General features: G+C 35.9%; 54 protein-coding genes, 1 tRNA gene and 1 pseudogene (2 of these 56 only partly in view). 26 read left to right on the top strand and 30 right to left on the bottom strand.

Annotation, left to right across the window (positions count from 1 at the left end):
- Nucleotides 1-1022 carry the 3' portion of an amidase gene (locus AB1K81_RS16355; RefSeq protein ID WP_412977748.1) on the top strand. The gene continues 415 nt to the left of window position 1, outside the view, so the window shows 1022 of its 1437 coding nt (coding positions 416-1437); the start codon falls outside the window, past its left edge; its stop codon occupies nucleotides 1020-1022.
- 305 nt (nucleotides 1023-1327) lie between these two features.
- On the opposite strand, the gene AB1K81_RS16350 is transcribed toward AB1K81_RS16355, so the two are convergent.
- The gene (locus tag AB1K81_RS16350; RefSeq protein WP_412977747.1) at nucleotides 1328-1840 is read right to left on the bottom strand and encodes a hypothetical protein; all 513 of its coding nucleotides are present in this window, start codon (nucleotides 1838-1840) and stop codon (nucleotides 1328-1330) included.
- Nucleotides 1841-2026: 186 nt separating this feature from the next.
- Here AB1K81_RS16350 and AB1K81_RS16345 point away from each other — a divergent pair, with 186 nt between their 5' ends.
- The gene (locus AB1K81_RS16345; protein ID WP_412977746.1) at nucleotides 2027-3817 is read left to right on the top strand and encodes a methyl-accepting chemotaxis protein; all 1791 of its coding nucleotides are present in this window, start codon (nucleotides 2027-2029) and stop codon (nucleotides 3815-3817) included.
- A gap of 43 nt (nucleotides 3818-3860) precedes the next feature.
- On the opposite strand, the gene AB1K81_RS16340 is transcribed toward AB1K81_RS16345, so the two are convergent.
- Together AB1K81_RS16340 and AB1K81_RS16335 are read right to left on the bottom strand one after the other, a co-directional pair.
- Nucleotides 3861-4433, bottom strand: a complete 573-nt coding sequence (locus tag AB1K81_RS16340) for a DNA-3-methyladenine glycosylase I (RefSeq protein WP_412977781.1) — start codon at nucleotides 4431-4433, stop codon at nucleotides 3861-3863.
- Nucleotides 4417-5268 carry a sulfurtransferase gene (locus tag AB1K81_RS16335; protein WP_412977745.1) on the bottom strand — a complete coding sequence of 284 codons (852 nt, stop codon included), beginning with the start codon at nucleotides 5266-5268 and terminating at the stop codon, nucleotides 4417-4419. Before AB1K81_RS16335 ends, AB1K81_RS16340 begins: the two co-directional genes overlap by 17 nt.
- A gap of 153 nt (nucleotides 5269-5421) precedes the next feature.
- Here AB1K81_RS16335 and pepT point away from each other — a divergent pair, with 153 nt between their 5' ends.
- Complete coding sequence (gene pepT, locus AB1K81_RS16330; RefSeq protein ID WP_412977744.1) at nucleotides 5422-6651, top strand: peptidase T; 1230 nt, start codon at nucleotides 5422-5424, stop codon at nucleotides 6649-6651.
- A 43-nt stretch (nucleotides 6652-6694) separates the two neighbouring features.
- Here pepT and AB1K81_RS16325 read toward each other — a convergent pair whose 3' ends face one another.
- Together AB1K81_RS16325 and AB1K81_RS16320 are read right to left on the bottom strand one after the other, a co-directional pair.
- Nucleotides 6695-7873 carry an MFS transporter gene (locus AB1K81_RS16325; protein WP_412977743.1) on the bottom strand — a complete coding sequence of 393 codons (1179 nt, stop codon included), beginning with the start codon at nucleotides 7871-7873 and terminating at the stop codon, nucleotides 6695-6697.
- Nucleotides 7874-7935: 62 nt separating this feature from the next.
- Nucleotides 7936-8952 carry a serine hydrolase domain-containing protein gene (locus AB1K81_RS16320; RefSeq protein WP_412977742.1) on the bottom strand — a complete coding sequence of 339 codons (1017 nt, stop codon included), beginning with the start codon at nucleotides 8950-8952 and terminating at the stop codon, nucleotides 7936-7938.
- Nucleotides 8953-9133: 181 nt separating this feature from the next.
- Here AB1K81_RS16320 and AB1K81_RS16315 point away from each other — a divergent pair, with 181 nt between their 5' ends.
- Nucleotides 9134-10177: a D-alanyl-D-alanine carboxypeptidase family protein gene (locus tag AB1K81_RS16315; protein ID WP_412977741.1), complete on the top strand. Its 1044-nt coding sequence runs from the start codon at nucleotides 9134-9136 to the stop codon at nucleotides 10175-10177.
- Between the two features lie 53 nt (nucleotides 10178-10230).
- On the opposite strand, the gene AB1K81_RS16310 is transcribed toward AB1K81_RS16315, so the two are convergent.
- The 3 genes from AB1K81_RS16310 to AB1K81_RS16300 all read right to left on the bottom strand — a co-directional run bounded on the left by AB1K81_RS16310 (nucleotide 10231) and on the right by AB1K81_RS16300 (nucleotide 11856).
- Nucleotides 10231-10767, bottom strand: coding sequence for a histidine phosphatase family protein (locus AB1K81_RS16310; RefSeq protein WP_412977740.1), 537 nt, complete (start codon nucleotides 10765-10767; stop codon nucleotides 10231-10233).
- Between the two features lie 12 nt (nucleotides 10768-10779).
- The gene (locus AB1K81_RS16305; protein ID WP_412977739.1) at nucleotides 10780-11244 is read right to left on the bottom strand and encodes an SRPBCC family protein; all 465 of its coding nucleotides are present in this window, start codon (nucleotides 11242-11244) and stop codon (nucleotides 10780-10782) included.
- Nucleotides 11245-11403: 159 nt separating this feature from the next.
- Nucleotides 11404-11856 carry a DUF2269 family protein gene (locus AB1K81_RS16300; RefSeq protein ID WP_412977738.1) on the bottom strand — a complete coding sequence of 151 codons (453 nt, stop codon included), beginning with the start codon at nucleotides 11854-11856 and terminating at the stop codon, nucleotides 11404-11406.
- A 187-nt stretch (nucleotides 11857-12043) separates the two neighbouring features.
- Here AB1K81_RS16300 and AB1K81_RS16295 point away from each other — a divergent pair, with 187 nt between their 5' ends.
- Nucleotides 12044-12607 carry a nitroreductase family protein gene (locus tag AB1K81_RS16295; RefSeq protein WP_412977737.1) on the top strand — a complete coding sequence of 188 codons (564 nt, stop codon included), beginning with the start codon at nucleotides 12044-12046 and terminating at the stop codon, nucleotides 12605-12607.
- 243 nt (nucleotides 12608-12850) lie between these two features.
- Here the strand turns inward: AB1K81_RS16295 and ddlA are convergent, their stop codons facing one another.
- A complete protein-coding gene (gene ddlA, locus AB1K81_RS16290) occupies nucleotides 12851-13951 on the bottom strand; it encodes a D-alanine--D-alanine ligase (RefSeq protein WP_412977736.1) in 1101 nt (366 codons plus the stop codon).
- Nucleotides 13952-14126: 175 nt separating this feature from the next.
- Here ddlA and AB1K81_RS16285 point away from each other — a divergent pair, with 175 nt between their 5' ends.
- On the top strand, nucleotides 14127-14684 hold the full coding sequence (locus AB1K81_RS16285) for a hypothetical protein (RefSeq protein WP_412977735.1): 558 nt from the start codon (nucleotides 14127-14129) through the stop codon (nucleotides 14682-14684).
- Here the strand turns inward: AB1K81_RS16285 and AB1K81_RS16280 are convergent.
- Nucleotides 14666-15748 carry a D-alanyl-D-alanine carboxypeptidase family protein gene (locus AB1K81_RS16280; RefSeq protein ID WP_412977734.1) on the bottom strand — a complete coding sequence of 361 codons (1083 nt, stop codon included), beginning with the start codon at nucleotides 15746-15748 and terminating at the stop codon, nucleotides 14666-14668. The genes AB1K81_RS16285 and AB1K81_RS16280 overlap by 19 nt on opposite strands.
- A 387-nt stretch (nucleotides 15749-16135) precedes the next feature.
- On the opposite strand from AB1K81_RS16280, the gene AB1K81_RS16275 reads away from it, so the two are divergent.
- Nucleotides 16136-16669: a CotY/CotZ family spore coat protein gene (locus AB1K81_RS16275; protein WP_412977733.1), complete on the top strand. Its 534-nt coding sequence runs from the start codon at nucleotides 16136-16138 to the stop codon at nucleotides 16667-16669.
- A gap of 44 nt (nucleotides 16670-16713) precedes the next feature.
- Here the strand turns inward: AB1K81_RS16275 and AB1K81_RS16270 are convergent, their stop codons facing one another.
- From AB1K81_RS16270 to AB1K81_RS16245, 6 genes are read right to left on the bottom strand one after another with little or no spacing between them, the layout of a single operon-like run.
- Complete coding sequence (locus AB1K81_RS16270; RefSeq protein WP_412977732.1) at nucleotides 16714-18045, bottom strand: ABC transporter permease; 1332 nt, start codon at nucleotides 18043-18045, stop codon at nucleotides 16714-16716.
- Nucleotides 18042-18734 carry an ABC transporter ATP-binding protein gene (locus AB1K81_RS16265; protein WP_412977731.1) on the bottom strand — a complete coding sequence of 231 codons (693 nt, stop codon included), beginning with the start codon at nucleotides 18732-18734 and terminating at the stop codon, nucleotides 18042-18044. Before AB1K81_RS16265 ends, AB1K81_RS16270 begins: the two co-directional genes overlap by 4 nt.
- A 17-nt stretch (nucleotides 18735-18751) precedes the next feature.
- Nucleotides 18752-20029 (bottom strand): hypothetical protein, encoded by a 1278-nt coding sequence (locus AB1K81_RS16260; RefSeq protein WP_412977730.1) that lies wholly within the window; start codon nucleotides 20027-20029, stop codon nucleotides 18752-18754.
- Nucleotides 20030-20033: 4 nt separating this feature from the next.
- On the bottom strand, nucleotides 20034-20864 hold the full coding sequence (locus AB1K81_RS16255; protein ID WP_412977729.1) for a hypothetical protein: 831 nt from the start codon (nucleotides 20862-20864) through the stop codon (nucleotides 20034-20036).
- Nucleotides 20861-21550, bottom strand: a complete 690-nt coding sequence (locus AB1K81_RS16250) for an ABC transporter ATP-binding protein (protein ID WP_412977728.1) — start codon at nucleotides 21548-21550, stop codon at nucleotides 20861-20863. Before AB1K81_RS16250 ends, AB1K81_RS16255 begins: the two co-directional genes overlap by 4 nt.
- On the bottom strand, nucleotides 21547-21936 hold the full coding sequence (locus AB1K81_RS16245) for a GntR family transcriptional regulator (protein ID WP_412977727.1): 390 nt from the start codon (nucleotides 21934-21936) through the stop codon (nucleotides 21547-21549). The genes AB1K81_RS16250 and AB1K81_RS16245 overlap by 4 nt, the downstream gene beginning before the upstream one ends.
- Nucleotides 21937-22247: 311 nt before the next feature.
- Here AB1K81_RS16245 and AB1K81_RS16240 point away from each other — a divergent pair, with 311 nt between their 5' ends.
- Genes AB1K81_RS16240 through mnmH form a run of 3 tightly spaced genes read left to right on the top strand, consistent with a single transcriptional unit; the run spans nucleotide 22248 to nucleotide 25159 of the window.
- Nucleotides 22248-23003, top strand: coding sequence for an exodeoxyribonuclease III (locus tag AB1K81_RS16240; RefSeq protein ID WP_412977726.1), 756 nt, complete (start codon nucleotides 22248-22250; stop codon nucleotides 23001-23003).
- A 32-nt stretch (nucleotides 23004-23035) separates the two neighbouring features.
- Nucleotides 23036-24079 (top strand): selenide, water dikinase SelD, encoded by a 1044-nt coding sequence (gene selD / locus AB1K81_RS16235; protein WP_412977725.1) that lies wholly within the window; start codon nucleotides 23036-23038, stop codon nucleotides 24077-24079.
- 21 nt (nucleotides 24080-24100) lie between these two features.
- Nucleotides 24101-25159: a tRNA 2-selenouridine(34) synthase MnmH gene (mnmH, locus tag AB1K81_RS16230; protein ID WP_412977724.1), complete on the top strand. Its 1059-nt coding sequence runs from the start codon at nucleotides 24101-24103 to the stop codon at nucleotides 25157-25159.
- Between the two features lie 28 nt (nucleotides 25160-25187).
- Here the strand turns inward: mnmH and AB1K81_RS16225 are convergent, their stop codons facing one another.
- On the bottom strand, nucleotides 25188-26135 hold the full coding sequence (locus AB1K81_RS16225; protein ID WP_412977723.1) for an MBL fold metallo-hydrolase: 948 nt from the start codon (nucleotides 26133-26135) through the stop codon (nucleotides 25188-25190).
- Between the two features lie 206 nt (nucleotides 26136-26341).
- Here AB1K81_RS16225 and AB1K81_RS16220 point away from each other — a divergent pair, with 206 nt between their 5' ends.
- The gene (locus AB1K81_RS16220) at nucleotides 26342-26956 is read left to right on the top strand and encodes a spore coat protein (protein ID WP_412977780.1); all 615 of its coding nucleotides are present in this window, start codon (nucleotides 26342-26344) and stop codon (nucleotides 26954-26956) included.
- Between the two features lie 111 nt (nucleotides 26957-27067).
- Nucleotides 27068-27865: a TIGR00266 family protein gene (locus AB1K81_RS16215; RefSeq protein WP_412977722.1), complete on the top strand. Its 798-nt coding sequence runs from the start codon at nucleotides 27068-27070 to the stop codon at nucleotides 27863-27865.
- A 48-nt stretch (nucleotides 27866-27913) separates the two neighbouring features.
- Here the strand turns inward: AB1K81_RS16215 and AB1K81_RS16210 are convergent, their stop codons facing one another.
- The gene (locus AB1K81_RS16210; RefSeq protein WP_412977721.1) at nucleotides 27914-28777 is read right to left on the bottom strand and encodes a YitT family protein; all 864 of its coding nucleotides are present in this window, start codon (nucleotides 28775-28777) and stop codon (nucleotides 27914-27916) included.
- Nucleotides 28778-29016: 239 nt separating this feature from the next.
- Here AB1K81_RS16210 and ltaS point away from each other — a divergent pair, with 239 nt between their 5' ends.
- A complete protein-coding gene (gene ltaS, locus AB1K81_RS16205; protein WP_412977720.1) occupies nucleotides 29017-31011 on the top strand; it encodes a lipoteichoic acid synthase in 1995 nt (664 codons plus the stop codon).
- 103 nt (nucleotides 31012-31114) lie between these two features.
- Complete coding sequence (locus AB1K81_RS16200) at nucleotides 31115-31288, top strand: YfhD family protein (protein ID WP_412977719.1); 174 nt, start codon at nucleotides 31115-31117, stop codon at nucleotides 31286-31288.
- Nucleotides 31289-31300: 12 nt separating this feature from the next.
- Here the strand turns inward: AB1K81_RS16200 and AB1K81_RS16195 are convergent, their stop codons facing one another.
- Entirely contained in the window at nucleotides 31301-31945 is a 645-nt protein-coding gene (locus AB1K81_RS16195) for a lysoplasmalogenase (protein ID WP_412977718.1), read from the bottom strand.
- Nucleotides 31946-32057: 112 nt separating this feature from the next.
- On the opposite strand from AB1K81_RS16195, the gene AB1K81_RS16190 reads away from it, so the two are divergent.
- From AB1K81_RS16190 to AB1K81_RS16175, 4 genes are all read left to right on the top strand, one after another.
- The gene (locus AB1K81_RS16190) at nucleotides 32058-32501 is read left to right on the top strand and encodes a YueI family protein (RefSeq protein ID WP_412977717.1); all 444 of its coding nucleotides are present in this window, start codon (nucleotides 32058-32060) and stop codon (nucleotides 32499-32501) included.
- A 54-nt stretch (nucleotides 32502-32555) separates the two neighbouring features.
- Nucleotides 32556-32801: a DNA alkylation repair protein gene (locus AB1K81_RS16185; protein ID WP_412977716.1), complete on the top strand. Its 246-nt coding sequence runs from the start codon at nucleotides 32556-32558 to the stop codon at nucleotides 32799-32801.
- A gap of 72 nt (nucleotides 32802-32873) precedes the next feature.
- On the top strand, nucleotides 32874-33398 hold the full coding sequence (locus AB1K81_RS16180; protein ID WP_412977715.1) for a type 1 glutamine amidotransferase domain-containing protein: 525 nt from the start codon (nucleotides 32874-32876) through the stop codon (nucleotides 33396-33398).
- Nucleotides 33399-33600: 202 nt separating this feature from the next.
- The gene (locus AB1K81_RS16175) at nucleotides 33601-35586 is read left to right on the top strand and encodes an acetoacetate--CoA ligase (RefSeq protein ID WP_412977714.1); all 1986 of its coding nucleotides are present in this window, start codon (nucleotides 33601-33603) and stop codon (nucleotides 35584-35586) included.
- Nucleotides 35587-35845: 259 nt separating this feature from the next.
- Here AB1K81_RS16175 and AB1K81_RS16170 read toward each other — a convergent pair whose 3' ends face one another.
- The 4 genes from AB1K81_RS16170 to AB1K81_RS16155 all read right to left on the bottom strand — a co-directional run bounded on the left by AB1K81_RS16170 (nucleotide 35846) and on the right by AB1K81_RS16155 (nucleotide 39247).
- Nucleotides 35846-36919 (bottom strand): DUF4097 family beta strand repeat-containing protein, encoded by a 1074-nt coding sequence (locus AB1K81_RS16170; RefSeq protein ID WP_412977713.1) that lies wholly within the window; start codon nucleotides 36917-36919, stop codon nucleotides 35846-35848.
- A 102-nt stretch (nucleotides 36920-37021) separates the two neighbouring features.
- Nucleotides 37022-37417, bottom strand: a complete 396-nt coding sequence (locus AB1K81_RS16165; RefSeq protein ID WP_412977712.1) for a thiol-disulfide oxidoreductase DCC family protein — start codon at nucleotides 37415-37417, stop codon at nucleotides 37022-37024.
- 61 nt (nucleotides 37418-37478) lie between these two features.
- Complete coding sequence (panF, locus tag AB1K81_RS16160; protein ID WP_412977711.1) at nucleotides 37479-38969, bottom strand: sodium/pantothenate symporter; 1491 nt, start codon at nucleotides 38967-38969, stop codon at nucleotides 37479-37481.
- Nucleotides 38969-39247, bottom strand: a complete 279-nt coding sequence (locus tag AB1K81_RS16155) for a YhdT family protein (RefSeq protein WP_412977710.1) — start codon at nucleotides 39245-39247, stop codon at nucleotides 38969-38971. Before AB1K81_RS16155 ends, panF begins: the two co-directional genes overlap by 1 nt.
- Nucleotides 39248-39444: 197 nt before the next feature.
- On the opposite strand from AB1K81_RS16155, the gene AB1K81_RS16150 reads away from it, so the two are divergent.
- Together AB1K81_RS16150 and AB1K81_RS16145 are read left to right on the top strand one after the other, a co-directional pair.
- Entirely contained in the window at nucleotides 39445-39987 is a 543-nt protein-coding gene (locus tag AB1K81_RS16150) for an RNA polymerase sigma factor (protein WP_412977709.1), read from the top strand.
- A complete protein-coding gene (locus tag AB1K81_RS16145) occupies nucleotides 39953-42019 on the top strand; it encodes an ankyrin repeat domain-containing protein (protein ID WP_412977708.1) in 2067 nt (688 codons plus the stop codon). Before AB1K81_RS16150 ends, AB1K81_RS16145 begins: the two co-directional genes overlap by 35 nt.
- Nucleotides 42020-42316: 297 nt before the next feature.
- Here the strand turns inward: AB1K81_RS16145 and AB1K81_RS16140 are convergent, their stop codons facing one another.
- Both AB1K81_RS16140 and nagZ read right to left on the bottom strand, forming a co-directional pair.
- Nucleotides 42317-46024, bottom strand: coding sequence for a 5'-nucleotidase C-terminal domain-containing protein (locus tag AB1K81_RS16140; protein ID WP_412977707.1), 3708 nt, complete (start codon nucleotides 46022-46024; stop codon nucleotides 42317-42319).
- Between the two features lie 271 nt (nucleotides 46025-46295).
- Complete coding sequence (nagZ, locus tag AB1K81_RS16135; protein WP_412977706.1) at nucleotides 46296-47981, bottom strand: beta-N-acetylhexosaminidase; 1686 nt, start codon at nucleotides 47979-47981, stop codon at nucleotides 46296-46298.
- Nucleotides 47982-48124: 143 nt separating this feature from the next.
- Between nagZ and AB1K81_RS16130 the strand changes: the two genes are divergently transcribed.
- A tRNA-Ala gene (locus AB1K81_RS16130) sits at nucleotides 48125-48197 on the top strand.
- Between the two features lie 1084 nt (nucleotides 48198-49281).
- Here AB1K81_RS16130 and AB1K81_RS16125 read toward each other — a convergent pair.
- Entirely contained in the window at nucleotides 49282-49473 is a 192-nt protein-coding gene (locus AB1K81_RS16125) for a Spo0E family sporulation regulatory protein-aspartic acid phosphatase (RefSeq protein ID WP_412977705.1), read from the bottom strand.
- A 343-nt stretch (nucleotides 49474-49816) separates the two neighbouring features.
- Complete coding sequence (locus AB1K81_RS16120) at nucleotides 49817-50629, bottom strand: LytTR family transcriptional regulator DNA-binding domain-containing protein (protein ID WP_412977704.1); 813 nt, start codon at nucleotides 50627-50629, stop codon at nucleotides 49817-49819.
- A gap of 997 nt (nucleotides 50630-51626) precedes the next feature.
- On the opposite strand from AB1K81_RS16120, the gene AB1K81_RS16115 reads away from it, so the two are divergent.
- The 5 genes and pseudogenes from AB1K81_RS16115 to AB1K81_RS16095 form a co-directional block, all read left to right on the top strand.
- Nucleotides 51627-52202: a CBO0543 family protein gene (locus AB1K81_RS16115; RefSeq protein ID WP_412977703.1), complete on the top strand. Its 576-nt coding sequence runs from the start codon at nucleotides 51627-51629 to the stop codon at nucleotides 52200-52202.
- A 27-nt stretch (nucleotides 52203-52229) separates the two neighbouring features.
- Nucleotides 52230-52913: a DUF421 domain-containing protein gene (locus AB1K81_RS16110; protein ID WP_412977702.1), complete on the top strand. Its 684-nt coding sequence runs from the start codon at nucleotides 52230-52232 to the stop codon at nucleotides 52911-52913.
- Nucleotides 52914-53644: 731 nt separating this feature from the next.
- Entirely contained in the window at nucleotides 53645-53890 is a 246-nt protein-coding gene (locus tag AB1K81_RS16105; protein ID WP_412977701.1) for a spore gernimation protein GerQ, read from the top strand.
- A 16-nt stretch (nucleotides 53891-53906) separates the two neighbouring features.
- Nucleotides 53907-54275, top strand: a complete 369-nt coding sequence (locus AB1K81_RS16100) for a spore coat protein (RefSeq protein ID WP_412977700.1) — start codon at nucleotides 53907-53909, stop codon at nucleotides 54273-54275.
- Nucleotides 54276-54293: 18 nt separating this feature from the next.
- A pseudogene (locus AB1K81_RS16095) lies at nucleotides 54294-55148 on the top strand (alcohol dehydrogenase catalytic domain-containing protein); the annotation flags it as partial.
- 153 nt (nucleotides 55149-55301) lie between these two features.
- Here the strand turns inward: AB1K81_RS16095 and AB1K81_RS16090 are convergent.
- The 3 genes in view from AB1K81_RS16090 to AB1K81_RS16080 are tightly spaced (at most 17 nt apart) and all read right to left on the bottom strand, a layout consistent with a single transcriptional unit that may run on beyond the window.
- On the bottom strand, nucleotides 55302-55850 hold the full coding sequence (locus AB1K81_RS16090; protein ID WP_412977699.1) for a hypothetical protein: 549 nt from the start codon (nucleotides 55848-55850) through the stop codon (nucleotides 55302-55304).
- 17 nt (nucleotides 55851-55867) lie between these two features.
- Nucleotides 55868-56980 carry a Ger(x)C family spore germination protein gene (locus AB1K81_RS16085; protein ID WP_412977698.1) on the bottom strand — a complete coding sequence of 371 codons (1113 nt, stop codon included), beginning with the start codon at nucleotides 56978-56980 and terminating at the stop codon, nucleotides 55868-55870.
- Nucleotides 56967-57671, bottom strand: partial view of a GerAB/ArcD/ProY family transporter gene (locus AB1K81_RS16080; protein ID WP_412977697.1) — the 3' portion only. It continues 399 nt past the right edge of the window; the window shows 705 of its 1104 coding nt (coding positions 400-1104); its start codon lies off the right edge, out of view; its stop codon occupies nucleotides 56967-56969. The genes AB1K81_RS16085 and AB1K81_RS16080 overlap by 14 nt, the downstream gene beginning before the upstream one ends.

The raw sequence follows: 57671 nt of genomic DNA, 5'->3' as shown, positions 1-57671 counted from the left end.
GGATGCCAAATGGTTACAGTTCAAGAGGTGGACAGGTATTAAATCCATATGGTCCAGGTAAATTCGATGTAGGTGGATCAAGTGCCGGTACTGGTGCTGCTATTGCTGCTAGCTTTGCTCCATTAGGTATTGGAACAGAAACGAGTGGTTCTATCTTAAGTCCAGCTAGTAGCAATTCTCTTGTAGGGATAAAACCGACCGTTGGCTTAATTAGTCGCACTGGAATTATCCCGATTTCTAGTTCACAAGATACAGCAGGTCCCATGACAAGAACGGTTTCAGATGCCGCTTTATTACTTGGAGCATTAACAGCGTTAGATAGTGAAGATCCTGCAACATCGACCAATCCCGATCGTATAACCGATTATCTAGAGTATTTAAATGAAGATGGATTAAAAGGTAAGCGCCTTGGTGTTTCGCGTAACTATCTAGAAGGGTTACCAGAGGAAGAACTACATATAGTAGAAAAGGCATTACAAGATTTAGAAAAGCTTGGGGCAACCATTGTAGACCAAGTAAACTTACCTACTAAATTCCCGAATATAACCGTTATGATCCACGAATTTAAAAACGGTCTAAACGCTTATTTAAAAAATGTAGACCAGCGTGTACCGGTTCATAATTTACTAGATGTTATTCAGTATAATCAACAGCATGCAGAAACCGCATTGAAATATGGTCAGAAAATACTGCTAGACTCCGAATCTAAAACTGGGAGATTAACAGAAACAGAGTATTTACAAGATAGATTAGAGGATATCAGACTTTCACAAGCTGAAGGAATTGATAAAGCGATGGAAGAGCATAACTTAGATGCACTATTGTTTAACAATAATTATGGTGCAGGTATCGCCGCGAAGGCAGGGTATCCGTCGATTACAGCTCCTTGTGGGTATACAAAAGAGGGAAAACCTGTAGGAATTACCTTTACTGGTCTCGCCTTTACCGAGGCAGAATTAATTGAATTAGCTTATGCATATGAACAAGCTACCAAACACCGAAAAGCACCTCAATTAAAATAGTTATGAAGGCAATCCATTATTGGGTTGCTTTTTTATTGGAGTGAAGGAGTTTGATCTAAGAGTTTGTTACCTTTTTCCGCTTTAATGAAAAAATTGGAGCAAAGAGACTTGATCTCTGTTACCTTTCCCCTTGCCTTGGCAACTTTTCTGTCTTAGAAGAGCCTTATCTGTTACCTGTTTTCTTATATTGAAGCAAATTACGGATTAGAAACACTCTTTCTGTTACCTTTTTCAACTCGAAATCAGCATTAATGGTTTAGAGGAACAAAAAAAATAAGACTTACTTTTACAAAGCAGCCTTCTATCTATTCATCGTTCCACTCGATTTCTCCGAATTCCTTCTCATGATTAATTTTCACTTCAAAATCATGCTTTTCATAGAAATGTTGTAATCTATCAACATGGTCGAAATCTCTTTTTACTAAATCACCAGTAATATACTGGACATTTTCTTCTTTAGCCATTTCTTTTAAATGCTCCATCAAAACCGAACCATACCCTTTATTTTCTTCACCTTTGATAGCTGCAATATGAATGGTACTATCATCTTTAAGTTCAGCTTGTAGTGCAGAATGCCAATTGCCACGATATGGACGTTTGCAGCTATGAAGCATTAGTTGCCATGTATCTTGTTCCCGATCAGCATAAACGACTACCCACTCGTCTTGTGGTGTTTGATCTATACTGATTACTTCCGATTTTTTGGCAATTTCTTTTATATTGTTTTGCATGCGAAATAATTGTATTTCAATATTATCTAGTTCTTCTTTTAGTTCTTCTTTATTTTTTTCTTCTTGTAAAAATGCTGATTTATTCATCTTGTCACCTCAATTCATTCATCAGTCTTAAACGAACACACAGTTTGCTATTTTACTAGAAAAGTATTATTTATTCAACACGGGAAAAAATTGTCGATTATTTTCAAATAATACTTTAGAATTAGATAATAAGACCGATAAAAAAAAGAAATACTTTCATATTCTACAAATGGGGGATACATATTTATGAAAAGTAAAAAGATTAAGTTACCTAAGATAAAAAGAGAGAAGAAACAACGAGAACCTAAAACGAAATTGAAAATGAAATCTAGCTCTCTTTTTAATTTGCAAAACATGAAAATCAGTAGTAAATATTTACTAGTATTTTTAGCTACGGTAGTTCTTTTCTTATTTTCAAGTACTTTAATTTTCATACAGCTCCAGAATAGTTCACAAGATGTAGAAACAATCGATCAGTATAGTTCTCGTGTAAATGATATGGCAGATTTAGCAGCGTTAATCCAGATTAAGGATGTTCAAATTGCGGATTACCTACTATCTGGTAAAGATCGCTTTGCTGATACATTTAAAGAATATGAAGTACAATTTGATGAATTAATTGCTAAAATTGAGCCATCACTAGTTACAGATGAGCAAAAAGATTTATTCCAACAGATTACAGAGAACGATAATAAAATCAATGAGATGTTCTATGGTGATATTTCTGATGCAGTTAACAATAATCAGGAGTATATGGCACAATCAATTAGAACTCGCTCTTCCTCACTACGTCAGGAGACAGTAGAACTTGTAGACCAATTAATGGCTACGGTAATTGCTGACCAACAAAAAGTAGTGACAAGTTCTAAATCAGGTATTCAAGCAGGAACAACTACATTAATCGTGTCAAATGCGGTTGCAATTTTTTTAGGGGTTGTCCTTTTATTACTAGTAAGTAAACGAATTGCATCGAATTTAGAAAAAGTTGTCGTATTAACAAAAGAGGTTGCTAACGGTAATATGTTAGCTAAATCAGTTGATTATAACGGTAAAGATGAAATTGGACAGCTTGCCAATGCTGTGAATCAAATGAAAGAAAATATTCAAGGTATACTATTTAAAGTTTCAGAAGCATCCAATACACTTTCTGCTAGAAGTGAAGAATTATCCCAATCAGCGGAAGAAGTGAAAGAAGGTAATGAGCAAATCGCTTCTACGATGGAAGAATTATCTACCGGTTCTGAAAACCAAGCTAATAGTGCATCAAACCTAGCTGAGCAAATGAACGATTTCGTACAAAAGGTACGGGTTTCTGAACAGAACGGAGAACAAATTGCAGGTACATCTCAAAGCGTTCTAGTATTAACAAATGAAGGTCAAGAATTAATGAAATCATCAGTCGTTCAAATGAAACAAATTGATGCTATTGTATCGGAGGCTGTTGAAAAGGTTAGAGGGCTTGATAAACAGTCAGCAGCAATTTCTAAATTAGTTTCTGTAATTAAAGATATCGCAGATCAAACTAACCTTCTTTCTCTTAACGCAGCGATTGAAGCTGCTAGAGCAGGAGAACACGGTAAAGGGTTTGCAGTAGTAGCAGAGGAAGTTCGTAAACTTTCTGAGCAAGTTGCTAGTTCCGTAGGGGAAATTACAACTATCGTTTCAAAAATTCAAAGCGAAACTGGACAAGTAGTAAACTCTCTAAATAGTGGTTATACAGAAGTTAAAGAAGGAACTGCACAAATCGAAGAAACTGGAAACAATTTTACATCTATCCATAATTCTGTAACGGAAATGGTAAACAAGATTACCGATATCTCTGCTAACCTACGAGAGATTGCTAATAACAGTAATGATATGAATAATTTAATTGAGGAAATCGCTGCAGTATCTGAGGAATCTGCAGCAGGTGTTGAACAAGCCGCAGCATCAGCACAACAAACTTCAAGCTCCATGGAAGAAGTTTCAAGCAGTGCGGAAGAATTAGAGAAAATTGCGGAACAACTAAATAATGAATTAAAAGTGTTTAAACTGTAAAATGTAAAAGCTACTTTCCAATATGTGAAAGTAGCTTTTCTTCTTATCCATGATAAAGGTAACAATCCACTGTATGATCATTCACCATCCCAGTTGCTTGCATGTACGCATAGCATATGGTCGGGCCGACAAATTTAAATCCTCTTCGTTTTAAATCTTTACTCATTGCTTGAGATTCCGTTGTTTCAGCAGGTACTTCGCTGATACTTTTCCAATGGTTGATAACCGGTTTTCCCCCAACAAAGCTCCAAATATAGTTAGCAAAACTTCCAAATTCCTTTTGCACTTCAAGGAAAGCTTGAGCATTAGAAACTACAGACCTTATCTTCCTTTCATTCCGAATTATACCTTCATTTTCCCGTAAGGACTGTATCTTTTCTTCGTCATAATTAACAATGACATTAGGATTAAATTGATCAAACGCCTCTCGGTAATTCTCACGTCTTCTTAAAATCGTAATCCAACTAAGACCTGCCTGGGCTCCTTCCAAAATGAGCATTTCAAATAACTTTTGGTCATTATATACCGGTCTTCCCCATTCATGATCATGGTAGTCGCGATATAATGTGTCATTTTCTGGAACCCAGGCACAACGTTGTTTATTCATCTGTCTCATCCTTTGTTTCAATTTCGTTCTCTTCATAAGAAATCCAATCACTAAAACTACCTGGGTAAAGCTTTACATTTCTAAACCCTACCATCTTCAATGCGATAATATTAGGAGTTGCAGATACACCAGAGCCACAAGAAACAATGATTTCTTTATCTTTATCCAGCCTCGAAAAGTGGTTTTCTAATGACGACTTATTTTTCCATTTCCCATTTCTGTCTAGCACATCCATCCAAACATAATTTTTCGCACCCGGGATATGCCCTGCCTTTTTATATAATGGTTCGTTTTTCCCTAAGTACCTTTCATAGCTTCTAGAATCAATAAGAGTCGCCTTTTTATTAATTATATTTTCCCGAACACGTTCAACATCTACTACTTCATCGGAGCGTACATTAGGGATAAACGTTTTCGATTTCTTAACCGGAACTTCTGAAGTAACAGGTTGTCCTGCTTGAACCCAAGCTTCAAATCCACCATCTAATACATAAACCTTTTCATGACCCAAATAATGGAGTAACCACCAAAACCTCGGTGCAAACATATCATTGCTTTTATCATAAGCGATAACGATTTGTTGATGATCAATTCCCGCATTCCCTATCTTTTCAGCTAGTTCAGAGACACTTGGTAGTGGATGATTCCCACCATGCTCACCAGGTTCACTAGATAAGTCATTTTCTAAATCAAAATATACCGCCCCTGGGATATGTGACTCCTCATAAGCCCTTCTCCCCGCTTCTGGGTCATTTAATTGAAATCTAGCATCGACCATCACTACTTGATCCGGATTCGTAGCTAATATATTTCTTAGCTCTTCTACACTTATTATATATGACATTCAAATCCTCCTATAAAAACTCAAGTACTTACTAATTCGCCAAATCATATTATTTTCCTTTTTAAATGCAATTTTTTTAATTTCTAATTATTTCGAGTTACGGTATAATTATTTCATATTCAAACTACTATTCACAAGAAGGAGCGTATAAGGATGAAGGAAGATATCATTAAACGATTTACTACATATGTAAAAGTAGACACACAATCTAATGAAGATAGTGAAACAACACCATCTACACCAGGTCAATTAGAGCTTGCAAACTTACTTGTTGATGAGCTAAAAGAGATTGGTATGGAGGAAGTAACCATCGATGCAAATGGTTATGTCTTTGCAACTCTTCCTTCTAATACGGACAAAGAAGTACCTACTATCGGATTCCTTGCCCATGTCGATACAGCAACGGATTTTACTGGAAAAAATGTTAACCCACAACTAATCGAAAACTTTGACGGAAATGATATAGTTTTAAACAAAGAATTAAATGTTGTATTATCTGGAAAAGAATTCCCTGAACTACCAAGTTATAAAGGACATACGTTGATTACAACGGATGGTACAACATTACTTGGAGCAGATAATAAAGCCGGTATCGCAGAAATTATGACTGCGATGGATTATTTAATTAAACATCCAGAAATTAAGCATGGGAAAATCCGTGTTGCTTTCACTCCAGATGAGGAAATTGGTCGTGGTCCACATAAATTTGATGTAGAATCATTTAATGCCGACTTCGCCTATACTGTTGACGGTGGTCCATTAGGTGAACTACAATATGAAAGCTTTAATGCTGCAGCAGCAAAAGTATCTTTTAAAGGAAACAGTGTACATCCTGGTACTGCGAAAAATAAAATGGTTAACGCTGGAAAAATGGCTGCTGAATTTGTTAGCAAGTTTCCTGAACAAGAATCACCTGAGCAAACGGAAGGATATGAAGGGTTCTATCATTTAATTTCCATTAATGGGGATGTAGAGAATACCCGAGTCTATTACATTATCCGTGATTTTGATCGTGAAAGCTTTGAAAGTAAAAAGGCTACTTTAACGAAGTTCGTTGAAGAAATGAAGGATAAATACGGTGAGGACAATGTTGTGCTTGAAATGAAAGATCAATATTACAACATGCGCGAAAAAATTGAACCGGTAATGGAAATTGTTGATATTGCGAAACAAGCAATGAAAAACCTGGACATTGAACCCGTTATCCAACCGGTACGCGGTGGAACTGATGGATCACAATTATCCTACATGGGCTTACCAACACCAAATATATTCACTGGTGGAGAGAACTTCCACGGGAAATTTGAGTATATATCTGTAGATAATATGGAGAAAGCTACGAATGTAATTGTGGAGATTTGTAGGTTGTTTGAAGCGAAATAATATTAAAAGCTGTCTAAAGAAATTCACTATTCTTTTAGACAGCTTATACTTTTATAAACATCGACAATATCCCACTTCCTACAAGCAATAATGATAATATAAAAAATGTAATAAAGTAACTACTAATTACACCTAACAGCTCAATTGCTACAATTGGTCCAAGCATTGCTCCGAAGAATAGAATAAATGCATAGAATGCATTTGCTAGTGCTCTCCTTTCCCCACCTAACTTGCCAATCAATACCATAATAGCAGGGAAAATAAGCGAAATCCCGAAGACATAGATAATGCTCATTGCAATAAGAAATACTATATTACTTCCAATCCCTAATAAAATTAATCCTAAAGCAGCAAATAATAACCCTACTCTAAGTGTAACTAAAACTCCAATTTTCCCAACAATCTTTCCCACAAACGGAGATATCAACATTCCGATAATTCCAATTGCCCGAACACCTAATATTTCTTTATCACTTAAGTTGAATGGCTCATTACTTAGGAAACTTCCTAACAACGTGTACATGCCCATAAAGGTTAATAATAGCGTTATGGTAATGATAAAAATTAATACAAAATTACGTTGTTTAAATATGAGCTTACTATGATAGAGATAAAACTTAATCCCTTCCTTATGCCCTAACCTCTCCGGAGTTGGCAGTACGAACAAGACCGCTAATAGTGTTATCAAATATAGCCCACCAAACACTAGAAAAACAACATGCCAGCTCCCCCATTGATAAAGGGCATCAGCAAGAACTTGCCCAAATATTCCGGATGTTACATACCCGAAACTGATAAACCCTATCGTCGTAACTATTTTTTTAGACGGGATAACGTCAAATGCATAAGCAAGCGCAGAAGGAGCAAAGGTAGATGCAACAAAACCTTGAATTCCTCTTAGTACAACAAGACTTCCAAGACTATTCGCCAAGGCAATCATTGGTGTAATTAAGCTTAACGAAATCATTCCAAATACGATGATTTGTTTCCGACCAATTCGGTCTGCTAGGGGGCCAAATAATAAAAACCCAACCGCATAAAAAAAAGAAAACGAGCTGCTCGTCCAAGCTGACATCGTTTTCGATACGTCAAACGTATTTTCAAAGACCGAAAAGAGAGGTGTTGTTACATAAGCACTGGAAACAACAATTAAAGCACACCAAAATAAAACAAAATTAACAACTCGCACTGACACTTGTTGAGTAACTGCCAACTCAGACATCCTCCCCACTCCCCCAAACTATCTTTTCTAAACTATGAGAGAATGAGGAGATGTGTGCTTGCCTAGGTTAATACTTCTTCTATAGCTAACAATATCGGATAAGCTCCAGTACTCTTATTCGAAATAACGACTACTTCTAACCCATTGGCATAAACAGCTGAATGATAGCTTACACCAGGGTCATAGCCCATTACATGGTGCTTTGTAATTTCACCATCCTGCTTATCAATCCAAATTCCGTATCCGTAGAACTCATCTTCATCACCTTCAGCCTGAATGGATAAAAGGTTTTCCGTTGTACGCTTAGATAATAACCTTTCTCCAAACAAAGCTTCCCAGAAAAGCAGCATATCTGAAGCTGTAATAAACGCTCCCCCATCCGCCCCACCTTTTATTGGGATAGAATAGATATTGCTCTTCCACGTTCCTGATTCTTCATCATCCATATAGCCAGTAGCTGTGTGAGCCGGTAGTTGATCTAGCGAAAAGTATCCGGAATCGTTCATACCAGCTTTTGAAAACACTTTGGATTCAATAAAATCAGTAAAGTTCCTTCCAGATACCTGTTCGATTATAAGCCCTAGGACAATAAATCCAGCATTATTATAGTGAAACTTTTCCCCAGGCTGAAAGATCATTTCTCGATTTTCAAACATCGGTAGAAAATCCTTCAGGTCACGCATCCTATACATTGGTCGTTCTTCCCAAAGCTCCGCAAAATCATCCATAACCGACTCATCAAAATAATCCGGAATCCCGGATGTATGTGACAATAAATGATGGATGGTAACCGCTTCAGAAAAATGAGGGAAATGGATATCCAAACAATCTTTTAATCTAGTTCCAAAGCTAATCTTTCCTTCATCAACTAGTATTCCAATTCCTGCTGCAGTAAAAAGCTTACAGCCTGAAGCAATCCCGAATCGAGTATGAATCGTATTCTTTACCTTATCCGAACGATTGGCAAAACCATGTGCAGATTCATGCACTATTTCCCCATTATTTCGAACTAAAATCACTCCAGAAAAATCTACTTCTGAAACTACATCATATACTTTTCGAACAAATTCTTTAGTCATATATGCTTCTTCCTTTCCAATTGAAAAAGCACAATTAATCCCTGCATAAATAGTATAGTACACAAATACCAATAATATCCAGTCGAACTAAAGAACTATTTTTCTAGTTTTTTTTCGAATTCATACTTCTTAGTAGTATAATAGATATGTTATTTCTATTTCTATAAGGGAGAGGACCTCTATGTTTAAACATAAAACGATATATATCCTTATAATTGGTGGCCTTCTTCTGTTCCTTTCAGCATGTAACTCTAACAGTAAGGTAGTTGTTGAAGATGAACCGGAAGATACCGTTATTGATAATGAAGAAAAACCAGAAGAACAACCTGTAGAGGTTGAAGAAAAGTTCGTTCTCCCTACAGAAGAATTACAAAAGGGCGACAAAGGAGAAGATGTTCAAACTCTCCAAGAAGGTTTAATAAAAATAGGTTACCAGATTTCCAATTCTGGTACTTACAGTGCCGAAACAGTGTGGGCAGTCACAGATTTACAATTACAATCAGAAAAACTTCTCGTAACTGGTATATACGATAAAAAAACTAGACTTACAATCGAGAGCTACTTAGATAAAGACAAAACCATAACACCTGGTGAAGGGTTACCTTTTAAAAAAGACGAGAAATTAGACGAAGAAACGGTCATCATCAGTAATCCGTATGAGATACTTGCATTGATTAATAAACAAAACGCATTACCAAAAGACTTTAAACCAAGTGATCTAGTTGTTCCAGATGTACGATTTCCATTTGTAGAAGATTTACCAAAAAAACAAATGAGGAAAGTTGCAGCAGATGCTCTTGAAAAACTGTTTGCAGCTGCAGATTTAGAAAGTTTAGATTTATTTGCACAATCAGGATTTCGCTCCTATGAAAGGCAAGATTATCTTTTTGCATCTTATGTAAGTAATCACGGTGAGCAAGAAGCCAATACATTTAGTGCAAAACCTGGTGAAAGCGAACACCAATCAGGTCTTACAATGGATGTAACCAGTCCCCATGTAAACTATGGATTAGTGGTAGAATTTGGTGATACGGAAGAAGGAATCTGGCTTAAAGAGCACGCGGCAGAATATGGCTTCATTATCCGCTATCCTGAAGGAAAAGAAGATATTACCTTATACCAATATGAACCATGGCACTTACGCTATGTTGGTGTAAAAGCAGCTACTGAAATTATGGAGCGTGGCATTACGTTAGAAGAATATTTAGAAGAGCTATCAAACTAGAAAATCAGGATATTCAGGTAAAGGTTCGCCTTACCTGAATATCCTGATTTTGTTTATTTCCATAACCTTATTATCTTAGGATCTTCATTTTGATAATCGAGTAGATACACATCAGGATTTGTAAGGTTCTCCCAATCCTCAAAACGAAAATTAGGTTGAAAAGATTTTAATATAAGTGAAGTAAGTCCCCCATGCGTAGCTAGTATGACCTGCTCACCCTCACTAAGTTCTTGAATTACTTCTAGCCCCCTGCTCATCGCTTGTCTACTCGATTCCCCACCTGGATACTCGATATCCAAATCCTCAAAGGTCGCTTTTAATTTTTCTCGCCAATCCGTAAAAAATTGTGTACTAAGTACACGTTCCGATAATCTGTCATCCATTTCAATGGAAAGATCTTTTTCCTTGGCAAGTGGGCCAACGGAATCGATTGCTCGTCGGTATGGACTCGAAATAATTCGGTCAACCTTAATTTTTGAGAAAAACTCTACTAATTTCCTAGCTTGTTTTACTCCTTCATCCGTCAATTCTGCTTCGACTTCTTGTCCCTTCGCTTGGCAATGTCTAACCACGTATATTTTCTTCCCCATCGTCTCCTCCAATTAGCTTTGTTCCGCCATTTCTTTCTCTGCAACTTGCTTTACGCGCTCTACAAATTGCACGACAACCTTATCACTATTCACAAGTTTAAGTAGTAGTTTCGTAACCCATTTTAATGGTGTATTTGTTGTCGTATATCGGAAATAGGTAGTGTGATCACTTAGTTTTTTCACTTCATAGGTTGTTGTAATGTCAAACATATTCGCTAGATTAAAGCCAACCTTTAACTTTTTAAAGTCTGCTTCGTTTTCATATACTAATGTCTTCACATTATACTCTTGAAGCTTTTTCCCTTCTCGGTATTTCTGACGATACACCGCTCCAACACCATTTTCGGATCCCGTAACCAATTCATTTTCGATCACATTCGGCATAATCTTTTGCATATCCTCAAGTGTCCCGTCTAAAAGTTTCCATACTTGATCTATTGGCGCGTTAATCTCAATATCTCTAGTCCATTCTTTCATCATTTCCCCACCTGTTTTTCTATTTTTCTCAATTTTACCATAGGGATAACGGGAAGCCTACCAGCATTCGATTCGATTTTAGTCAAGTTGACATATTCATCGGGATTTCGGAATTCTCTTTCAGGATTTTTTAAAAAACACCACTATCAGAGCGTCTCACTAAAACGGCTTTAAAATCATAAGTGCAATGATAATAAGGAAGATAATATTCTCCATTCTCTCTACAAAAAAAAGTCTTTTAGACATTGCTTCATATTCTTCCGGAATACTATCACCATTAGCATTTTTTAATAATGCTTTGATTGGTTTTGACCTTGGCGAGAGCAATAATGGTCCAAATGCTAGCGCAACTAAAAATAGAACAAGACTTGTAACGTACCACCCTTGCTGAAAAAGATATGTATTTATAAATCCCATCCAGATCCCTGTTATTAACAGTAATGTACCTGCAACCATAGTAATACTATGCATCCGATTTCGTATTGCATAAGCATGTCTTAGTTCCGTTAAGTTCGTCGATTTTGATACAACCATAATCATCATAAATCCCGGGCCCATTCCTAATATAGCTGAAAATATGTGAATGAAAACTAGTATTTCATAAAATGACATGTTCATTCCCCCAAACAAGATAGCTAACCATATCATACACCATTTCTATATGATTGTATGTGATGAACATCACATGCAATCATAAGAGAAAATATTTTTCAAATCAATTTGCTTTTCCTGTCCAAATCATTTACTATGTATGTCAAATGAAAATGATTATCAGTCGCAAAAAAACGAGGTGTATACGATGCAAGTGTTAAAACAACAAACAGAGCTAACGAAGCTAATTCGAGAACGCCGTTCAATTAAAAAAGGATATAACAATAAAATGGTCACCGAAGAAACGGTTACACAATTATTAGAAGATGCCATTTGGGCACCAACACACGGTATGAGGCAGCCTTGGCGATTTATTTTTGTAGGGGCTAATCAAAAGCCGGATTTCGCTAAAAAGATTGCTAGCACATATCCGGAAGAAAGAAAAGAAAACCGGGAGAACTATTTAAATGAACCGAACGCGATATTAGTTGTCATCATGGAAGAAGGGGACACTCAAAAGAAGCAGGATGAGAACTTCGGTGCAACTGCATGTATGATTCAAAATTTCCAACTTCTCGCTTGGGAGAAGCAGCTTGGAGTTGTATGGAAAACAAACCCACATATCTATGATCCTAATGTGGAACATATTCTAGGCGTACAAGAACATGAAAGAATCGTTGGATTTTTGCATATGGGATATTTCGATGAACAGCCTGAAAAGAAAGAACGGATTCCAGTCCGTGATAAATTCACTACTTTTCAAGTTGGCTAATAGACAAAAGAAATAAATATATGGAGAAAAATGTCTATTAGCTTCATTCTATTAGACATTTTTCTCGTATTTACTATAAAACTTTCCGTTAGATCGCTTCTATTAGACAAGTTACATCTTTGACCGCAAACATTGTCCGATAGGCGCTTTCTATTAGACATTATTCTATTGTTCACTCAGATTTTGTCTAATAGCGCCCAAAACAAAAGTCTTGCCCGTTAGAAGGACAAGACTTTTGTTTATTTATTCCCAAACTGTATTCTTCAATTTCGCATCATTTTCATGACGTTCTATTGCTAAATCAATTAATCGGCTAATTAGTTCAGAATAAGGTATTCCACTAATTTCCCATAGTTTTGGATACATACTAATTTTCGTAAAGCCTGGTAATGTATTGACTTCGTTCACGTATAGCTCGCCATTTTCAGTTAAGAAGAAATCAACGCGGGCTAAACCTTCACATTCCAACGTTTTAAACGCTTCAATTGCAGCAACTTGAACTTTCTTCACTTGTTCTTCCGTAAGCTCCGCTGGAATTGCTAGCTCAGCACCTTTTTCATCAATGTATTTTGACTCATATGAATAAAATTCGGTATTCGGTAAAATTTCACCCGGGATGGAAGCAATTGGCTCCTCATTACCAAGTACTGCACATTCAATTTCACGACCAACGATATTTTCCTCAATCACTACTTTATGATCGTATTGGAACGCTGACTCTATTGCAGTTTTAAATTCTTCTTCATTCTTCACTTTGCTAACACCGACAGATGACCCTTGGTTTGCTGGCTTAATGAACATTGGCGTTCCTAGTAATTTACTAACCTCTTCAAAGTTCACTTTATCTTTATTAGGGCGTTTCACCGTGATTCCTTTAGCAACATTAATTCCTGCCGCATGTAATAATCGTTTAGCAACATCTTTATCCATACATACAGACGATCCTAATACACTAGGACCAACAAAAGGAAGATTTGACATTCGTAGCATTCCTTGTAAGCTACCATCTTCTCCAAGTGTTCCATGAACAATTGGGAATATGACATCCAGTTGTTCTAAACTAACCGCATTCTCAGCATGGATTAATTGATTGCTTGCAGAGCCTGGTACAAGGGCAATATTATCTTCTGATTTATTTAAAGCAATTAATTTAGGGTTTTCTGCATTCAATAAATAAGAGGATTTGTCATTTAAATGCCATTTTCCTTCTTTATCAATACCAATTAACGTAACATCATATTTTTCTTTATCGATAGCATCCACAATATTTTTAGCAGATTGGAGCGAAACCTCATGTTCTGCGGACTTTCCACCAAAAATAATTCCAACTTTTGTCTTCTTCAATTTAGACGTCCTTTCTACTAGAAAGTAAATAAAATCCCATACCAATAAAATAGCATAGTTTAGCTTGTTTTTAATAGTATCAACACTAAAAATATCTTAAGTAGTGTAAATCATAATTATGTCCCGCTATGAATACATTGAAAAGGACAACCAATTTAATGTAGGAGCTGGAAACATGTCATTAATATTAACTGTCATTTTAACTATATGTGCACTACAAATCATTGGTATTATGATCTTTAATGCCCTCCATCGCAGGCACCTATCTAATATGCACGGGATGATTACTTCCATGACACTAGGAATGCTTGGTGGTATTCTATTTGGTGCTGTAATTGGAATTCTTTTTAATGGAGACTTATTTACTGCTACATTTGTATCCATTTTAATTGGGCTTTCCATTGGCTTTATTGCTGGATTACCATTTAACTTATTGGCTGTTATTGATGGTAGTGTTTCTGGCCTTATGGGTGGCATGATGGGTGCGATGCTTGGCGAAATGATCCCTTTGTCCAACCCAGACTCAGCAATAAAATTATTAGCTTTCTTTACGATGATGCTTTTACTTATGATTACTTATCTGACAGAAGAATCTGTTAGAAATCATAAGGTTTTATCTGTTCGAACACACCCTTTTTTCTATACCATCATGATAGTCTTATTATTTTTCTTAATAAAAGATATCCCCATTATCACGATTGAAGTGCATCATAATCATCGTTTCTTACGATAATGGAAAATCCTCCAACCGATAATAAGAACAACAGCAATAATGAGGACATCTAGAAATGAAGTTGGTACGGAATTTTGCTTCATTTGAGCAATTCGACCTTGCTCCGATATCTCTAAATCCCTTTGTATATTAAAAGAAGCTAGTTCCTTATCATTAAATAAAACATGATTGATATTAGTAAGCTTTCCAAGCTCAATATCGCTATCGTCGAGCGTAGTTACTTTATTGCCACTCCGGATAAAATTATTAAACCCGTAATCTAATAATGCAACCGTGTCTTGATATGAAATATCCTGAACTTCAGCGTCTAAAGTGATGACAATAAGATTAAGATTCCCTCTAGTCGCTGTTGTTGCAAGTGTAAAACCAGCTTCTTCTATATAGCCCGTTTTTCCACCATTAACTCCAGGATAGGGCATTTCCCTTAGAAGCTTATGATGGGTATATAGTGTTGTATCCCACTTTTCTCCGTCCCAATCCATTTCGGTAATTCCAAAAATCTCACGAAATACCTTATTTTTCATTGCATATTGGGTAATCATTGCTAGGTCTTCTGCCGTTGTGTAATGATTAGCATCATAAAGTCCATGTGGATTGGTAAAATGGGTATTTTTTACGCCAATATTCGACTCCAAATATTCATTTAAGTCTTCAGAAAACGTTTCAACATCTCCACTCAGATGCTCTGCGATAGCTACTCCAGCATCATTTCCTGAATTCACTAAAAGTCCTATGATTAATTGCTTTAACGTATGTTTTTCTCCTTCTTCAAGGAAAACCGAAGAGCCAATTGTTCCGTATGCATTTTCACTTACGGTAACCATACTTTCTAAATCTCCATTTTCTATTGCATAAATAGCTGTGGCTATTTTTGTTAAACTAGCTGGAAATAGTTTATTCATAGCATTTTTCTCATAGATTATGGTACTTGTATCTGCATCTACTAAAATAGCTGCACCACTACTTATTTCTGGAATGTCGCTCTCCTCTCCACTTACAGGACCTGCTATTACACTATGTAGTAAAAGTAGTATTAGTAAATTCAAGCACACTATTATTCTCATAAAGCTCCCCCACTTCGATGTCTACCTCCTATATTTTAAAATAAATTAATGACCTAGATGTTAAATTCAATAAAATGTAAAGCTTATTTAATAGATGTTACTGTTTCGTAATACGATAAAAAAATAGGAACCAGTAATCGTACTGGTTCCTTTGTCCATAGGTCAAGGCTAAAATCTATTAGCCACCATGGATAGAGTATAGTTATACCTATTCGTCTAAACCCTTATCAGTGTTGGCATTTGACTTGATGAAACGACACAATTTCCTCCTAAACTAATGATATTTTCATTATTTTTACTAGAAATAGACTAGTAAACAACCATAATATCTGAATCAACATAGATTAAAGTGTATAAAAAATTCATAAGAAAAGGAGAGATATCAGTATGAGTTGTTGTCATGGTAAACAATCAGGGGAATGTGTTTGCGACGTTGTAAGTAAAATCGTGAAAGCACAGGACGAAGTAGCTGCTGCTCAGGATAATTGCTGTACTACTGGTTGTGAAAACTCTATCGAGCAACTACTTTCCCCAACTACGGTGAATGGTAATGGTCCAACAACGATTCCATTCGTATTATACTGTAAAGGGGATTGCGACTTATTCTTTGCTACTGGGTTAGTACAGGAAAATACAAGCTTAGAGTGTATCGAAACACCTGTATTTAAAGCGAAGAAAATTAAAAAGGGTTGCTGCGCGGAGTTAGAATTACTAGAATTTGATACAGATAACGGAATTGGACTCCACCATCATTCTAGTAAAGATAAGTGCAACTTTATTCCTCAAGATGCAACAGGCAATTTTATAGAGACTGGCGTTTGTATTACAGTTGACTTGCATTGCTTCTGTGCAATTCAGTGCCTAAACCCTGTTACACCACTTCCTGCTCCAGTTGTATCTCCAATTGGGAAAGACTGCTAAGTATTCAAAAAGTGGTTGGTATAAACCAACCACTTTTTAAATGACTATATTTCTCTTCTCATTGCTCTTAATACATCAATTTGTGTTGCGCGTTTAGCAGGGCCTCTACCCGATATAATGGTAACTACTAAACATATGACAACAGCTATTACAACTAAGCTCCACGGAATTGCTGAGAATTTCAGTCCTTCTGGAAGCTCTTCTGCAAAGGCCATTTCCAAAATCATTGGTAATACAAGATTCACAACTATACTTGTTGCGTAGGCTACGACCGTTCCAATAAATGCCCCAATTATGCCAATATAGCTACTTTCTAATAAGAAAATTTGCTTTATTGTTTTTGGATTAGCACCTATAGCCTTCATAATACCGATATCCGGAGCCCTTTCAGTTACTGCCATCGTCATCGTATTATAAATTCCAATGGACGCGATAATTAAAGCGATTGTACCAACTAGAATTAAGCCAGCTTTTGCAATCGTAAATAGTGTATTAATCTGCTCCATCTCACTAACAACGGAGTAGGATGCATAATTTTGATCTTTGAGTGTATCAACAATTCCTTTTACCGATTCGAGGTTATCTGCAAATACATTAACTTCATCAAGAGTAGTGACCGTACTAGAATCAAGCCCTTCCGGATCAACCCCGATTTCTCCTCCAGGTGTTCCTGTAATTGCTTCTACTTGTTGAAACACTTCTTGAGAAATATATACATCTGTATTAATCATCCATTCTCTGCCTGGCTCTTCTAAGACACCTACAATCGTTAACGGAATTTCTTCCGTTACCTCTTCTTCCTCATTTTTCATAACTGACATTGTAATGGTTTTCCCAATAACCGATTTCGAATAACGGAATTCCTCTTTTATTTCTCCCGTTTCTTCGTCGTATGGATTTTCTTCTGATGCTAAATATAAATTATTCACAAAATGATATCCGACTACGATTTCATTTTCCTTTTCAGGTAATCGACCATCTTCTAATTTCAATCCAGATGCAATTTCTGATGGGAAATAGGTGGATACTGCTTGTGCTTCTATTTTATAACCGTCTAGGTTATAAGTTGGAAATTGTCTTAATTTAATTTTTCTCGTTACGGCTTTTACATTCTCAATTTTTTCTAAAGCTTCTACATCTTCCATCGTAAGAGGATGATAATTCCCATCTACTTCTTTCCCATAGATATCGATTTTCGTTACGATTTGATCTTCTAACGTTTCTTTCACAATACTTTGTTGCAAACCATAGCCAACAGATGCTAAAACGATTAAAAATGCACAGCCCATTGCAGTTGCTAATATCGTCATAAAGGTACGGGCTTTATTCTTCTTTATGTTTTGCCTAATAAAGCGGATTTTATCTTTTAGTTTCATCGTACGTAGTCCCCTTCCATGATACGACCATCCTTAATCATAATGGTACGATCCCCAATACGTGCTACTTCTTCGTCATGGGTAATGATAAGGAACGTTATACCTAACTCTTGATTAAGCTTTTTTATAATCTCTAATATTTCCGCCTCTGTTTCACTATCTAGGCTTCCTGTTGGTTCATCAGCAAGGATTAGTGCCGGTTTATGCACTAATGCCCTTGCGATACTAACTCGTTGCTGCTGACCACCTGATAATTCACTAGGATAGTGCTCCTGATATTCTACTAAACCAACTTTTTCTAGCAATTGATGGATTACTTCTTTTCTAGTAGATTCATTTACCCCTTTTAAAATTAAAGGAAGTTCTATGTTTTGATATGCATTCATGCTAGGAATTAATTGAAAGCTTTGAAAGATAAAACCAATGTTATCAAGTCTAAAATCGGCAAATTTCGCTTCAGAAAGCTCCGTTACTAGCTGACCATCGATAGAAATCCTTCCCGCTTTCGGCCGGATAAACCCACTAATTAAATTTAATAACGTAGACTTCCCAGAGCCACTTTTCCCAACTACGGATACTATTTCTCCCTTTTGTACTTCCATGGTGATTTCTTTTAAAACCGGTACAATCGTTTTTTTTCCTTTTTTGCCTAACTCAAAGTGATGACTTAATTCCTCTACTTTTATCACAATATTTCCTCCAATGTTTACTTCATTACAATACCGTAAAAATTAATTTGATAATCCTCACTTTCATCCTCTGGTTTTTCCATGACAATTTCTCCTTCATAAAGTACTTCTCCGGATGTAACATCTCCGGCAAATACGTTGGTTGGATCAACATTATCTTTATAGTTGTCGATTACGTAGATGGTATTGTCTGAAATTTTCACATCACCAATAGTATCGATTCCAAGATCCTCTATATTAAACCTGGCAGTAGATTCAACCTTTAAATGTTCTAAATCAATATCTAAAACAGTTAGACTGTCCTCTGAATTGTATGCGATATATGCATTTTCACCAGAAACGAATCCCCATGTATCTGATTTCAATAGACCTTTAGCTTGTTCTTCATTTAATGGAATTTCTCGAAGTCCCTTATTTTCTAAATCATAAAGATAGAAAGACCTTTTTATCACTTTTATTTCTGCTTCCTCTACTTCATTCAAACCCTCTTGCTTCGATACCTCTTCTGGTTTGCTATTCTCTTCCCTCTGTAATAAAAAGTATTTTTGCTCTGATACATCGCTACGATCATTCAAGAAAATAAAAGATGTCCAAGTATCAGAAGTTAAATCACCCTTAACAGAAAGCGTATCATCCCCACTTATTTTTTGTTTGGAAAGATCAATTGTGTAAACCATCAATTCATTTATGTGTCGACCATTACTTCCAAAAAACGATGATTCGGTTAGTACTTTTAGCTCGCCATTGACCATTTGAACATCTATTACCTGTGTATAGTCCATTTCGGACTGTCCTGGTATTTTAATGGTAAAATCATTCGATTTCTCCGTCTTTTTAGTTAATACATCCACATTAAAATAAAATTCGGAATCACCACGGATGATATTATCAGGAGTCTCAACATCTACATAAGCAACAAATTCATTATTTTCAAAGAAGTAATCTGGATGCATTGATTTCGATCTTAGAAAGTTTCTGTACTCATCTTTTAATTTCGATACAGTATTAATCATCGGAAATTGCGTCTCTAATTTCTCAAAAAATGATTGCTCTTTGTGATAAATTGAGTCCTTTAAGCTAACCATGACTGAGGAGCTATCATTTTGTCTAGTGTCATGATAATCTCCTGTTACGACAACATCGGTCATTACGGATTCATCACCATCAATTGTTTTCAATACTAAATCAGGAAATTGATTGGCTACGACAAGTGATGTATGAATAAAATAAGTTACTAGTATCATTATAATCACTAAGCATAGCGCTATAAGTTTCCAAAATCGTTTCAGAATCATCCCATCACACCCTTATCTTCTTATTTAACAAGTAATTACTCATCCAAATTGCACCGCCAGTTACTACTAGACCAGAAATAACCATGAACATAAACATTTCAATTGGATAGAAGAAATTATTGACTAAAAACGTCTGGACAAGTAAAGGGGAAACAAATACTAGTAATGAAATACCTGCAAACAACAACCCTAATAAAATCCCTTTCCAACGAAAACTTCTTTCAAATAACACGCCCGTAAATAAAACAATTACCGCCATAAATCCAATACCATAATTAATGATGAATTCGATAATCGAAACGGGATATAAAACTCGCCAAGAATCAAAGCTGTAGATAACTTGGCTTAACGTAAGATCTACTCTTAATGAACTTGGAACTATAGATTTCATAATCGCCATCTCTAAAACTAGAAAAATAAGTTGTAAGGAAATGAGTCCAAGTACCATAAGAAAGATAGCAGAAGCTTTGGCAAAAAATACGTTTATTCTTGCTGTTGGCAGCATTAATAATCGGTAAATAAACGTATTCTTTCCAAACCAATCCCGATACCAAATAAATAGTGTATAAATTAACAAGGTGACCATACATAGTGCGATTGGGGCACCAAACCAGAAAGTCCTAGTAACTGCATCGAATGCGAACATACCCCAATTTCGAATCGCTTCATCGATTGAATTACCTGAAGCAACCATTTCATTTATCTCACCAACATAATGATTGGCAGTCAGGACAACACCTAACAACTGCATCCCTAACGTAATACCAATTAAAACTACATATATTTTGAAAAAGCGACTAAGTTCAAAGTTAGTTAATTTCAAGTATCTCATCATGGTTTGTACACCTCTCTCATGATATCAATGATCGATTTACCTTCCGTTTCACGTACCTCTTCAGCATTAAATTCACGTAAGACCATACCTTCATTTAAAATCACAGCTTTATCGACTAAATGTTCAATATCATTTATTTCATGAGTGGTAATAATTACTCCCCTGTCCTCGACTAAATGACTAGTAAATACATTGGCAATTTGTTCCCTACTGAAGATATCAATTCCTGAAAAAGGTTCATCCATTAGTAAGTAATCAACATCTAAAGCAAGACCAAGCAACATATTTACCTTAGCTGTATTACCTTTCGACAATGTCGAGATGCGATCATTCACATCCAGTTTAAAGAAACGTAGTAATTCTTCTGCACGATTCTCATTCCATGACTGGTAAAATTCAGCCATAAATTGAAACGCATCTTTTATTTTCATACTTGGAAGCATTGTTATCGCATCTGGTATGAACGCAATCCTTTCATAGCTTTCTTTATTTAGCTTATCACCATCTATTAATATCTCCCCTGCATTGATAGGAGTTAAATTCATAATCGCATTTAAAATTGTTGTTTTCCCAACACCGTTCAGTCCGATTAAACAAGTGATTTCACCTTTATTCGCTGTAAAGGATACGTCTTTTAATATCTGTTTTCTACCAAATTTCTTCGATAGATTTTTTATTTCAATCATGCGTCTCCCTCCTGTTCTTCCAAGCTTTTCTCATAATGATTCTTAATGAGTTGAAGTGCTTCATCTAATGGAACATTAATTGACTGGACAGAAGCAATAAAGGAATGGACCGCCTCAAGGATTAGCTCTTCACGAACTGCCTTTATTACTTCTGGATTATTCGTAATACGACTCGGTAAATTTCTTTCTGTAAATATCAAACCTTGTTCCTCCATTTCTTTATAAGCCCTTTGCGCTGTATTCGGATTAATTTTCAATTGGTTGGCTAATTCACGACGGGATGGAATCTCCTGTCCTGGTTCAAAGATGCCTGTTGCAATCTGTTCTTTAAAATGCCGAATGACTTGAATATAGACAGGATCTCGATTGTTAAATTTAATATTCATCGCTACAACTCCTATAATTACTTGGTGACTACTTCTAAACTGTATTAACCACTTAATACACCTTTCGCAAAAAAAATATGTATTAAGTGCTTAATACACCCCATATGTGTATTATATGCTTAATACACTTTTTAAGTCAACCTGTTTTTATAATTTTTCCAAAGACGCCTATCATGAACAATTTTTCGGAAGGTGATATGATGAGTACAGATAAAGATAGTTTCTATTTGAGCTGCTTAGAGCTACTGCATTATTCTTCTTTGGAATAATTATCGTTCAAAAACATTTTAACAAAGTAAAGAGGGGAAATAATGAAGTTCGTATCATGGAATGTAAATGGCTTGCGTGCTTGTGTACGTAAAGGTTTTTTAGATTATTTTAATGAAATAGATGCAGATATATTTTGTATTCAAGAAACAAAGCTTCAAGAAGGGCAAATTGAGTTAGAGCTTGATGGCTATTATCAGTATTGGAACTACGCGGAGAGAAAAGGATATTCCGGGACTGCTGTGTTTACGAAGCAGCAACCACTATCTGTAAAGTATGGAATCGGAGAGGAAGAGACCCAAGCAGAAGGTCGTATTATTACGATGGAATTTGAGGATTTCTTCTTAATGAATATATATACTCCTAATTCACAGCGAGATTTGGCCAGATTAAATGTACGTTTAGAATGGGAAGATGCTTTATTGGAACATGTGAAAGCACACGATAAAATAAAGCCTGTCGTGTTATGCGGAGACCTTAATGTTGCCCACAATGAAATAGATATTCGAAATTATAAAACCAACTATGGTAATTCCGGATTTACTGAAGAGGAACGTGGAAAGATGACTCGTTTTCTAGACGCAGGATTTATTGATACGCTTCGTTATTTTTATCCTGAGCAAGATGGGATTTATACGTGGTGGAGCTATATGAAGACGGTACGTGAACGGAATATTGGTTGGCGGATTGATTATTTTATTGTTTCTGAACGATTAAAAGATCAACTGATTGATTCAGAAGTACATGCCTCTATATTAGGAAGCGATCATTGTCCAATTGCGCTTAAAATCGAATTTTAAAAAGGCTAAACACCAGAAAGGACGGAATTCAAATGGTAGATAAAATCAAATTAACCTCTCTCTCTTCTAAAGGTGGTTGTGGGTGTAAAATTGGTCCTGCTGAATTATCTCAAGTTTTACGCAACTTACCAGTTCAAACGTTAGACCCGAATTTACTAGTTGGACTTGATACTAGTGATGATGCTGGTGTGTATAAGCTGACGGACGATATTGCAATCGTTCAAACATTGGATTTCTTTACCCCGATTGTCGATGATCCATATGACTTTGGACAAATTGCAGCAGCGAATGCGATAAGCGATGTGTATGCTATGGGTGGAAAACCACTAACTGCATTAAATATTGTTGCATTCCCAATTTCCACTTTGGACAAAGAAATTTTATCAGAAATTCTACGAGGAGCCGGGGATAAGTTAAAAGAGGCAAACATCACACTAGTAGGTGGACATTCTATTGATGATAAAGAACCAAAATTTGGATTATCTGTAACCGGAGTTGTCCACCCTAATAAAGTACGAACAAATGCAGGAGCAATGTCTGGGGATAAATTAATCCTAACGAAACCAATTGGAGTAGGAATTTTAACAACTTCTATTAAGAAAGATCTATTAACAGAAGAAGAAATTAAACGAGTGACATCTGTAATGACTACTCTTAATAAAACTGCTGCTGAAGTCATGGAACATTATGATATTCACGCAACGACAGATGTAACCGGATTTGGCTTATTAGGACACGCTTCAGAAATGGCTATTGGAAGTGAAGTTGGAATAACCATCCATTCTAATCAAGTCCCTGTTTTACCACGCGTTCGTGAATTAGCGGAAGCTGGCTCTATGCCTGGTGGTACGAAGAACAATTATAACCATATTAAAGACATTGTTACCTATCCGGAATCTATGGACTCTATTGACAGACATATACTCTGTGATGCTGTAACATCTGGCGGATTGTTAATTTCTGTAAATGGTGAAGAAGCAAGCCAACTACTTGCAGATCTTTTAAATAAAGGTGTAGAAGCAAGTATAATTGGTGAAGTAACCGAAGAAAACAAAGGTCATATAACGGTTCGATAAGAGAGAGTAGAAGGTGGAAATATGTTTCAGGATATTACATTACCTGAATTACTAGAAAAACGAAATAGTGGAAATCACACATTAGTAGATGTCCGTTCACCAAAGGAATTTGAAGAAGGATCTATTCCGGGAAGTATTAATATTCCCATTTTCTCTAATGATGAGCGAGCTGAGGTTGGAACCATCTATAAACAAGTTGGACCCGATAAAGCGAAGGAGCGAGGACTAGAGATTTTTTCGCAGAAGCTGCCTGCTTACATTGCAGAATTCAAACAGATCAATACTCCGATTACCGTTTTTTGTTGGCGTGGCGGGATGCGCAGTAAAACCGCAGCAACAGTTCTAGATTTAATGGGAATCCACGCGAATCGATTAACCGGCGGAATCCGAACGTATCGGAATTTTGTCGTTGAGGTCCTTGAGAAAAAACAATTTAATCCTAAGTTCATCGTTTTAAATGGGTTTACCGGTACAGGTAAAACAGTTCTTTTAGAAAATTTAAGAGCAAACGGTTTTCCTGTCATAAATTTTGAAAGGATGGCTGGTCACCGTGGTTCTATTTTTGGCCATATTGGATTAAATCCTAGTAACCAAAAACGATTTGATTCCCTTTTAGTAGAGAAAATACTCGAATATGAAAATGAACCATTTGTATTCGTTGAAGGGGAAAGCAAGCGAATTGGTAAGGTGCTAATTCCTGAATTCATCTATGAGAAAAAGGAAAAAGGGCTGCAGCTTGTTCTTCAAATGCCTATTGAAGAAAGAGTGAAAGGGTTACTAGAAGATTACGAACCTTGGAATTATAGCGATAACATTCTTGAAGCATACCGACTAATTAAGAAACATATCCACACACCAGTTGCAAAGGAGATAGAAGATTTTCTTCAACAAGGGAACTATTACGAAGCAACTATGCTTTTACTAAAATACTACTATGACCCAAGGTATGCGTTTGCTACTAAAGATTTCCAAGGCGAAAAGACCTACATTGAAGCACAGAATATTGATGAAGCTTATGAAGAAATAATAGCAACTTTAAATGCAAGAGGTTTAATAAAACCTAATCAGTTTATAAGTTAAAAAAAACGGCAGCATCGCTACCGTTTTTTTATTGCTTTATCTTCTGTAAATAATCAATAATCCCAAGTGCACTTACTTGCATATCTAAATTAATAAGAATATAAGCAGGATGATCCTCCGGAACACCAAGCTGCTTCAAATGCTCCTTCACACGTTTGAATAATCGTTCTGCTAAAACATCATATCCTTTTCCTTCTTTAAAGACTTGCTCTCCTTCTTCCACAAAAATATCTAACCACTCTGAAACCTGATGCAATGCTTTCGTTGTTTGAAGTGTAGCTCCAAAATGTCCAAAATAAATAAAGTCTAAATTCATTTCAAGAAAACGGTCAATTGATTCATGCATTGCTGTCGGGTCAAAGTGATTTGGTGAAGTTGTAGGTAGAAACAAATCAATACCAAGTGGCTCTAATTGCTCATATTTTATTCCTGCTGTATCTCCAGTAAACATTCCGTTACTAACCGGGTCATATATACCTATATGATGCCTTGCATGACCTGGCGTATCTAAAAATTGTAGCGTACAACCTGGCCCAATTTGTAAGGTATCCCCTTCACTTTTTTCGATAATCTTTTCTTCTTTTACCGGTTCCACTGGATCAAAAAATTCCGCGAAACTGTCCCCATAAATTGCTCTAGCTCCACTTGCTAATCTGGACGGGTCAATTAAATGCCTTTTCCCACGTGGGTGTACAATTAACGTTGCATTTGGACATAGCTTTAACAATACTCCTGCACCACCTGCATGGTCCAAATGGATATGTGTTACAATGATGTATTTTACCTCGTTTAACGAGTGGCCTAAATCCTCTAGTCCTTTTTTAATATATTTGATTGACGGACTTGGTCCTGTTTCAATAATTGTTAGCTGTTCCTCATCAATGACATATGTACCCGTTCTAGACGGAATCCCCATGTCAAATCCATCAATTAAATGAATTCGATCGTGAAGACGAATTGGCAATCTTCCTTGCATATTATCCCTCTCCTCTTAATTATCTATCTTCATCGTAGCATATTTTTACATAAATTCACGTTCTTTACCTTATTTTATTCTTTTCCTTTATATCTAAAATAACTAATTCCAATGAAACGTATTTTAGCTAATTTATGGCTAGGATATTTCAAGCGGAACAGAAAATAATAAACCTGATTCTTCTTAAGGAGGTTTTAAACTTGAACATGAATAATCAGACGCAAAATCAAAACTTAACAGGTACTTCTCAAATGCCTGCCCAAATAAGCCACGGTGGTCATGAGCTTTTTGATGCACATGAAGCAATTGGTGGTTTAGTTGGTGGTTTGGAACAATATATGATTTATGAGCAATATGTTCAAGATCCACAGCTCAAAACGATGATGAACCAGCATAAGAGTTTCTTAACACAGCTTTATAATACGGTGGTAGAAACTCTTAAAACTGGAAATGAGCCTACTGTTAAGACACAAACGTACAATATGGCGTCAAGTAATGATGTGTTATATGGTATGACCCCATCTCAACCAAAAAAACCAGCACAATCGCTTAATGAAATTAATGACGAATGTGTAACCGGCTTTATTATGGGAGTTCTTAAATCTAATGCATCAGCATTTACAATGGCGGCACTTGAAACAACGAACCCTGTCTTAAGAAGAGTATTTGCAGACAGCATCCCAAACGTAATTGAGATGGCATATGAAGTGTTCCTATATCAAAATAAGCATCAATATTATCAAGTTCCACAGCTTAAACAAGAGGATATGCAAAATTATATAAACAGTTTTGCTCCTATCCAAGGAACAATGCCACACTAACAGTTTGCAAACAATGGTGCTCGGAAATTTTCGAGCACCTTTTCATTTTTATGAATCTAATTTCCAAATTTTAACGTATGATTAATTACATATAAAAATAGGAGGGTTCACATGAATAACCATGAGATTGATTACAAGTTATACGGTGACGACATGCAATTTGTAGAAGTAGAGCTTGATCCACAGGAAACCGTTATCGCTGAAGCAGGTAGCCTTATGATGATGGATGACCACGTAAGAATGGAAACGATTTTCGGAGATGGATCTGGAAGTAATCAAGGTGGCTTGATGGGAAAATTAATCGGTGCAGGTAAACGAGTCATAACAGGAGAAAGTTTATTCATGACTGCTTTTACTAACGAAGGAATTGGTAAAAAGCATGTTTCCTTTGCCTCTCCATATCCTGGGAAAATCATCCCGATGGATTTGAGTGAGCTTAACGGAAAATTAATTTGTCAAAAAGATGCATTTCTAGCTGCCGCAAAAGGTGTGGCGGTCGGAATTGAATTTCAAAGAAAACTCGGTACAGGTTTCTTTGGTGGAGAAGGATTTATCATGCAGAAGCTTGAAGGAGATGGAATGGCATTTATTCATGCTGGTGGGACAATTCATCAAAAGGAGCTACAAGTAGGTGAATCCATCCGAGTTGATACAGGATGTCTAGTTGCAATGACAGGTGAAGTTGATTATAGTATCGAATATGTCGGTGGAATAAAAACGGCTTTATTTGGTGGCGAAGGCTTATTCTTTGCTACGTTAAGAGGACCTGGTACTGTTTGGATTCAATCCTTACCATTCTCAAGACTTGCTAGTCGAATATTTGCTGCTGCACCTGAAAGAGGAGGTTCCAAAGGTGAAGGCAGTATAGCCGGAGGATTATTTGATTTACTAGGTGGGGATCGAAAATAACATAAAACGGATAGTTCAATAGGAATCCCATTTGAACTATCCGTTTTTTTATAGCTTCTGTCCATAATATTTATCTATTGAGAACCCTCTACCCAAAATTTCCGATGCATTTAAAAAGATCACGAAAGATGTTGGAATTTCTTGCTGAAGTAGACCTTTTAGTTTTACAGCCTCTTGTTGCTCAGCAACACATAATATTAACGTTTTATCCATATTGGAGTATCCTCCAACCGATCGTACCTTTGTTAAGCCACGATCAATTCCATTTCGGATTAACTCCTGTACTTTTTCTTCCTCCTCTGTAATAATAACAACTAATTTAGATGCAGAGGTTCGAAGCTGGATAAAATCGATTGCTTTACTACAAATATAAATTGCCATCAGTGCGAAAAGTGTTAGTTCTAAACTAAATACGAAGATGGACGAAAAAACAACGACTCCATCTACTACTAACTGTGTATACCCACTGGATTTCCCTGTAAACTTTTTGAGAATTTGTGCAATCGAAGCAGTTCCGCCAGTAGAGCCTTTTCCTATATATACGATTCCAAGACCAATACCCAATACAATCCCACCATAAATCGCTCCAAGTATTGGATTAGTGACGGTAATTGGTGTGTTAGCAGTAAGCCCAATCATAAACGGCACCCAAAAAGTACCTAAAAGCGTTTTTCCTCCGAAGTCCTTGCCTAATACTAGCCATCCAATTACAAATATCGGAATATTAATAACAAATTGTGTCATAGCAGGGCTATATCCAAATAATTCATACAAAACAGTACTTATTCCCGAAATACCACCCGCAGCTAGTTTAGATGGTAATAAAAATACATTATAAGATAAAGCTACTAAAGTAGCCCCAATAATAACTAAACCATATTCTTTTATAACCGTTCTATGTTGTAGTTTCATTGTATTTTTTCCTTTCCATAACAGACAAGCAAATATTATTCTATCATAGAATCTAGTAAATTGAATACAATCAATAATGTCTACATGTTGCTACAGACAAGCTTTAAACCAAACTTTCCCAATAGTAAATTCTGGAAATTAACTTGATTCATAGATTGTTTTGAGTTAAAATCAAGACTTGACGACTTTCTTATAGATTTTAAATGAAAGTCTCTATGAAAAAAGATGGGGTGAATACGATGAAAAAAATGTTAACATCAAAAATGTCCTTCTTTTTAATAGCAGTATTACTAATCTGGTTAAAATCATATCTGATCTATGTAAATGAATTCAATTTAGATATTAAAAATGACATGCAACAATTTTTACTTTTCTTCAACCCACTTAGCTCGGCACTTGTTTTCCTCGGAATAGCGTTATTTGCTAAAGGAAAACGAGTTGGGCTTTGGATTATTATAATTGATACATTTATGAGTATACTTGCATATGCAAATGCTGTTTACTACCGTTTTAATAACGACTACATTACACTTCCAACTTTAACCCAAACCGATAACTTCGGAAGCTTAGGTGGAAGTATTGCAAGTCTTATTCAATGGACAGATATATTTTATGCACTTGATGTTGTCATCCTTATTGCCTTATTCATTTGGTTTAAAAAAGGTTGGACTACAGAAAGAATGAGCCGTAAAAAGCCAATATTAGTTCTTATCATTGGACTAATTGCTTTTTCAGTAAATTTAGGCCTAGCAGAAGCAGATCGACCAGAACTGCTAAAAAGGACATTTGATCGTAACTATATTGTAAAATATATTGGGATATATAATTTTGCAATTTACGATGCAGTACAAAACGTGAAGTCATCCTCTCAGCGTGTACTTGCTGACAGTGATGATATTACGGAAGTAGAGAACTATACGAAGAATAAATATGCAGAACCAAACCCAGAATTGTTTGGTGTTGCGAAGGGTAAAAACATTATTAAGATTCACTTAGAGTCATTCCAAACATTTTTAATTAATTATAAGTTACACGGGGAAGAAGTTACACCTTTCCTTAACTCTTTAGTGAATGACCCAGAACAAGACTTTACGTATTTTGATAATATTTTCCATCAAACAGAGCAAGGTAAAACAGCTGATGCAGAACTAATTACGGATAACTCTATATACGGGTTATCACAAGGATCTGCTTTCGTTACTAGAGGTACAAATACGTACCAAGCATTACCTGCTATACTAAATCAACAACAAGACTATACTTCTGCGAATTTCCATGGTGATTACAAATCATTCTGGAATCGCGATGAAGTTTATAAACAATTTGGTACAGATATTTATTTTGATGCTAGTTATTATGATATGTCTGAAGAAAATGTTATTAACTATGGTCTTAAAGATAAACCGTTCTTTGAACAATCTATGCCAATGTTAAAATCATTAGATCAACCATTCTATGCACATATGATGACATTAACAAACCATCATCCATATGTCATTGGTGAAGAAGAAGCATCGATTGCTCCAGCAGAAACTGGAGATAAATCAGTAGACACGTACTTCCAAACTGCTCGTTATCTTGATGAAGCATTAGAACAATTCTTTAAAGATCTAAAGGAAGCTGGTTTATATGAGGACTCTGTGATTTTCCTTTACGGGGATCACTACGGTATCTCTCAAAACCATAATCGCGCAATGGCAGAAATCATTGGTGAAGAAATCACACCATTTAAGAATGCCCAATTGCAACGTGTTCCATTCATTATTAAGATTCCAGGTGTAGATGGTATGGGAACTGTTCACAAATATGGCGGCTTAATTGACATTATGCCAACGCTTCTACATTTAGTTGGAATTGATGCACAAGATTATATCCAATTCGGAACTGACTTATTCTCTGATGGACATAAAGAATTTGTTCCATTCCGTAACGGTGATTTCATTACTCCAGAATACAGTGTAGTATCGGATACGTACTATGACAACAATACTGGGGAAGTAATCGAACCTACGGAAGAAATGCTAAAAATGAAAGAGGAAGTTCTACGCGAACTTGAACTTTCCGATAAGTTACTAAATGGTGATTTGTTACGTTTCTATACGCCAAATGAAGATTGGACACCTGTTGATCCAACCCAATATCGTTATGGAAATGAAACTGGAATTGTTCCATTTCAATTAGAACCAGAAATAGAAAAACCAATAGACACAAGACAACCATATATACAGAAATAATAAAACGAGTAATCTTAAGGAATATTTTCCTTTTGATTACTCGTTTTTATTTACCGTAATTCGCTCATACTAACATTGAATACTCAGGAAAGAGGTGAAAGTTATGGGACGCGGTGACCATAAACGTAAGACCGGGAGAAACTTTCTTGCTCAAACTCCAAAGAATCAATTATCTGATGGTATTGATGTAGAGTATTCAGAGGAATTGGCTGATCATGATGATAAAGTAGCCCAAGCTAGAAGTAGGGCTGCAGACAATCGCGCGAAACAGAAATAAATAAAGGTGGCCTTAAATATGGCCACCTAAACTTATAGCAAATAATAATTGTGCCGTAAAATATGTACTCATGACAACGTAATCAGCTAGTTTAAATTGTTTATTAAATTTGTTTATTGCGAGTACACCATCAGAAATAAAAAATAGTAGAGCAGCTATCATAAGAATTTTGTTACCCGTTAAAATAGAAAGTCCTAGCATGGTGGATATAACCGTAATGTAAAAGGCTACTGCTATAAGTAATGGTGGACCCCCCTCCTTTTTAACTCCTTTGAACAGAATACAGAAGAACAATACAGCGATCAGTAGCAAACTTCCAATGACAATTAGAGTATCGCTAGTAAAGGAATAAGAATAACCATATACAAACGCAATTATATATAAAATATGACCGAGTAAAAAACTCACTAGTCCGTGTACAAACCATTTATCAGAGAGCATTAGAAAAATGTCTCCAAAAAGTGATAATATTAGTGCTGACACAATGAGGTAGCTGTAAAAGCTGTTTAATTCCGAACCATATATAGCAAGTACAATAATAAGAAACATTGTTCCTGGTTTTAATATGTATTTAATAAGGTTGTTGTTAAAAAATATCGCAAAGGTTAAATATAAAACGGCAGATAAAATAATTAGTCCTATTAGGATTTCGTACATATTACTCCCCCTTCCTACTACAAATTCTACATTTCAGTGAAAAAACCCTCTTTTCTTTGCAAACCAACTATATACTCTTTTACAATGATTATGAAAAGCGAGGTTTTCAATAATGAGTAAGAAGAACGTAGAAGATTATATCACAGAAGGAATATACGGTACTCGGTTACCTAAACAAGAGGAACGAGATTACTTCCTTGGAACGTTACGAGAACGTATAGTTATTGCGTTAACAATTGGTCAGGTAATGACGGACAAAGGGATCCAAACCCTTGAGGAAAACATGAAAAACAATCAAGAAGCAAAGTTATTATTTAATGGAAAAATTGCATCGAAATTTCTTAAAGCTGAAAAAGAATTAGCAAATAAATATAAAATACCTTATACCGTTGTTAGTAATGAAGCAGTTGAAACCGATATAGGAGCGGTTTTAACGTACGATTATGCAATTGATGAAGAACATATTTTTATGGAAGAAAATTTCGAAGAGCATACTTCCGAGGAGAAGAAGGAGCAAAAGTCTAACCTTTTTTCCAAAATCAAACGTTTATTTTAACCTTCTCGTATAAAACGAATTGTTCGTTTCATACTAACAATGGAGGTGTGTAAATTGGCACAGAAATACCGATGTCCAAACTGCAAAACAAATCGTTCGCGGTTTAATATGATTGAGCAAGTTGCAAAACCGGTAAAATTAGACCCTCAGACTGGCGATATAGTAAACGATTATACTAGTAGTGCTCTTGAGCCATTTCATACCGCATACAATGGTCCTAAGTATCGAATCCAATGCGGATCATGTGGCCTAATTGAAGATGAAAATACATTTATAAAGTTTGGTGAACGTCCTGTTTAAAGCCACAGACTAAAAATCTGTGGTTTTTATTATTTTTTCTTTTTCTGTTAAACTTATGATGGAGGTGTTTTAATGCGGTTAATAGATAAAAAAGTTATTGCTCTTGTAGAAGATGATTTTGAAGACCTTGAGCTTTGGTATCCCATACTGCGCTTACAGGAAGAAGGAGTAACCGTTCACCTAGTGGGAAAGGAAGCAAATAAACAGTATATTGGTAAATACGGCGTCCCGGCACAATCGGACTACGCCTTCCAAGATATCAAATCTGAAGACTATGACGCCATCTTAGTACCTGGAGGTTGGGCACCTGATAAACTGAGACGTTATCCTGAAGTATTACAGTTTGTAAAAGAAATGGATGCGGCAAAAAAGCCAATCGGACAAATTTGTCATGCAGGTTGGGTATTAATCTCTGCCAATATCTTAAAAGGTAAAAAAGTGACCAGTACGCCTGGCATCAAAGACGATATGACAAATGCTGGGGCAACTTGGTATGATGAACCAGTTATAGTAGACGGGCATATTATCTCAAGCCGCCGTCCACCAGATTTACCACCTTATGTAAAGGAATTTGCAGATTTATTAGCAGCAAATTAATTCATAGAGGTAGGGACAAAAGTGTTTTAAGCAAAATCCGTATATATCCGGAACTAGTGTGGCATGTATTACGTTCGCTGCTTAACCTTTAATATGTCTCAACCTCTTTTCTTTGTTTGCACGTTAAATTTGTCCTATTCTTTACACATAGAAACCGTTTTCATATAATAAAATTAATTATGAAATTCGGGGGAGGAGTTACATGAAACAGATTCAAGAAGGTACTTTACTTTGGCAGCCAACAGAAGAGCGAATAAAAAACGCAAACATTACATCATTTATGTATTGGCTGAATGAAAACAAAGGCCTATCTATAACTGATTATGACCCCCTTTGGGAATGGTCGGTTGAAAACATAGAAGATTTTTGGAAAACCATTTGGGAATATTTTCAAATCCAATCATCTACTCCATTTAATCGTGTACTATCTTCCCATCAAATGCCCGGAGCAAAATGGTTTGAAGGTGCACAAGTAAATTACACGGAGCATATTTTCCGTAATTATAATAAAGACAAAACGGCTGTAATACATACTTCTGAGCTGCGGCCAAATCAAGCAGAAGTAACATGGGAAACGTTATATAAAGATTCGGCTGCACTTCAACAAACTTTAATACAACTTGGAGTTGAGAAAGGTGACCGTGTTGTTGCTTATATCCCAAACATCTATGAATCAATCGTTGCCTTACTAGCTACTGCAAGTCTCGGCGCCATCTGGTCCAGTGCATCCCCAGATTTTGGAAAACAAAGCGTAATTGACCGATTTAAACAGATTGAACCAAAGGTTATGATTACTGTAGATGGATATCGTTATGGTGGAAAAGCATTCGACCGTATGGATGTTGTAAAAGAAATCCAAGCAGAGCTACCAACCTTAGAAGCAACTATTGCCATACCTTATCTGAATCAGGCAGAACAATTTTCAGAATTAAAATTGGTGAAGCTTTGGGATGTAGCGGTTCAAAATAGCGGACAAGAGCTTATGTATAGACATGTGGAATTTAATGATCCTCTGTGGATATTATTCTCCTCTGGAACAACTGGGAAACCGAAGCCAATCGTCCATAGCCAAGGTGGCATGTTAATCGAGCACTTAAAAGCTTTAACGTTCCATACAGATTTGCATGAGGATGACCGATTTTTCTGGTTTACAACAACAGGTTGGATGATGTGGAATTACTTAGTTGGCGGGCTACTTACTGGAAGTACGATCATTCTTTATGATGGTAGTCCAACTTATCCTGACAAACGAATGTTATGGAAACTAGCAGAAGATACAAAGATGTCCATATTTGGGACTTCAGCTAGCTATATTACAGCTTGTATGAAAGATGGTTTCTCACCTCGTGAGGAATTTGATCTAAACCATTTAAAAACGATTAGCTCTACCGGTTCACCACTTCCTCCTGAAGGATTTCAGTGGTGTTATGATAATGTCAAAGAGGATCTATCGATTGCCTCTATTAGTGGAGGTACCGATGTATGTACGGCATTCATCCTAGGTGTTCCAACACTCCCAGTTTATGCTGGTGAATTACAATGTCGTGGACTTGGTGCCAAAATTGAAAGCTTCGATGATCATGGCAAGCCGCAAGTTGGTGAAGTCGGAGAATTGGTTTTAACACAACCTTTCCCAGCAATGCCAATTTATTTTTGGAACGATGTGGATGGCAGTAGAATGCATGAAAGTTACTTTGATATGTACCCTGGTATTTGGAGGCATGGGGATTATGTCAAAGTTACCGAGCGAGGTACTTGTATTATATATGGTCGTTCTGATGCAACAATTAACCGCGGTGGCATTCGGATTGGCACAAGTGAAATCTACCGTGCTGTAGATCAAATTAAAGAAATCGCTGATAGTTTAATAGTTGATATCCCCTTAGGTAGCGGTGACTCCTATGTCCCATTATTCGTTATCATGGCAGATCATCAAGAACTTACAGAGGATATTATGGATGCGATTAAATATCAAATTCGGACCCAATGCTCTCCAAGGCATGTTCCAACTGAGGTTATTCCAGTTCATGATCTGCCTCGAACATTGAACGGCAAAAAGTTAGAGATCCCAGTTAAAAAGATTTTAATGGGGCAGCCAATTGATAAAGTAGCTAATAAAGGATCATTAAGTAATCCGGATTCCCTTCTTTTCTTTGAAGAGTTTGCAAAAGCAAAACTTAGTTTATAAGCTAAAGATGATGAGCCTGCTCATCATCTTTTTTAGTTTTAAAGTCCGAAGCAAATGGTGCTACGGGGATATCATGATGTTTTTTCGTTAATTTAGCGTAAAAATCAGCTAGAGGCCCTTCCTCATCACTTTTTTCACCAATTCATACTAAAATTCAGCTTGAGACCTGCCATCACGCTCTTTATTCCGTTATCTTATTAATCCTCATGCCCACAGCAAAATTCCATAAGAAAAGGAAGGGAACTCCCCTTCCGTCTAACTAATTAATATCATGTTTATTATTAACCAAAGATGACTTGGCAGTATAAAGCACTACTTTACCCGAACCTGTTCGAAGTCGGATTAGGTTTTCACCATTACCAGACTTACCACGTAACCGGTTTTTTTCAATTCGTTCCATACTCATCGGTAGTTTCGTCACGATTCCTCCAGAACCAGTTTTAATATCAAACATTGAATTAAGCTCGAATTCTTGAAACTCAACATTAATGCTGCCGCTTCCTGTTTTCAAATCTAATGCTGAATTCTCCGAGACAGAAATGTTTATATTCCCTGAATTGGTATTACCTTTAATAGAACCACTATATTCCCTGAAGTGAATATTCCCTGATCCTACACGGGCGTTCGTTGTTTCACCCCAGAAGTTTTCTGCATCTATCTTTCCGGAAGTAGAACTTAAATTAGCATTTTTCATATAAACGTCTTTTACAATTATTTTTCCTGACCCTGCCTTTAGTTCTAATTCTTCTCCTTTAGCACCAGATATGAAGATAGCCCCAGAACCAACACTGCCACTAATATCTCCATAAACAGAATCCATCTCAACATTACCAGAATTTGCCAGGAACCTTAATTTCTCTAACTTAAGCTCATTCGCCTTTATTTTCCCCGACGTGGTATTTAAAGCCATTTTACTAGCCATTATTTTTGCGATGTTAATAATACCTGAAGTTGCATCAACTCGAACTGTATCTGCAAGTAGATTCGTTAATTTAATTTTTCCTGAGGTTGCCGAGATATCTAAATTATCCGCTATATTTACTGGAACATGTATTTGTAAAAGACATTTCGTTACCTCTCCCAAATTAAATATAATCTGTCGTTCTCTTTTAGCTGTAATCGTTAATGTATCATCCGTCTTCTCTGTTTCTAACACTGGCCCACCTTCATATGTTTGAAGCTTTATATCCACTCTAGGCGATTCATGCGTCATAATCTCCACTTCTGCTACATCAACTGAAACAAAAAAATGCTTAACTTTAGCAACATCAAACGATTCTTCTTGAATGACGTTATTTATAGTGCTTCCAAATAGTTTATTGAAAACATTCATTACCATATCCTCCCGCAACCGATTTACTATCCTAAGTATATAAAATTTAATACCTTATACCACATACCATCGCAGTATTCTCTCTCGGTCTTAGGTCTGATTTTAAGAATCCAAAAATCGCTCTCGTTGTTCAGGAGTTGGTATCATGCAGGCATCGCGTTTTCCAAACCATTTATATCGATTCTTAGCAAAGTAACTGTAAGCCATATCTCTAATTGGTTTTGGTACGACAATAAACACATATAGTAACTTCCATAAACCTTTTAATCCTTTACACACTTTTAGTACTGCGGTGGATCGATCATATACCTTATCGCCCTCTAGATAAATAAAACTATCTAAGTTATTCGGGATCTTATTCTCATCTAATAACTGCTCGCCAATTTGACTTTGTAAGGAAGAAAATTTAAATAACCCCTTTGTATCTCGTTTTATAATAAATTGGACACTGGAATTGCAAAAATTACATACGCCATCAAATAAAATAATCCGTCTCATCTATCTCTCACCCCTTCTATTAGTACAGGAAAAGCACTCCTATATAAGAAGCGCTAATTACTTAAAAAGTAGGCTTTAATTCACTAGAAATTAACTTTTTCGTTAATTGGCTAACAATAACATAGGCAAAGAATGATACAACTACCGGTACGACTACCGCATGAATACCAAAAGGTTTAAACATCATTTGGAAGGCATCACTAAACATCGGTAAGAGCTTAGGTAAAAGATCTGACAATGTGTATAAGCCTACCCCTGTAATGATTGATGCAATAGCACCATACTTGTTTCCATTCTTCCAATAAAGCCCTAAAACAATTGGCCAAATAAAAGCAGCCTCTAATCCACCGAAGGCAAATAAATTCAACCAAATAATCAAGTCTGGTGGATTAAGCGCCATAATAAATACAATTACACCTAACACGGCTGTTACAGTGAGACTCATTCTTTTAACCGTTTGATGAGAAGCATCGGGCTTAATGTAATTAATATACACATCTTTAATTACGGTAGAACTTACTAATATAAGCAATGAATCCACTGTAGACATAATTGCCGCCATCGGTGCTGCCAACACTATACCAGCAAGCCATGCAGGCATTGTTTCTAAGGCAATTAGCGGCATTACTTGGTCACCAATTTCAATCCCCGGATGAATTGCTCTAGCAAATACACCTATTAAATGCATATTTAGCATAATAAAACCAACAACAATTGTTCCTATAATTAATGCACGATGCATCGATTTCGCGCTTTTATAAGACATGGCACGAACTGCAATTTGTGGTAAGGCAATTACCCCTACCCCAACTAAAATCCAAAAAGATGAAACATATGCTGGTGATAGCGTTCCCTCAGCACCAAACGGCGTAATCAAGTTAGGATTTTCTGCCGTTAATTCCGCAATAATATTCGGAATACCGCCACCAGCAATAATAGTCGCAATTAATAAGATTAGTGTTCCTACAAACATGAAACTACCTTGAATCGCATCTGTTAAGGCAACTGCACGGAAACCACCAATCGTAACATAAACCAATACAGAAACGGCAAAAATAAACAATGCCGTCGTATAGGAAATCCCAGTTAGTGATTCAATTAATCTAGCACCACCAATCCATTGTGCGGCCATTGCCGAGAATAAAAAGACAACAATACTAATAGCAGAAAGGATCACGACTACCGGAGATTTATAACGTTCTTTCAAAAAATCTACCATTGTAATCGCTTTGTACTTCCGTGTTACAATGGCAAACTTTTTCCCTAATACCATTAATACAAAATAACCAGTCACTACTTGTGACATCGCGAGCAAGACCCAACCAAGCCCTTGTGTATAGGCTGTTCCTGGTCCACCAATGAAACTACTAGCACTTCCATATGTTGCTGTCATCGTCATTGCGAGAACAAAGCCACCAAGGCTGCGTTCTCCTAGAAAATATTCCTGCATAAAGGAATTAGACTTTTGTACGAATCTACTAGCATATAACCCGATAAAAAATATAAGTACTAAAAAAAGAAACAACGGTATAATTGCAACCCAATTCTCCATTAATTAGCCCCCTCTTCATCTTCATCCTCGAAGGGAATCTCTACAAAAAATGCCTTAACTACTATAATTACTAAAGCTACCATAACAATAAATCCGACTACACAACTATAAAAGAACCAATCAGGTAATCCAAAAATAAACTTATATTCTTCAGGGTCTTTACTTCCTAAACCATATGCAAAAGCATACCACCAAATAAAATTAAATATCGCAAGTCCGACCCCAATTAAAGCCTCACGATTTGAAATTTTATTCAAATCATATTTATTGTTTTGCATCATTATCCCCCCTTGACCTATATGTAAAAATTGTTACCTTTACTATATAGTAAAGGTATACAAAATGAAATAGCCATCATACGTTTAACAGACTCATTATAACAAATAAACAATATCCTTATAAAAAAACCAGAATAAAATGCAATTTTATTTTTGTTTCTACGTCTAATTTATTGAGAACCAGGAGGTGATGTATTGTGTCGCATAATGAAATAATATCAGATTGGTTTGAACGCTTTGGGAATGATATCTATCATTTTTTAATATATAGAGTTGGTCCAACTGAAGCAGAAGACTTACTGCAGGAAGTCTTCATAAAAGCGCTAAAGGGGTTTAACAGCTTTAAAGAAAATGCAACTCCAAAGACATGGCTATTTAGTATCGCGCGCAACTTAGCCATTGATGAATCTAGAAAGAAAAAGTCCAAAAAATATGCGGAAACGATTCCATTAGATCATGCGAAGGAACCAAAAACAGATACTTCTCCTGAAACCATCCTGGACTTAAACGAAAATACACAAGCAATATTTGATTGCATTCAACTATTAAAACCTAATTATCAAGATGTTATTATCCTACGGGGAATAAAAGAGCTTTCTGTACAGGAAACAGCAAAAATATTGAAGTGGAGTGAAAGTAAAGTTAAGTCGACACATCATCGAGCTAAAATAGCTTTACACGAAGAGTTAAGGAGGTGTTTCTCTTATGAAGAGACTGAATCACCTAGAGCAGCTAGATGAGCACTTACGAAAGATGCCGAAACCAAACTTAAATAAGCAGACAGAATTACAAATAAAGAGAACCATCCTAAATACAAGAACATCAAAAGCAAAGCAAAAAAGGAAGCTAAACTTCAAGGGAATAACCGCTACTGTCGGTGCATTAGCAGCAGCATTTTTATTTGCGGTATTAATATACGGAACCTTAGGGGAAGAACCACAACCAACTACACTACTTTTATCTAGTTTTGTAAATGATGAGATTACAAAAATTAACGGAACAATGGAAGACGAATCATACCTATCAGAAGAGGAAACAATCATTAACTTATTTTACGAAACTATAGGTGAGACAGAGTTTATCGAAACCGACTCAGAAAAAGCCGAGTTCACGGAGATATTAGAGGTTTATGACGATAAAGATGTTCTACTGGAAACGTTCCAATTTAGTGATTCCAATATCGTCATGATTGATGGTAAACATTATAAATTTGACTCCTCAAAATGGGAGGATTTCAAAGAAATGTTCTTCACAGACAACTATTTAGTAGGGGAAGACGCGGAAGACGTACAAGAGGAACCTCCTGAAGAAACTGCTAATGTAGAAGATTTATTAAACGAAGAGATAGCAAAAGCACCTAGTGAGCGAGACTGGGATAAAATTTTAGAATATATCCGTCAAGGGGCTAGCTCGGATAGGGCTTTACACCTTGCCGCAAAGGAAAATCTAGATACTATCGTGGAACAATTGTTGCAACGAGGGGCAAATCCAAATAGTTTGGATGCAAATCAGAACACCCCACTTACACTAACGACAAGTACAAGAGTCGCTTCCCTTCTTATTAATAGTGGAGCCGATATCGAACATCGAAATGCTCGTAACTATAACGCACTAGTTCAGGCTGTTTATGGACATCAGACGGAAATGGTAAAACTGCTATTAGAGTCAGGAGCAGACCCAAATACAACAATTACACCGGATAATGAGTTTACTGTGTTATGGATGGCTGTGAAATTCGATAATCAGCAAATCAGAGACCTACTCATTCAGCATGGAGCTAATTTAGTTGACGAGAATGAATACGCTTCTTGGATAGCAACTGAAATTCCAAAACTAGAAGAAATGATTAATGAGGACTTACTCTATTATGCTTCTATAGGTAGGCTGCCTAATTTAGACACTATCCAATTACCAGCGGATCCTTCTGCATTACAGGGGCAGCATGGCAAAGCATTCGAATCATTTGCTGTAGAAGGTGGTACAGCTGATGTTTATGGAGAGCATATATTTATCAAACCAGAGGGGCAGGAGTTATATACTGCTTACCAGTTTGAAATAAACCCAGGGGACCATGTTACAGTACTTGATATTGAGAATGTATTGGGGCAACCTAGCTCAACATTTATGAATGAAGTAAATGGAAAGCGATATATTTCCTACAGCTTAGAGCGATATGAACTCCGTTTTTCATTTGATGGTACGGTAACATATCCAAAAGACGAAACTGTGATTAATACTCTAGAGTTAGTTTATAAACAACCAGGTATCGCTGAACATGCTGAAACAATATTTAATTTAATCGCCGACAAAAATATGACGGAGCTCGCCAAGCACGTTCATCCTGAAAAGGGCGTTTTAATTTCACCTTTTCTACAGTTGAAATCAAGACCATGGTCAGAAGAGATTGATCCAATTACGTTCCCAGCCGATAATATTCCTAGCTTACTCGAAGATACAACTGAATATCGCTGGGGGTACCACGGGGGAAGCGGACTACCAATTGATATGACGCCTGCTGAATTCTTTGAGGACTATGTTTATACAAAACAAGGACCAGATGCTTTATATGTCAATCAGCAAACCTTGAATGGTCCGGAGTTCTTTACTGATTATGTTAGAAAAGACTTCCCTGATGCACACATGGTACAGTATACCTTTAATGAAACAGTACCGGGTGATGATTTAAGCTGGGTTCAATTGACATTAATATTTGAACCGTATAACGACGAATGGAAATTAGTTGGAATCCTGCATAATGCATGGACACCTTGATTTGTAATGGGAGGAAAGCCTAGTGCTTTCCTTCTTTTTTAGGTGGGAGAGTCATACTGAGAGTGGGTTCGGCGATTTTCAGTTATGATTCGGCTATAGTTGGCTTGAGTTCGGGTATTTCGGTGCTGAGTCCGGTGATTCGGTTCATTAATTCGGCGAATTGGACTAGGTTCGGCGCTACTGGGCTTGATTCCGGTGAATTTTAAGTGGGGTTCGGCTAATCTCTTCGTATATTCGGCGATTCTCCTATACACAAAGAAAGGGTATCTCCTCACTAAAGGAGATACCCACCTAATCTTAATCTTCTAAATCAACATGTAAAATCCGGTCTCGCACTTCACGCATAACGAAGGTTTTCGAAGTTGTACCGTTCGTTACGACTAACGTAATATTTTGGGCTTTCAACAATTCTACTTGTTTCTTATTCAGTAATAATGTTCTAGGCTTCTTTGGATTATAGATGTTCATTAAAACATGTACCCCGTACTCCAATCCTTCCAGATCCTTATTGTGCACCGTTGCTGTCCCATTGTTTTGTTTCACAGGTACTTCTACATAGGTTGGCTCCGGTTGTTCTGGTTCTTCACCCGGAACCTCTTCAGTAGTCGAGATTCTGCCATCTGCTTCATAAACAATTGGATTATCTTCTGTACTATTTAAGCTTTGTACATAGTCAACTGCTGCATCAACATCTACTGGACCCATAATTGGATTTTGACCTAAGTCATTAATCGGGCCATCGGATGTACCCATATAGTTATTTACCGTTAATGTATATACTGCATCTAAATCAATTGGTGAACCATCTGGTAATGTAATATCCACTACTTCTTGTAGTTCTGGGTTGAACGTATAGCGAAATCCTGAAATACTGTAGTCTGCCCCATAACCAGATAACTGTTCATTTAGAATTGGATATAGATCAGCACCAGTAATTTCAACGGTCATTAACGTATTTCCAAATGGCAAGATATTATATAACTCTCCCCAAGTAATTGGTCCAGCTAATAGGTCATCACGGATACCACCGCCGTTTTGCATGGCAAAGTCACTGTTCATCGCCCATTTCATACCATCTGCAATTAAGTTTCCTAATCCATGGTCACTATCATTTGTATAACTGCCAGTTAAGTCTTGAGCGTTATAACCAACTACTTCATTAATAATTGGTGCAATTGCCTCTGCGTAGTATGCTAATGTATCCGCAACGACTGGGTCAGGTGTATAATCATTTTGATTTACAAATACAATCTCTGCTTCCTTAGAAACAATATCACCAGTTGTACGGTCAATTTCTATATCTACATCAGCGAATGCTTTACCATATTCACTTGCTTGCACGATTAGTTTATTATCCACAACCGCATTATTTACCGCATGATTGTGCGCTGCAAAAATAATATCGACTTCATCATTTACTGCGTTAGCAAGGTCTGCAGCAGCACCGGATGCACTCGCACCAGATTGATAGGCTGGCATATGAGCTAAGACGATAATAGCTTCTACACCTTGTGCAGTAAGTTCATCAACCGCATTATTAACAGCTTCCGCCTCATCCGTAAAAGCAATTCCTTCTAAGGAAGCTGGCATTACCATATTCACAGTTTCAACCGTATTAACACCGATAAATCCAACTTCTACCCCATCAACCTCTGCAATGTAATAAGGGTCTAAGAATAATTCACCAGTATCCTCGTAAACACAGTTCGCACAAAGTACAGGGAAGTTCATGCCATCATAGCCTTCTGTCCCCTTATCTTCTGGGTGCTCGCCACCATTTACCATACGAAGAAGCTCTTCTACTCCTTCATCAAATTCATGGTTTCCAACAGTTCCTACATCAAACCCAATCTCTTCCATAATTTCGACAGTAGGTTCATCTTGTAATAAACCAGAAACTGGTGAGCTTCCACCAATCATGTCCCCAGCATGGACAATTAGAGTATTTGGATTTTCAGCCTCACGTTCTTTAATTGATGCTGCTGTATAATCCATACGGCCATGCATCTCACTTACACCGTCACCATCTGGATCTAGCATATATTCTTGATCAATTTTACCATGAAGGTCATTCATGCTTAGTAACTGTACTTCTAAAATATTCGGATCTTCATTCCCTGATCCTGCTGCTGTAAATCCATATGATTCTGCTTCCTCTGGGCTTGTGAAGAAAATGCGCTTATCCACTGGAACCTCTTCATAATTCTCTGGTTCCACATATTCCATCGTATCAGAGTTTCCAACGTATCTTAACAATCCTTTTTGATCGTCAAATGCACGAAATACAAATGGTAGCTCTAATAATGGGTTTTCTGGATTCCAAATACCTAACCCAGCATCCTTTGCTTCCCTTACCGCTTCTTGATAAACAGGGTATGCTTCTTCATCGATAGGTGCAAGGAAGTATGTTGATGCATATCCTTGAGCGACCATCTCTAAGTTAATATTAAGATTATCTTCTTTTCGAATAACTTCTGCTAAAATGCGTCCATAATCATCGGTGGCTTCTTCACCAATTTTCAAATATATCTCATCACCAGGTTGAATTAACTCACTAATATAAGATTTTGCTAATTCACCATAGTACTGTTGATTTTCATTAATTTCAGCACGTGCTGGGTCATTGTTATGTGCATCATATGTTTCGGCTGTATCCATATTCAAGAAACGTACTCGTGTTTCCCCGAATACTGGAGATTCAATACGAATAGTATCACCGTCAGTAACACTAGCTACAGTAGTTTCATAGAGTCCAGCCGGAGATGGTGGATCTGGTTGCTCTGAAGCAAGTTGAATATCCGCTTGTTCAGTAGGGATTAATTGGTAATCATTATACTGACTAACAATTGCCGTAATGTCATACCACTTATTGGATTCTACTTGCGTAATATCTAACGCATTCACCATCACACGTAATGTAGTACCATTAAAACCTGCATCTAATAAAGAAACATTGTACCCACCACCTGCAGGACTAGAAGGAATGTTATTAATGAATCCATTCACTTGAACTAATTCCCCTTCATAAGCCTCCGCAATAGCTGGGTCTTGTAAATCTTCTAACGAAATCGATTGTACTTCTGGTAAAGCTTGATCTTCTGCCAACACTTCAACAGAAGATGGAATAATTTCTTTCAATCCATTGTAAGAGTCTAGCTCACCAGTAACTTGAACCTTATCACCTTTTGATAGACTTGGTAAATCACCTTTTTGATAGGCAAATAGATTAATACCAGCCGTTTCATCCTGAACATAAGTCGTAAACTGGCCAACATTACTAATAGCATCACTATTTGCAGTAACAATACCTTCTACCGTTACTACTGTACCATCTGCTAGGTTACGAACATCACCAATTGGTGCTACCTCACCAGGTTCAACTGGTTCTTCTGGATCACCAGGGTCTCCTGGTTCACCCGGCTCCACTCCATCCATTTCATGATATCCTAAATATGTAAAATTATCTTTCCCTTGATTAATCCATTGTGATTCATTATAAACATCACTCGGTGCAACAACAGAAGAATTTCTAACTAATGTCTTGTCCGTACCAAAGTTCGGTCTTTCTCCAATCGTACCAACTACATCTGTTAAACTACTATTATTTTTCAGTGCAACTGCATCGTCACCATTAAAATTTATTACTGCACTATTTGTTAGATCCGCAACATTTAAAATTGCTTCACTTGCACTGGCATGGGCCAATACGAGAACATCCCCATGCTCTAAAATACCTGATAATGTCAATGATTGACTCGGGGACGCGGCACCATTACTATACAACTCTAGTGTATAGTTTGATAGATTAACTGCTTCTCCAGTTCCATTGTAAATCTCAATTGCCTTATTAAAGGAACTACCCTCTACATATTCAGAGATAAATAAATCCTCGGCAAATGATTCTCCCTCACCTGAGGTCGATGCGAATACAGCTGGTGTATTCATAAAAATTAAAGCAAAAACGAGAAATAAATTAAACAGCTTCTTAATCGATGCTTTTTTCATTGGTACCCTCCATTTTTTCATAGATTAGTAATGCTAAAAGGATATCTTACATTTCATTAATACCATATTAAATCAGCCGATTCTATGTAGTTTTTGTAAAGTATGACAAATTTGATTCTATGGAACTATGAATATTTGAAAAATAGTAAAAAATACCCTATTAGCGTGTATGAAAATATATGGTACCTAGCTAGGCTCAATTACGCAGATTGAATTTGGCATTTCGTTAACCAGAAGAATTAAAAAGGGAGCTAAATAAATTAGCCCCTTTCTACTGTATTAACTCTTTAATTTGCTTATTGATTTGATCTATATTATAGTACTCCACTTGCTCATCACTAACATTATATTTTCTCTTTAACTCCAGTATTCTTAGAACACTTTCATTGATACGTTCCTCACTAATCTCACCATTTTCAACGGCAGCCTTAATTGCTTCGAATGCTTCTACGATATCTTCATATTCCTTACTAATTAAAATAATATCGCTCCCAGCTTTTACTGACTGAACGGCCGCTTCTCCGGATTCATAATGGTTTTTAATAGCATCCATCATCATATCATCTGTAATGATAACATTATCATAATGCAATTCTTCTCTTAGCAAATCCGTCATAATCGGTTTTGACATCGAGGATGGAAAATTAGAATCGAGCTGCGGAAATAAAATATGCGCTACCATGACAACATCTACACCTTCGTTAATCGCATTAATAAAAGGTATCAGTTCTAGCTCACGTAATTCCTCTACACTTTTTTCAATTCGAGGCAGTTCCAAATGCGAATCTACCGACGTATCCCCATGACCCGGAAAATGCTTGATAACTGGGATGATTTGGTTATCCTTCATCCCTTTCATCGTTTGAATCCCAAGTTTACTAACAAGGCTAGGACTATCTCCAAAGGACCTATCTCCAATTACAGGGTTTTGTGGATTACTGTTAACATCCATAACCGGAGAATAATTCATATTCATTCCAAATGCATATAATTCTTTAGCTAGGATCTCACCAATTTGGTAAGAAAGATTTGGATCATGTTTCAATCCAATCTCTTTATTAGAAGGTAATTCCTCTAGTCCAGGAAGTCTTCTTACGCTTCCACCTTCTTGATCGACCGATAAAAATAGTGGAATTTTATTTACAGAATTCATTCGTTTAATTCCATTTACTAGCTGTAAAGACTGACTATAACTAGTCAAATTTTTACTAAAGAAAATAATTCCTCCAACTTTATAGTCTTCAATTAAATTTATCGTTTCTGGTTCTGTTGTTGTACCATCGATCCCCGCCATAATCATCTGACCAATCTTTTCATCAAGTGTAAGCGACTCGATTATGTTTGTAGTTGATAATTGGGATGGGTCTGTATAGACCGAAATATGGTGTAATGCAGGATTTTCTTCATCATCTGTTGGTCTTTGCATGACCCATTTTAGTTCATACTTGTCATTTATTTGATACACTAAAATAATTTGATCTACTTGGTCGTCTTTATAGTATCGCTGTTCATCTGCTTTTCCTAATGACTCGATAATGTCATTAAAATGTATAGTAGCAAGGGATTCATCTGATGATCTAACATCAAAGATAATCTTCCCACTATAGCCGATCGTTAAGTTTTCGTCTGTAAAGTCTACATAAGTACCGTCATTAGTTGTAGTAGCATTCGCAGGCTCTCCCCAACTCTTTGGTACTACGTCAATGTCGGATTCACCGGCAATTATGGACACTCCAGGTACCCTTCCATCTTTTGCATGTTCTACAATGTCTTGAATGAGTTGATTGGAAGAGTTTATATTGCCTATACCCTTTTCAACAGGGGTATGCTTACTTTCATTGGCATTATTAGCGGAAAATATAGTTTCTGGCTCTAATAGATTCTTTCCAAATAATATGGCTAATGTGACGACGAGAAGGATAAATATGATGCTACTTACGATTAGAAACTTCTTCATAACTCAGAAAACCCCTCTCCTTTTATTTACTGCTTTTCATAAGACGTATAATAAAAGATATACGTTTCACCATCAACTATACTCCTATTCTAATGTTATTGAAACAGTGTAATGGAATGATTATAATAGGAGTATATAACTTCGGGGCATTAGCTCAGCTGGGAGAGCGTTGCACTGGCAGTGTAGAGGTCAGCGGTTCGAGCCCGCTATGCTCCATTGATACAGATAGGACTCAAACCCTTATTCTTATTGGGATTGAGTCCTCTTTATTTTTTCAACGGTTTTATTCAATTTTTAGTAATACAGACTTTTTGGGGCGAAACCTTTGTCTCTTCAATTAACTTGGACAAACTTATGAGAAGCCTCCATTAAAATTCCCCCAATGTTAACAGAATGTTAACAAACCTCTCTCATCTTACATAAAACCCACTCATATCAAGGGTTGAGACGGCTTATTACATCATGCCACCCATCTATTAACCATATAAACATGAACAAACAGCCTCTAGAAACCCTATTAAGTCAACGTTCCTTCACATCCACTAAACATGAATTAGACCAATATTAAACATAAACATGAACAATTATATACTGCCTATAAATTTGGTCTATACCTTTTTACTATTTGCTTCGTCAGAGGAATAGACAGAGCTAAATAATGCCTTTATAAAATAAACTACTCACTTTATATCAAATAACCGTATTGGAATATTAGTTTTTTTCACTCCATTAGAAAATTATTTATCAATTCCAAACGATCCTTCATTGTCATTTCCTATTTTTCCCGAAATCTTTAGCTGGGAGCTTGCCCAAACGTTTATGTGCTTTATTAATTTGAATCAAGTCTTCACCATCTGTCATATATGCCAAAGCTTCATACTCTAAACTTTCAATATCTATGCTAGACATATTTACAAGATAAATTGTGTAGAAAAAGTCGCTGGATATTAATTAGCATTACAAATTACATTCAAAATAACATACGTTTCAGCACTTCAATTCCATTCATTATATAAATCTATATATACTGGTGAAAAGAGGTTACTATTGTTAAAGACAACTAAATGTTCAAGTTCAATAACTTTAATTATATCTATGTGGCTCTTACCCTAAATCAAATAAATTCACGCAAAAGCATTGTATAATATCAACAAAGGAAGTGGTAAATCAATGTACAACAAAATCTTGACTTCACCTCGCCAATTTTCTAGCACAAGCCCACTGGTCATCTTCTTCAAAAGTTTGGTCTCCTTTAACTTTTATATATTGTTGGATTCGTATATGTTTCGAAAAAACGAGATTACCTATCTTTTCTTTCTTTCGACTTACTTTTAATATATTCATTGATTAGTTCATCTAGTAACTGGCTGTTTAGAACCGTTTCTTGGTGCGTTAGTCCCAATTCTTTTCCAAGTAAAATGAGACGTTTCCTTTTATCTTCTATTTCAGAATGAAGGGTAGTATTTTGTTGAAATATTTCTCCATTTCCCATAACAGTAGTCTCCCCCTTTCAAAATAGTGATCCAAATGCCCATGTTTTCCTCGATGAACATATATGGTATTTTACTGTTTGCTTTAGGCTTAATTTCCTATTAATTCACCTCGCAACTTTCGAACTTAGTTAATAAGAATCAGAATAGTACCCATGATTGTTATTTAATCTATATAATAGGTCCTATAATATAGGTAATTTATTTTGTTGTCTAATTCACTTCAAACAATATCTAACATATTTCGAACAATATATTAACTGTTTTAGACATTAATTTTTTAATTAGAAACAAAAATTATATAATTTTATAAAAATTAAAAAACCCAGCAAAATAGTTGCCGAGTTAGTTTGATTTATACATTTTTAATAACTTAACCAAGTTGATTGAAATTCTAGCTTCCATATCGTAGTCCCTAAAATGGGCAAAATATTTTTGGCCTCTTTGTTCAATAACCTCTAAATAATCTGTATTTAATATATAGGACTTATGACACCTTATAAAATTTTCGTTTAGTTGTTGATGCAAACAAGTTAATGCTTCATACGTTTCAAACCGTTTGTTATTTGTATGAATAAGTGATTTTCTATCCACTCTTTCAATAAATATAATCTCCGAAACTGGGATAAAGATGATATTATTATTCTCTTTAATCGTCAAGTTCCTTCTCTCAGCATTATTCGCTTGTTTCGAAGTATGATTGATTAGGTCAGCAGCGGTTTGTAGAGCATTATATAATTTTTCTTCCATTAAACTTGTTAAAAAAATGGGTTTTGAGTTGTTCTTTATAGACATAGATTTTTGTAATTCTGTTTGCTCTGTTACATTAATACACGATCCTATCACCTCAACTACTTTACCACCCTCTAAGATCGGCCTCAAATAGGCAATATATTGAATCCCATTTATAATACTTTCATAGTGGATAATGTTCCCTGCCCAAGCATCTGAGTAATAGTTATATTTCATCTCGGCATATTCCCCAGGAAAGAGTTCAGTTAAAGTTTTACCTATAATATCACTTGGTGTATATCCTAGGTTATAAACTAACTGTCCTTCAATGTTGGTATGAACAAATTCATTACCTTTTTTTACAAACGTAAAAACCATTCCGGTATGATGTATATCTAATTGTTTTATATATCTAGGATCGCTCATTTTATTTTCCCCATTACATTTAATTTACCCTATTTTCTTCTCAATTTTCAGAATACTATATTATGTAAAAATAGACAAGAACTAGTACTAGGAAGTCAGTTACCGAATTACATTTATTGGCTACTAGGCTTTATAGTTTATTTATAGCAATCATACTGATTGGGGATATTGTTTTTACAGAATAAGTGACTAAAATTATACACTGAAAGTAACGGCATATGGAAAAAGATTGATAGATTAAAGATAACTATTTATCAATTTGAAGGTACTAATATTAGCAACAGTGCGACATACACAAAAAGCGGGGAAGCACAGTCTTTTATTTTTGAAGGTTTTAAGTGTGGAGATTAATAAGACTTTCAAAATTTGATTTAGTATTAATAGTAATAGTAAACCTCACTTTGATGACAAAGCACCAAAGTGAGGTTTTTTTAGTATTGTGTTCAGGTGTAAAACTTGCCCAAATATAATTTTTATGCTTTATCTTTTTTAACTAGTAATGCCACACACTCCACATGGCTTGAGTCGTGATCGCAGACATATATTGTAGCAGTGTTTACTAAAATAGATTATGTGATCTGATATACATTGATACGGTTCACCGTGGATATTAAAGAGACAAAAACAGACAGGATAATTAAAATTCCTATCTGTTTTTATTCATTTTATTTACTAAAGTGGAACTTTAAGTTCTGCCCTTTTGACAATAAGAAGCTTTGATAAATGAACTCTCCTATCTTCAAGTAAAGACTTATTAAAACTAATTAACTCTTCATATGATTTTTCAAGTTGATTACTGAAATAAATCTCGACTTCTTCAAAAAGCTCTTTTATGTAGTCAAAGTCAAGAAACTCTTTCGTTGCTAAAGAGTTTTCAATAAGCTCAATGTCAGACCTTAAATTTTTCTTATTTACAATGGGAATTAATTACCAAAAAAAGGAAATACTAAAAAGGTGGCTCAAAGAGTCTAAGATCAAAAATATCTGAACACAAGGGATGATAACAATAGATAATATATTTGAAAATCCTAAGGAAATACGTTTATTAGAAGATAAGCTCTATCATTTAGAATTAAATGGTTGGCTAAAAAATGAGTTTTTAACTTTGGAATGGTGGATTCTAGTAATTTTTTTAATTGTGCCTTGGGTTATATGGGCTAAACTTGTTAAACGAGACATTATTTTAGAAATTTTGTTATTTGGTACCATAATTATCTTGACAACAACCTTATTAGATGTAGTTGGTGCACAATATAGTTTTTGGGATTATCCAATTGCATTCCTACCTATTATTCCTCGGGCCTTTCCTTTTGATTTTTCAATGGTACCTGTAGCTTACATGTTGTTATACCAATATTTTAGAACATGGAAATCTTTTATTTTAGCCCAGATCGTTATGGCACTAACATATGCCTTTATAGGTGAACCCTTATGCGAGTGGATCAAACTTGTTAATTATTTAGAGTGGGGATACAGATATTCATTCATATATTACATCATTGTTGGAATTGGAACTCGAGCTTTAATACTAAAACTAGCCTCTTTATCTAAAACCTCAAGATCTTACACCTAAGTAAAATTTAAATTGGAGGAAAAAACTTTGGAAGAAGTTAATATTGGTTTACTGACGATCAAAGTCATCGTTGGTTTTGCCACTTTATTTATTATCATTATCATAACAGGCAGAACATCCATCTATCAGTTAACCCCGTTTCACTTAGTTTTTGTGTTAGTACTTGGAGATTTTTTAGGAAATACCATTTATGAAGATAAGGTAAGGATTTTTCATTTTTTATATGCCGTCGGATTGTGGACTTTTCTTATGTTGGGAATAGAGTTTATGACTCTAAAAATTAAATCGACACGTCCTCTCTTATTAGGCAATCCTAACATAATCATTCGAGATGGTGTTATGGACAGAAAGTTACTTGCAAAGAACAAATTGGATGTAAATCAAGTATTGAGTATACTCCGACTAAATAATGTCTTTTCAGTTCGCGAAGTCAAATACGGTATTTTGGAAGCAAATGGGCAATTAAGTTTATTATTAAAATCCAAGTATCAAAAACCAGACAAGCAAGATCTCAATCTTCCAGAAAGTTCAGTAGAACTCCCAACATCGTTAATTATAGATGGGGAAATTTTATGGGGTAATTTACATGAACTTGGATTTGATCAACAGTGGTTAGATAACCAATTAACTACCAATGGATATGATAATGTAAAGCGTATACTCTACGCAGATTGGCGAAAGAGTGAAGGCATACATATAAGCCCTAAATAAAATTTGTTAGGATAAGAGCATATCAATTTTCTTGGTGAATATTATGTTGATTTAAAAATAAAATTTACCGTTTATTAATTAAGATGAACTAGAGAATCCGTTTTAAGAATTTATCCGAAAAGGTGTTTGTTACTCTTTAGTCTTCCTCAATCGGGGAGCTAAACAAGGTGCTCCAAGCGGCATCGCCTTATTCTTATGAATAAGATTCGATTTCTACGGGATAGAAGTGAATCCAGATATTGCAGGTGCTAAACTCGGAAAGGAATTATCTAGTATCAATCTGTTCTACGTATATAAGGCAGTGAATGTTGTACAGGAGAAAGAGTTGTTTAGCATACACGAAAGTACACATCCTGATTTTCCTTTAGGAAGGAACATCCAAATTACAATTGAACCATTGGTCCGATATTCAATGTCTTCTCTTCAAGAATAAAAACGATTTTTCTTAAGATGGATGTTCTTAATCAAAAAAATAGTAAAAAGGATAAGGCATTTCTTCTTCCTTTCGTATTATATGTTCAACTATATATTTCTAGTTGAACATTTTCTTAGACACAAGAAAAAAGACCGCCAACAATCATCCTCAGGCATCGTAATAAATGAATTTCCCCCACTCATGAATATTCCAACCATTTATGATGATTTACCATTAAAATACATTAAGGTATGTTCACTCTTATTTTTGGAACAATACAATTGATTGTATTAATGAATAAGGAGGTTGGTTAGAAATGGATAATCAAAAATTAGCAGATTATGAATCATTAGATTTACATGAAGTTATCAATTTTAAAACCCTTTGCATAGCGAAATCAAAACTAATGCAAGGACTCGTATTTGATCATGATTTGAGAGCATTAATGCAAAAAGATGTTGAACAATCAATGGGAGCGCTTGGAGAATTAAAAGCAGTATATCAACGCGCACCTTTTGAAACTCCAGTTCCTCAAAACCGTCCAACACCAATAATAAATTGAAGAGGAGGAAATTTCATTGAACCAGGACTATTTAGACCCTATAAATGCGCTCCACGTACCAGAGCTAGCAGATACCACATTAGCGATGGATTTACTTCTCCGTAGCAAAGAAGGTGTGCGCAATATTGCTGTAGCATTAACGGAGGCTGCATCACCTGATGTTAGAATCCTCTTACGAAACCAGTTAATGCAAGGTATTGCCATGCACCAAGAAATCACAGAACTAATGATTAATAAAAAATGGTTCCATCCACACGAACTAAGTGAACAGTATAAACTTGATCAACTCTCTGCCAACAATACATTGATGATTGGCAAAATGAATCTATTACCTGTTGAGACCAATAGAAAAGGTATGTTTGACCGGGCACCTGATGATCACTAACACTGGAGACTGTATAACATGAAAGCAGTAACGTATCAAGGTATTAATAATGTTGTAGTCAAAGAAGTTCCAGATCCAAAGATTGAAAAACCAGATGACATGATTATTAAGGTAACGAGTACAGCTATATGCGGGTCTGATTTACATTTAATTCATGGCATGATTCCTAACCTGCAAGAAAACTATGTTATTGGCCATGAACCAATGGGAATCGTCGAAGAAGTTGGTCCAGATGTGACTAAACTTAAAAAGGGAGATCGTGTCATTATTCCTTTTAATATAGCATGCGGTGAATGCTCTTACTGTAAAAACCATTTGGAAATCCAATGTGATAATTCTAATGATAACGGTGATATGGGTGCCTATTTCGGATATTCTGGTACGACGGGTGGCTATCCAGGTGGGCAAGCTGAATATTTAAGAGTGCCATTTGCCAACTTTACTCATTTCAAAATTCCAGAGACTTGTGAAGAACCAGATGAAAAGTTAACAGTTATTGCCGATGCGATGACTACTGGTTTTTGGAGTGTTGACAATGCAGGCGTAAAGGATGGAGATACAGTTATTGTTCTTGGCTGTGGTCCGGTTGGTCTTTTTGCTCAAAAATTCTGTTGGCTAAAAGAAGCCGAGCGTGTCATTGCCGTAGATTATGTCAATTATCGCCTGTAGCACGCCAAGCGCACTAACAAAGTAGAAGTTGTTAATTTTGAGGACCATGAGAATGTAGGAAATTTTCTTAAGGAAATCACCAAAGGCGGTGCAGATGTTGTCATTGACGCTGTTGGTATGGACGGTAAAATGACTGATTTAGAATTCCTTGCAAGCGGAATGAAACTTCAAGGCGGTGCATTTAGTGCATTTATCATGGCTTCAATTATAATTTATTATTTCATAGAAAAAGCAGTATCAACAACGATACTGCCATAACCTCCAAAAGCAGTAGGAGAATTATTATAAATCATTAAGGACATTCTAATTATTTTTCTGTACATAATAATCAGAATTCCGGTAATGAAGCCGCTAAGTTTAGTTTAATTCTCCCACAGTATTAGAGGAAGCAACCTTTCTACTTTTTTCTACTATACTTAAAAGATAAAGATCCATATCGAATGAAGGAATTTCCTTCTCATAAAACAAATTAAATTTAACTGACACTATACTATCGTTTAAACCTTCAACTAGCTGATTAATATAAGAGTGAATTTTATCCATCTTTTCTTCATAGAAAGCATCATTTCTATCAAGATTCTCATAATCTTTAATTGCATATTGTAAATCATATTTAATTACTAGATAATCGGATAAAGTACCAGAAAGTTGATTTATAAAGCGATAGATTGCAGCATCTAAATTTTGCTCAATTTGATTATCATTATCGTCATTTTCATCGATAAACCATTGATACTTAAATCCCTCTACTTTTTTAAGACCCAGTTCATTTTTAATTAAAGTAAACCTGGGATCGTTATACGATTCAGGTACACTTGCACAGTTACACAAGATATCCACTAACATCTTGTACAAATCATATCTTTGATGGAATGGAAACAATTCAACCAGCCTGTTTGCTATCATTTGGGAGACTACCCCAATCACAAAATGATTCCACTACTTCTAACATTGACTTTTACCTCTGGATTAACAAGGATATGCTCATAATAATTTACTCCCTTTATTTCTTTCCATATAGATGGATGAAAGGCAATGAGTTCTCTGCCTAATCCAAGTACGTCACTTTGATTCGCTGCAAGTTTCTTGAACAGAGCATCCGCTTTTTCAGTGAGAATCTTTGATAATCTATTTTCCAAAAAAATAATCATTTCCTGCTTATCTAAATGGTCTGGAGGATAGTCAACAATCTCTACGTCCAATTGCAGCATAATATCAGCATGTACCTTTTCTTCTTTTTCCAGCTTAAGTTTTCTTGATACGCTTTTTACATTATAGCTTACGGATCCGCCAGCTTTTTCATCTAACTGTTCTGTTAAAAGCGCCTTTGGGGATTGTGTTTCCATAAATAATAATAGCAAAGTACTTTCATCAGGGGAAAGAAACTGTCCGGTAAAGCTATTGTCATTAAAAAGAGCAGTCCCATTTATTTTAACTTCATTATCTTCCTCGTCCTTGCTCAGATAAGGGAGCATGAAATCTTTTCCTTCATCAAACAAATAGGTGCGAATCGATTTTAGTGTAATATCCTGGATCTCCGAATGTGTTTCACTGCTGTGAATCAATTCGTACAGATATTCCCCTTTTTCAACTTCATTTTCGGATAAATGGGTAATTAGCTCATTTGCACTGTTATCTGTCATAGCAATTTTGGCGTTTAAATCCACCCTTGGATCCCGGTAAAGAGAATCCAGCACATTGTAGATATCGCCTTTGGCGACGTCGATTCCTAAGATTAAAGTTCTTCCTTTTGCTGGATCGTAATTACCAGGTACGCTTTGATCAATTGTCATGCTTGCCTCTTTTATCGAACCTCCTTTTCCAGTTACCAGTTCATTCGATATGGATATTTCCCCCCTGCTTGACTCACTAATATTCATATCTCTAATAATTGAAGTTGTTTGATAATCCCCATTCTCAACCAAGTCAAAACCTGATAAATACACAGTACGGGAATTCTTTAGAAGTCTTTCATCCCAGCACCCAGCTAGTAATAGAAGAATAAAGAAGATTAAAAAGAGCTCAATTTTTCTCATAGGTCGATGCCGCCCCTCTTTTAAAAATAATTGTTATTAAAAGCAGTAGGATAGGGATAATAATGCCGAAAATTAAACTTAAATGCTTTAACCATTTTTCAAGTAAGGTAATCTCCATATAATAAAATATTATCGAAACGATAAGGACGAATGTTCCAGATAGTATCACAGCAAATTTATGTTTGATATGGATTAATTTACTTATTCCCATACTTGCTGAAAAGGAGTAGCTGATAATAGTAGTAAATACTATCAGACCCCAGAAAGAAAGAAATATTAAATCTAATCGGCTTAAAATTCTTATTTCCATTGCACTTAGTATATATAGAACCGGTTCCGGCGTAATTTTTATTTCTTCAGGACTAAGCATTACGGTACTTAGAATCACAATATACGTTAAAAAAATGGTTACAAATAATACTGCTAAAAAAACTCCTTTGAGTGCTGAAATAGTTTTAGACTGCTTTATAAAAGCAAAATAAATAAGTAATGTTTCAAACCCTATGAAGGATATCATGGAATCATTTGTACCTTTAAGAATATTCCATCCACCACTGGAACCAATAGGGAAGAGATAGCGAATATCTATGTATGGATCACCATATACCAAAAACGTAATGAAGAATAGAAACAGGATGAATATGAATAGTAAAGAAAATAAAGATACCAAATTTTTTACATTACAAATACT

The organism is Ornithinibacillus jepli, from assembly GCF_047228935.1.
Lineage (GTDB): Bacteria > Bacillota > Bacilli > Bacillales > Amphibacillaceae > Ornithinibacillus.
This window is presented reverse-complemented; position numbering and strand designations above follow the sequence as displayed.

Excerpts from the sequence above, each read along its gene's own strand:
- AB1K81_RS16300 (WP_412977738.1), bottom strand. The coding sequence starts at position 11,856 with ATGTCATTTTATGAAATACTAGTTTTCATTCACATATTTTCAGCTATA.
- AB1K81_RS16275 (WP_412977733.1), top strand. The coding sequence starts at position 16,136 with ATGAGTTGTTGTCATGGTAAACAATCAGGGGAATGTGTTTGCGACGTT.
- AB1K81_RS16200 (WP_412977719.1), top strand. The coding sequence starts at position 31,115 with ATGGGACGCGGTGACCATAAACGTAAGACCGGGAGAAACTTTCTTGCT.
- nagZ (WP_412977706.1), bottom strand. The coding sequence starts at position 47,981 with ATGAAGAAGTTTCTAATCGTAAGTAGCATCATATTTATCCTTCTCGTC.
- AB1K81_RS16295 (WP_412977737.1), top strand. The coding sequence starts at position 12,044 with ATGCAAGTGTTAAAACAACAAACAGAGCTAACGAAGCTAATTCGAGAA.
- AB1K81_RS16320 (WP_412977742.1), bottom strand. The coding sequence starts at position 8,952 with ATGACTAAAGAATTTGTTCGAAAAGTATATGATGTAGTTTCAGAAGTA.
- AB1K81_RS16190 (WP_412977717.1), top strand. The coding sequence starts at position 32,058 with ATGAGTAAGAAGAACGTAGAAGATTATATCACAGAAGGAATATACGGT.
- mnmH (WP_412977724.1), top strand. The coding sequence starts at position 24,101 with ATGTTTCAGGATATTACATTACCTGAATTACTAGAAAAACGAAATAGT.
- AB1K81_RS16105 (WP_412977701.1), top strand. The coding sequence starts at position 53,645 with ATGGATAATCAAAAATTAGCAGATTATGAATCATTAGATTTACATGAA.
- AB1K81_RS16145 (WP_412977708.1), top strand. The coding sequence starts at position 39,953 with ATGAAGAGACTGAATCACCTAGAGCAGCTAGATGAGCACTTACGAAAG.
- AB1K81_RS16285 (WP_412977735.1), top strand. The coding sequence starts at position 14,127 with ATGTCATTAATATTAACTGTCATTTTAACTATATGTGCACTACAAATC.
- AB1K81_RS16340 (WP_412977781.1), bottom strand. The coding sequence starts at position 4,433 with ATGAGACAGATGAATAAACAACGTTGTGCCTGGGTTCCAGAAAATGAC.
- AB1K81_RS16085 (WP_412977698.1), bottom strand. The coding sequence starts at position 56,980 with ATGAGAAAAATTGAGCTCTTTTTAATCTTCTTTATTCTTCTATTACTA.
- AB1K81_RS16315 (WP_412977741.1), top strand. The coding sequence starts at position 9,134 with ATGTTTAAACATAAAACGATATATATCCTTATAATTGGTGGCCTTCTT.
- AB1K81_RS16260 (WP_412977730.1), bottom strand. The coding sequence starts at position 20,029 with ATGATTCTGAAACGATTTTGGAAACTTATAGCGCTATGCTTAGTGATT.
- AB1K81_RS16270 (WP_412977732.1), bottom strand. The coding sequence starts at position 18,045 with ATGAAACTAAAAGATAAAATCCGCTTTATTAGGCAAAACATAAAGAAG.
- AB1K81_RS16335 (WP_412977745.1), bottom strand. The coding sequence starts at position 5,268 with ATGTCATATATAATAAGTGTAGAAGAGCTAAGAAATATATTAGCTACG.
- AB1K81_RS16120 (WP_412977704.1), bottom strand. The coding sequence starts at position 50,629 with ATGAGCGATCCTAGATATATAAAACAATTAGATATACATCATACCGGA.
- panF (WP_412977711.1), bottom strand. The coding sequence starts at position 38,969 with ATGGAGAATTGGGTTGCAATTATACCGTTGTTTCTTTTTTTAGTACTT.
- AB1K81_RS16165 (WP_412977712.1), bottom strand. The coding sequence starts at position 37,417 with ATGAGACGGATTATTTTATTTGATGGCGTATGTAATTTTTGCAATTCC.
- ltaS (WP_412977720.1), top strand. The coding sequence starts at position 29,017 with ATGAAAAAAATGTTAACATCAAAAATGTCCTTCTTTTTAATAGCAGTA.
- AB1K81_RS16310 (WP_412977740.1), bottom strand. The coding sequence starts at position 10,767 with ATGGGGAAGAAAATATACGTGGTTAGACATTGCCAAGCGAAGGGACAA.
- AB1K81_RS16210 (WP_412977721.1), bottom strand. The coding sequence starts at position 28,777 with ATGAAACTACAACATAGAACGGTTATAAAAGAATATGGTTTAGTTATT.
- AB1K81_RS16155 (WP_412977710.1), bottom strand. The coding sequence starts at position 39,247 with ATGCAAAACAATAAATATGATTTGAATAAAATTTCAAATCGTGAGGCT.
- AB1K81_RS16280 (WP_412977734.1), bottom strand. The coding sequence starts at position 15,748 with ATGAGAATAATAGTGTGCTTGAATTTACTAATACTACTTTTACTACAT.
- AB1K81_RS16225 (WP_412977723.1), bottom strand. The coding sequence starts at position 26,135 with ATGCAAGGAAGATTGCCAATTCGTCTTCACGATCGAATTCATTTAATT.
- AB1K81_RS16215 (WP_412977722.1), top strand. The coding sequence starts at position 27,068 with ATGAATAACCATGAGATTGATTACAAGTTATACGGTGACGACATGCAA.
- AB1K81_RS16170 (WP_412977713.1), bottom strand. The coding sequence starts at position 36,919 with ATGAATGTTTTCAATAAACTATTTGGAAGCACTATAAATAACGTCATT.
- AB1K81_RS16180 (WP_412977715.1), top strand. The coding sequence starts at position 32,874 with ATGCGGTTAATAGATAAAAAAGTTATTGCTCTTGTAGAAGATGATTTT.
- AB1K81_RS16090 (WP_412977699.1), bottom strand. The coding sequence starts at position 55,850 with ATGATAGCAAACAGGCTGGTTGAATTGTTTCCATTCCATCAAAGATAT.
- AB1K81_RS16125 (WP_412977705.1), bottom strand. The coding sequence starts at position 49,473 with ATGGGAAATGGAGAAATATTTCAACAAAATACTACCCTTCATTCTGAA.
- AB1K81_RS16245 (WP_412977727.1), bottom strand. The coding sequence starts at position 21,936 with ATGAATATTAAATTTAACAATCGAGATCCTGTCTATATTCAAGTCATT.
- AB1K81_RS16325 (WP_412977743.1), bottom strand. The coding sequence starts at position 7,873 with ATGTCTGAGTTGGCAGTTACTCAACAAGTGTCAGTGCGAGTTGTTAAT.
- AB1K81_RS16115 (WP_412977703.1), top strand. The coding sequence starts at position 51,627 with ATGATAACAATAGATAATATATTTGAAAATCCTAAGGAAATACGTTTA.
- AB1K81_RS16305 (WP_412977739.1), bottom strand. The coding sequence starts at position 11,244 with ATGAAAGAATGGACTAGAGATATTGAGATTAACGCGCCAATAGATCAA.
- AB1K81_RS16250 (WP_412977728.1), bottom strand. The coding sequence starts at position 21,550 with ATGATTGAAATAAAAAATCTATCGAAGAAATTTGGTAGAAAACAGATA.
- AB1K81_RS16220 (WP_412977780.1), top strand. The coding sequence starts at position 26,342 with ATGAATAATCAGACGCAAAATCAAAACTTAACAGGTACTTCTCAAATG.
- AB1K81_RS16140 (WP_412977707.1), bottom strand. The coding sequence starts at position 46,024 with ATGAAAAAAGCATCGATTAAGAAGCTGTTTAATTTATTTCTCGTTTTT.
- selD (WP_412977725.1), top strand. The coding sequence starts at position 23,036 with ATGGTAGATAAAATCAAATTAACCTCTCTCTCTTCTAAAGGTGGTTGT.
- AB1K81_RS16175 (WP_412977714.1), top strand. The coding sequence starts at position 33,601 with ATGAAACAGATTCAAGAAGGTACTTTACTTTGGCAGCCAACAGAAGAG.
- AB1K81_RS16350 (WP_412977747.1), bottom strand. The coding sequence starts at position 1,840 with ATGAATAAATCAGCATTTTTACAAGAAGAAAAAAATAAAGAAGAACTA.
- pepT (WP_412977744.1), top strand. The coding sequence starts at position 5,422 with ATGAAGGAAGATATCATTAAACGATTTACTACATATGTAAAAGTAGAC.
- AB1K81_RS16240 (WP_412977726.1), top strand. The coding sequence starts at position 22,248 with ATGAAGTTCGTATCATGGAATGTAAATGGCTTGCGTGCTTGTGTACGT.
- AB1K81_RS16345 (WP_412977746.1), top strand. The coding sequence starts at position 2,027 with ATGAAAAGTAAAAAGATTAAGTTACCTAAGATAAAAAGAGAGAAGAAA.
- AB1K81_RS16255 (WP_412977729.1), bottom strand. The coding sequence starts at position 20,864 with ATGATGAGATACTTGAAATTAACTAACTTTGAACTTAGTCGCTTTTTC.
- AB1K81_RS16195 (WP_412977718.1), bottom strand. The coding sequence starts at position 31,945 with ATGTACGAAATCCTAATAGGACTAATTATTTTATCTGCCGTTTTATAT.